The sequence below is a fragment of the Gemmatimonadaceae bacterium genome (assembly GCA_030647905.1).
GTDB lineage: Bacteria > Gemmatimonadota > Gemmatimonadetes > Gemmatimonadales > Gemmatimonadaceae > UBA4720.
The window spans coordinates 1-55,207 of the sequence record JAUSJA010000031.1 but is presented as its reverse complement, the minus strand read 5'-3'; the positions used below and the strand labels follow the sequence as shown (position 1 = coordinate 55,207).

The following is a 55,207-nucleotide window of genomic DNA, read 5'->3' as shown; positions in this document are numbered from 1 at the left end:
CCCCTGGAACGTGCGCGACGCCATCGACGCGTACATTAAGGTCTACAATCCCAAGGCCGCGCCCTTCGAGTGGCGCAAGGAGGTCGTGCATGCAGTCAGCCTGCAAAAACGTTACTCTCATTTGCGGAAGTAAGTACTAGGCCGTGTGCCCCTTCAGATAGGGGATGATGGCCAGGTAGCGCGCACGCTTGATCGCGGTGGACAGCTGACGCTGGTGACGGGCGCAGGTTCCGCTCAGACGGCTGGGCAGAATCTTTCCCTGATCCGTGATGAAGCGGCCGAGCGTGCGGTCATCCTTGTAATCGATCCAGCGGACACGCCCCTCGCAGAACGGGCAGCTCTTCTGTGGTCTTCTCATTGGCGGCTAATCCTCGTCGTCGTCGTCATCGTCACGGCGCGCGGCCTGTGCCGCGAGCTCCTCTTCGCTCATCGCCGGAGCACCGACTTCGTGCTCGTGCAGCGTGATGAGATAGCGGATGACGCCATCGTCGAGCTTGAGCGCGCGCTCGTACTCCGGCAGCACCGTGGGATCAACGGTGAAGCGGGATACGACGTAATAGCCATTCTCGCGCGGGCCTATCTGATAGGCGAGCTGGCGGCGGCCCCAGTGGCTCGTCTCGGGCTCCTCCGTGGAACCGAGCAGTCCGTGAAAGCGCGAGAGTTTTTCGTTGATTGCGGCGTCTTCGAGGGTCGAATCGAAGATGTACACCGCCTCGTAGTTCCGAGACATTGGCAGGCAATCCTCCTTGTGGTCCTGTTTCTGCCCCCCGCTGGTTGCCGGAGCGGGGGGAAGGTGTGAAGGCCGCGGTGCGGCCGTTTTTTGCGGACCCGAAAGATATCCGGACCACCCCCTCGAGGCAACAGAATTGCCACCCTTCCGTGAACTGGATCGCCACGTACCTTTGCACCGGCCCGCCATGGGCCTAATTCGGGAGAAGCAGCATGAAGTATTCGATGATCACGATTCTGGCGGCGGGCTTCGCCGTATCGGCATGCGGCGGCGGCAGCTCCGCCGGTGGCCTGGACGCGGAGCAGAACTATCTCTTCGCATTGACGCCGGGCGCAGAGGTGCCGGCGCCGAAGCCGACCACCGCGAGCGGAACCGTGAGCATCGTCGTCTTTCCGACTTCGATTGACTATCAGATCAGCGCGTCGAGCATCACCGGAATCACGATGGCGCACATTCATAACGGCGCGCCGGGAGTCGCGGGTTCAGTTGTGGTGACACTGTTCTCGCCGGCAACCCCGACCGTCGCGATCAACGGCGTGTTCGTGAGCGGGACGATTACCCAGGGCACTCTACCCGCCGGCGTTACGCTCGAATCCGTCAAGACGCTGCTTCTGAGCGGTAACGCTACGTGAATGTTCATACGACCGCGAACCCCAGTGGAGAAATCCGCGGGCAGGTCAAATAACTCCGGCATATTCCGGAAGGAGCAGGCAGATGAAGTGGCGTTACCCGATCGCGATTGCATTGCTGTTCGTTGCTGCTACCAATCTTCAGGCGCACGATTTCTTTTTCCGGCTGGACTCGTTCCTCGCGACGCCGGGATCCACCATCCGGCTGCGCGCTCTCAACGGCACATTCAGCAAGAGCGAGAATTCCATCACGCGCGACCGTTTGCGCGATCTCAGCGTCGTGTCGCCCGCCGGGCACGCGCATCCGGATACGGCGTTATGGTCGGTCACCGGTGACACGAGCATTTTCACGGTCCAGACAGGTGCCGCCGGGACGTATGTGATCGGCGCGTCGCTCAAGCCGCGCGAGATCACAATCGAGGCGAAAGATTTCAACACGTATCTCGCTGATGATGGTATTCCCGACGTCCTCGCCGCCCGCAAGCGGAGTGGCGAGCTCGGCAAGGGCGCGACCGAGCGGTACTCGAAGCACATCAAGGCACTCGTGCAGATCGGCGCAACGCGCACCGGCGATTTCAGCGCGGTTCTGGGCTATCCCGCCGAGCTGGTGCCTGTTGACAATCCGTATTCGCTGCGGCCGGGGGAAGCGCTGCGGGTGCGGGCGTTGGTGGATGGGAAGCCGGCGGCGGGTCAACTCGTGGTGTCGGGCGGGAGGCTGCCGAGCGGCGGTCGCCTGAAGGAGCATCGCGTGCGCACCGACGCGTCCGGCATCGCGCGAGTGCGACTCGGCAGCCGCGGTCAGTGGTACGTCAAATTCATCAGCATGACGCCGTACGCGGGAACCGAAAAGATCGACTACGAATCGAAGTGGGCGACGCTGACGTTCGAGATGCGGTAGCCAGGAAGCCCGGCAGCTCGCTAAACGTTGAACCGGAAAAGGAGTACGTCGCCGTCGGCGACGACGTACTCCTTTCCTTCGGATCGTACCGCGCCCTTCTCGCGCGCGCCCTTCCATCCTCCGTTCGCGACGAAATCTTCGTACGCGACCGTCTCGGCGCGGATGAAGCCGCGCTCGAAGTCGGTGTGAATTACCGCCGCCGCCTTCGGCGCCGTGTCGCCGCGATGGATGGTCCACGCGCGCACCTCCGGCTCGCCGGCGGTGAAGTACGTCTGCAGCCCGAGCAGGTGATATCCGGCGTGAATCAATCGGTCGAGTCCCGCTGACTCCAGTCCCAGCGACGACAGGAACTCCGTGCGGTCCTCGGGCGGAAGCTCGGCGAGCTCCGCCTCGATCTTCGCGGAGAAGGGAACGATCTCGGCATGCTCGCCGCTCGCACGAACCGCCTCGCGCAGCGCGAGCAAGTGCGGGCCCTCCTCGCCGTGGAGCTCGCTGTCACTCACGTTCGCGGCGTACAGTACCGGCTTGCTCGTGAGCAGCGTAAGCGGCGCCAATACGTCGCTCTCCTCCGGCGTGAGCTTCGCCTCCCACAGTCCGCGCCCTTCCCTGAGAAATCCGTACGCGCGCTCGAGCGCCGGCAGCTCGGCGAGCGCTTCCTTGTCGCCGGTACGCGCGGACCGGCGCGTCTTGTCGAGGCGCTTCTCAACCGCGCTGAGATCGGCGAGGGCGAGCTCGAACTCGATGACTTCGCGGTCGCGCGCTGAATCCACCGCGCCCATCACGTGCGTGACGTCCTCGTCCTCGAAGCAGCGCACGACGTGGACGATGGCGTCCGTCTCACGGATGGTGGCGAGAAACTTGTTGCCGAGCCCTTCGCCCTCGGCGGCGCCTTTGACGAGTCCCGCGATGTCCACGAACTGCACCACCGCGGGAACCGTCCGCTTCGGCTGCACGATCTCGGTGAGACGCTCGAGCCGCTTGTCCGGAACTTCCACCATCCCGACGTTCGGCTCGACGGTGCAGAACGGATAATTCGCCGCCTCTGCCCTGGCAGCGGTGAGCGCGTTGAACAATGTGGACTTTCCCACGTTGGGGAGTCCGACGATTCCCAGCTTCAGCATTTTCTATTGATTGGTCGCGCCGTCGCCGTCGCGGTTGTGTGCGTTCATTGCTCTTTTCGTGCTCTCGCGCAGCCAGGTCTCGACGGCGGCGTTGAGCTTCGGCATGAGCGTGAGAATGTCGTCCCGCTCATCGCGCGCGAACGGAGCGAGCACGAAGTCGGAAAGGTCGTGATAGACGTTCTTTCTCCCCTCGCTCGGCCCGACGCCGATGCGGAGGCGAGGGTATTCCTGGTTTCCCAGGGCTGTTTCCACGCTGCGCAGTCCATTGTGTCCGCCGGCGCTGCCTCGAGCGCGGATGCGGAACCGCCCAACCGGGAGCGCGACGTCGTCCACGATCACCAGCAGGTCCTTCGGTGGCGCCCAGAACGGGCGCCGCAGGTAATTCTTGAGTACGTTGCCGCTCAGGTTCATGTACGTGAGCGGCTTGATCAGTCTGACTCGCGTTCCGGCCACTGTAGCCGTCGAGACCAGCGCCTCGCCGTCGCGCTTCCAGCCGTCGAAATGCCAAACGTCGGCGAGGTGGTCGAGTACCCACCAGCCGACGTTGTGCCGTGTTGCCTCGTACTGACGCCCGGGATTGCCGAGCCCGAGAATAACCTTCACAGGTTAGCCCCGGATTACTTCTCGGGGCCTTCGTCCTCGTCCGGCTTCTTGGCGCGAATGACTTCGGGCTCGGCGATGACCGCTATCTCCTCGGCGACGACGGCCTCGACAGCGGCGCGCGGAGCCGACACGACGCAGACGGAAGCGTCCCCTTCACCGACGACCTCGACTCCCTCGGGGAGCGGAATGTCGCTGACGTGCACCGAGCTGCCGATCACGAGCTTCGTCACGTCGAGCTCGACGTGATTCGGGATGTTCGACGGGTCCACCTCGACTTCGAGCTCGCGCATTGTCTGATCGAGGATGCCGCCGTCCATGCGCACGCCATCGGGGACACCGATGAGAAGGATCGGAAGACGGACGATCACCTTCTCACCGACAACCAGCTCCTGGAAGTCCACGTGCAGGATCTGGCGCTTGAAGGGATGGCGCTGGATCTCACGAATGAGAGTGCGCGCGCTCTTTCCGTCCACCGTCAGATCAATGACCGTGTTCTCTGCGGAGATGTGCGAGAGCAGCTTCTCCAGCTCGCGGTTGTCGATGGAGAGGGGCTGCGGATCGCGGCCGTGGCCGTAGATGACGGCCGGAACGCGGCCGGAGCTGCGAAGGGAACGAGCGACGCCCTTGCCACTGTTCTCGCGTACGCTGCCCGAAAGATTTGCTGACGCCATACCTGTATTCTCCCAGACCTACTGTTCGAAAAGCGAGCTTACCGACTGCTCACTGTGAATGTACCTGATTGCCTTCGACAACAATTCCCCGACGGACAGGACGGTGAGCTGCGGAAACCGCTTCTCCTCCGGAATGCGAACGGTGTCGGTAACCGTCACTTCCGTGATCGGCGCGTTGCAGAGCCGCTCAACGGCGGGGCCGGAGAGCAGCGCGTGCGTCGCGCAGACGTATACATCCTTCGCGCCAAGATCCTTCAGCGCCCGCGCGGCCTCTGAAACCGTCCCCGCGGTATCTATCATGTCGTCGGTGAGAAGGCAGTCCTTTCCTTCGACCTCTCCGACGACGTTCACCACTTCGCTTTGATTCGGCTTGGGGCGCCGCTTGTCGATGATGGCGAGTGTGCCATTCAACCGCTTCGCGAACCCCCGCGCCATCTTCGCCGAGCCCACGTCAGGCGCAACGACGACGAGATCGTGCAATTGCTTCTTCTTGTAATGCGACACGAACACCGGCGCCGCATAGAGATGATCGACGGGAATGTCGAAGAATCCCTGCAGCTGGTGCTGGTGGAAATCGAGACCCAGCACCCGGTTCGCTCCGGCCGTCACAATCATGTTGGCCACGAGCTTCGCGCCGATGGCGACTCGCGGCTGGTCCTTTCGGTCCTGTCTCGAGTAGCCGTAGTACGGCATGACACATGTGACACGCGCGGCCGATGCCCGCTTCGCCGCGTCTATCAGGAGCAGCAGCTCCATGATGTTCTCGGCCGGCGGATTGGTCGGCTGCAGGATGAAAACGTCGTTGCCGCGGACGTTCTCGTCTATGCGGACGAAGATTTCGCCGTCAGCGAACCGGCTAATCGTCGCCTTGGCCGGCTCGACGCCGAGACTGTGGGCTATCTCCTTCGAGAGGTCCGGGTTTCCGGAACCCACGAGGAGTTTCAAGCCGTGACTCGGTACGGAAAGTCCGTCCATTGCCGCGATAGCCTTAAAAGTTAAGTGACCGCTGACTTTAGTTCAATTGGGGCCGGTGCACCCGCCAGCGGGAACAGGCAATCTAACCCTGAAAGAACGCATCAATTGCCCCCGGTGGATTCGAACCACCATTCTCGGATCCAAAGACCGATGTCCTGCCATTGGACGAGGGGGCAGACGCGGTAAAGCTAGCCCAGCCTCACAGGCTGAACAACGTCGATTGATGTCCTTGTAGTCGTTACCCGCTCGCGATGTTCCTCGGGAACGCGGGAATAGTTGGGTGGTGAGTCGAATACTCCGAAGATCGTTGAGCCAGATCCGGTCATTTGCGCGAAGACCGCCGTCGAACTCCGCAGGCTTTGCAGATACTCGGCAAGCTGCGGGTGCCGCGCCGAAACAGGCGCCTCGAAATCGTTCCGCGCGAAGCGCGCGATGGAGGCCCACGTTGACAGCGACACTGTATCGAGCACGGCGGCATCCGGTGCGGCATCTCTTTCGTCCACGCTCTTGGCGTCACCCATCATCGCCGTAACGTCGCGCTGGCGGGCCCTGTCTTCGTCGAGCCACCTGTACGCGTCGGCGGTGGACACGCTGAACTCGGGAGTCATCAGCATGACGTCGTATCTGGGGAGCGGCGCGAGTGAGAGCATTCGCTCCCCATGTCCCCATGCGAGCGCCATGACGGCATCGCTGGCGAGAAATGGAATGTCGGAGCCGAACCCCGCGGCCAGTCGTAGCAGCCCGTGCGAGCCGATCGGATCGCCTGACATGAAATTGAGCGCCCGGAGCACTGCCGCGGCATCCGCACTCCCGCCGCCAAGTCCGGCGCCGACTGGAATGCGCTTGGTGAGCTGGATTCTGAACCCCTTCGGCCATCCGGCATGTGCGGCGTAAGCGGCGGCGGCGCGATAGGCGAGGTTGGATTCCATCGGCCCCGTCTCCGCTCCTTCGACATCTACGGCGCGCTCGCCGTCCGTCACCTCGATCACGAGATCGTCGGCGAGGTCTATGCGGTGGAAGATCGTCTCCAGCGAGTGGAACCCCGAGTCCTCTCGCGCCAGAACGCGCAGATGCAGATTGAGCTTCGCCTGCGCCGCGATCCTCACTTTCGGACCGGTCACGCCGTGGCCTCGCGCGCGGTGTTGATGTCCTTCATGTGGAGGCCAAGCCGCACGAAATACCAGAGCCCGATGGCGGTAATGGGGATGAAGCTCAGAATGTGGAATCCGATCGCCCAGCTCGTCGCATGGCTCGCGCTGACACCGTAGATGCCAAGCCCGACCGTCGCAAGCTTCTCGAAAAAGCCGAAGAAACCAGGCGCCGACGGAAGCGCAACGCCGAACGCTATCAGCGTCTGAAGAAACAGCGCGGCGGAGTACGGCAGCTCGATGCCGACGGCCTTGAATCCGAGCCAGAACGCCAGCGCGTTCAGCAGCCAGTGCGCAATGGTCCACGCGAGCACGGAGCTGAATCGCCGCGGACTCCGAAGCACGCTCAGTCCCTCGCTGAATTTGATCAGCACCGACTTGCCGCGCTCCTCGAGGGCGGGCGATACGCGGCGTGTGAACAGCTCGAACACCCGCACGAGCTGAGTCGGGAAGAAAGCAAGCGAATACAGCGCCACGAGCAGCAGCACGATGATCACGACCGAGCCCTGCGCGAGGTGGCCGAGCGTCTGGCCGGCGATGCGAGCCTCGCGCGGGAAGGAGGGATCCACGAGCGCCGCGACAGCGAGGAACAGGAGCACGAGCATGTCGAAAAGGCGGTCCACGGCGAGCGAGGCAATGGACGTCGCGAACCCAATGCCGGTCTGCCGGGTCAGCGCGTAAGCCCGTGCGATCTCACCGGCTCGCGCGGGAAGGAGATTGTTCGCCATCATCCCGACGGCGGTGGCTCTCCACAGGGGACCGAACGGCTGATTCGGCGCGACGGGCTGAAGGATTGTCCGCCAGCGCCGTGCGCGCAGCGGAAAGATCAGCGTGGCGCAGATCGTGGACGCGAGAAAGAGCGGAACGCTCGAGTGCGACAGCTCGGCCCACACCGTTGCCAGTGACACATCGCGAAGTGTCCACCACAGCAGCACCGCGCTCAATGCGATGCCGATGGTGCTGCGCCAACTCGGCTTCACGGCCTACTCGGTCGCTGCGAGCGCGACGAGATCGAGCAGCTCGTCGATCTTCTCCGTGGATGGATTGCCGCCGGCGTCCACGATGTCGTTGCGGACATCGAGCGCGCGGTCGAACGCGGCGCGCCCGCGATACAGCAGCGTTTCGATCGCGACCGGGGGCGGGAGTGGCACCGGTGTCCTCCGCCGCGTCTCTCCCGACACGGCGCCGAGCTGCGCAATGCTCGTGTTGAGCAGCGCGCGCAGCTCCTGCCCGCGGGCCGGAGTGAATGTCGGCACCGCACGGCCTTCCGGCGGAAAGCCGGCTCGCACGACGTGCGGACCGGGCCCGTCGAAGAAGAGGCTGGAGATCGGAATGAGGTCGTCGCCGGAAGTCATCGTCTCAAATCTCGGCTCATTCGCGCGCCGCGTCCATCGCCTGCCGTATTTCCTGCACGGCTTCGGCCAGTCCGACGAACAGGGCCCGGCTGACGATGGAGTGACCGATATTGAGCTCCTCGATCTCCGGAATTGCCGCCACCGGCCCGACATTCGCCACCGTGAGACCGTGGCCGGCGTGAACCGCGAGACCCGCTTCGGCGCCTTCGCGCGCGGCGCTTTTCAGCGCCTCGAGTGTATCAGGTACGTGCGGGCGATTCGCATAATCGCCCGTGTGCAGCTCGATCGCGTCGGCGCCGAGCTCCTTCGACATTCTGACGGCGGTGAGATCGGGATCAATGAAAAGACTCACACGAATGCCGGCTTCGCGCAGCCGGGACACGGCCCGCGCGACCCGCTCGCGCTCTCGCACGACGTCGAGTCCTCCTTCGGTCGTAACCTCCTCGCGCTTCTCCGGAACGAGCGTCACCTGTGGCGGCCGAAGTCTCAGCGCGATGTCTATCATCTCCTCCGCGCACCCCGCCTCGAGGTTGAGATACGTGCGCACCGAGGTTGCGAGTGTCTCCACGTCGGCGTCCTGTATGTGCCGGCGATCCTCGCGCAGATGCGCAGTGATCCCGTCCGCGCCGGCGGACTCGCACAATGCCGCGGCCTCGATGGGGCTCGGCTCGAATCCACGCCGCGCCTGCCTCAGAGTCGCGACGTGATCTATGTTCACATAGAGCCGTTGATGTCTTGCTGCCATTTCCCCCGCCCGTTAGGTTCGCACCAACTTCCGTGGAGTACCGTGTGAAGAAGACCTTGCTCGCGATTTTCCTGCTCACCGCGTGCTCGCGCGCAGTGACCACGACGACCAGTTCCCCCGTGGGCGCGCCGTCGCCAACGGTGAGTCACATGACCGGCGCGGCCACGCCGCGAGCCGCCGTCGAGCAGTTTCTCAACGCCGTCCATGCCCAGGACATTCAGGCCATGTCCGTGATATTCGGCACGAACAAGGGACCGTCGCGCGACAACATGGACAGGGAAGAGCTGGAGAAGCGGCTGATCATTCTTCAGTGCTACTTCGGCCACGACAAATTTCGCATTCTCGGCGAGACTGTGGGAGAAGGCGGTCATCGCGTCGTCGCCACCGAGTTGACGCGCGGAACGAACATCCGCACCCCGCGCTTCTACGCAATTCAGGGTCCGTCCAACCGCTACTACGTGGACAACATGGAGATCGCCGCCGTGCGCGATTTCTGCCGCGGCACGAACCGGTAGCTCCGCCGCCCGGTTACCGGCATGTGCGCGTTGGCTCGCCGCGCGCGCTCTGGCGATCAGTGCTCCGAAAGCTCGACGAGAATTCCCGCTGTCGAGCCCGGATGAAGGAACGCGATCCGCTTGCCCTCCGCGCCGATTCGCGGAACCTCGTCTATGAGCCGGACACCGGCCTTCCGGCACCGCTCCAGCGTTGCGTCGAGATCGTCCACCGCGAAGCAGATATGATGGATCCCGGCTCCGCGGCGGGCAATGAATTTCCCGATCGGCGTGTCCTCTCCGTCCGGCTCGAGAAGCTCGATCAGTGACTCGCCTGCCTGGAGCGCGCTGATACTCGCGCCGTCGGAATCCGCAATTTCGGCCTCGTCCATACGGAGGATGTCACGGTAGAACGGCATCGCCTCGGCGATCGAGGCGAGAGCGATTCCAACGTGGGAAATCCGGGTCCCCTTTGGGTTTGGATGTTGCATTAGATTTCGATCGAAGAGTGAGTCAAACTTAATCCAGCGAGACGGGCGGGGTATCCCCGCCGATGAGGGCGTTAAATGTCGAATGCGTTCGAAGTTACGGACAATAATTTCGAGGCCGAGATCGAGAAGCATGAGGGACTGGCCGTGGTGGACTTCTGGGCGGCGTGGTGTGGCCCGTGCAAGATGATCGGGCCGGTTCTGGACCAGCTCGCGGTGGAATACGCGGGGAAGGCCAAGGTCGCCAAGCTCGACGTGGACACGAACAACCGGACCGCCCAGCGGTTCGATATCCGTTCGATTCCTGCTGTCCTCTTCTTCAAGGACGGGAAGCTCGTGGATCGGGTCATCGGAGCCGTGCCGAAGTCGCAGCTGGAGACGAAATTCAAGCAGCACGAAGCCTGATCTTCCTGCCGGGCTGCTGAATGCCGGAGCCCACGACGGGAGGGGCTCTCTACATCGTCAGCACTCCCATCGGCAACATGGGAGACATGTCGTTTCGCGCGGTCGAGGTTCTCTCCTCGGCCGCGCTTGTCGTTGCCGAGGACACGCGCCACTCGCGCCGGCTGCTGGACCACTACCAGATCACCACGCGATGCTCGGCGTATCACGAGTACAACGAGGCGCGGGAGACGCCGCGTCTCGTCAGGCGGCTCGAGGCGGGCGAGGCCATCGCGCTCATCACCGATGCGGGAACGCCGCTGTTGTCGGATCCGGGAGCGCGGCTGGTCGCGGCGGCGATCGCTGCCGGCATTGACGTCATTCCTGTGCCCGGCGCCTCGGCGTTGCTCGCGGCGCTGGTAGCGTCGGGCATCGCCGGCGATCAGTTCACCTTCTTCGGATTTCTCCCCCGCAAAGGGAAGGACCGGCATCGCGCCCTCACGGATATCATGCGGCTCACTCATGCGGCGATCATCTACGAATCTCCGCTGCGCGTTGGCGCGACATTGAAGGAGCTCGCGGAGGCGGGGGCGGGAAGCCGCGCCGCGGTCGTTGCGCGCGAGCTGACGAAGAAGTTCGAGGAGTTCGCGCGCGGAACGGTGGCGGAGCTCTCGGAACGATTCGCCGACACGCCGCCGCGGGGAGAAGTTGTCATCCTCATCGGAGGAGTGTCACCCACGGCGCCAAGCGAGGATTCGATTCGTGAAGCCGCGCGGCAGCTTCGTGCCGACGGAGTGCCGCCTCGCGAGACAATGGAGCGATTGATGAGCGAGCACGGCGCGCCGCGTAACCTCGCGTACCGTCTGGCGCACGAGGAGTGATCGCTTTTCCCGGTGTCGCCGCGGAGCCCGCCCAGCTCGATCCTGAATCGGTTGCGGCGGACCTCGGTCCCATGGGTCCGATCGCGGCAGTGATGCGGCAATACGAGGATCGCCCCGCGCAGCGCGATATGGCGAAGACTATCGCGACGCTCTACAACGACGGTGGCGTCGGACTGATCGAGGCGGGCACCGGCGTTGGCAAATCGCTCGGATATCTCCTGCCGGCGCTGCGGTGGGCAGCCTTGGTCAACGAGCGCACCGTCGTTTCGACGAACACGATCAATCTCCAGGAACAGCTCGTACGAAAGGATCTGCCGTTCCTCGCCGCCGCGCTCGCCCGGCAGCAGCCGGTACGTTTCGCGCTGCTGAAGGGTTGGCGCAACTACCTGTGTCTGCTGCGTCTCGAGCAGGCGAAGCTCGTTGGGTCCACTCTGCTCGACGACCAGGGCGGCAGTCTCGATACGATCGCCGAGTGGGCATCGCGCACCGAGGATGGATCGCTGAGCGATCTTTCGTATCCGCCGAGCGCCGAAGTGTGGGACGAAGTCGCGGCGGAGCCGGATCTGTGCACGCGCGCCGAGTGCCCGCATTACGAAAAGTGTTTTCTCTTCCGCGCGCGACGTGAAGCGGCACAGGCGGATGTGGTGGTGGTGAACCACCATCTGCTGATGTCCGACCTGGCGGTCCGCCGCGCGGCGCAGAACTGGGAAGACGCCGCCGTGATTCCGGCGTACAACCGGCTCGTGATAGACGAGGGCCATCATCTCGAGGACGCGGCAGCCGCGCATCTTGGTGAGAGCGGAACTCGACGCGGAATGCAGCGGCTTCTTTCGCGTCTCGCGCGCACCCCGTCAGGTCGCCGCGCTGGACGTGGTCTGCTCGCAGCGCTGGAGCAGAGATTGCTGGCCCGCCGCGACGACATGTTCAGCATCGCCAGTCTCGATCTTCTCGACCGGAAGATTCGTCCCGCGCTCGACGCCGCGCGCGAAAAAGGCACGCAGGTGTTCGACCTGCTCGAGACATTCCTGCGGGAGAGCGCGCAGCCGGTGGTTCGGCTCACCGACGATTTCGCGACCAACTCCATCTGGCGTGCGGGGCTTGGTGCCGCTCTCGAGGATTTCATTACCTCGACGGCCTTGATCACCGACAGCATCGCGATGATCCGGCAGCGCCTCGAGGGCGAGACGACGCGCGACGAAGCGACCGTCGCGCTCGTGAGCGAGCTGCGCGGCGCCGGCAGGAGACTCGAGGCGCTCGCCGCCGCGATGCACGGCGCGCTCGAGCCCGGATCCGACGCGCACAAGCGAATCCGCTGGGTCGAGTCGCGCGGCGGCGAGGGCAACATCGGGGTGACGTGGGTTCCGCTCGATCTCGCTCCGATCCTGCGTGACGATCTGTTCGCGCGGATGAAGACAACGGTCGTGACGAGCGCGACGCTTTCAACTGATTTGCGTTTCGAGTTCCTGAGCGGGCGCCTGGGAGTGGATCAGCTCCGGATTCAGCCGGTGACGGAATCGTTCCCGTCGCCCTTCGACTTCGCGCGTCAGGCGATTCTCGCGATTCCCACGGACACGCCCGCTCCGAACACGGATGCCGCCGGACATTTCAGGTCGGTGATGCGGATGGTCGGTGACTTCACCGAAGCGTCTGACGGCGGGATCTTCGTGCTGTTCACCAGTCATCGCGACGTGCGGCAGGCGGCGGCCGAGCTGCGCGAGCGGGGCATGGCAGCGGAGCGGCCTCTGCTCGTGCACGGCGAGGAATCGCGTGATTCACTTCTGATGCGATTCCGCGAATCGGGGCGGGCGGTGCTCATAGGTACGTCATCGTACTGGGAAGGCGTGGACGTCGCTGGTCACGCGCTTCGCGGGCTGCTCATTGCGAAGCTGCCGTTTCGAGTCCCGACAGAGCCAATGACGGCGGCGCACTGCGAAGCCATCGCCGAGCGCGGCGGCGATCCGTTCGCGGAGTACATGGTGCCGCATGCGGCGCTGCGCCTGAAGCAGGGATTCGGGCGTCTGATCCGCTCGTCCACCGACCGCGGCGCGATCGTCATCGCGGATCCGCGAGTCGTGACCAAGGGATACGGCGCGACGCTGCTGCGCGCGCTGCCTCCGGCGAGGCGAATTCTTGTAGATTGGAATGACATCTCGAGGCAACTGCGCGAGTTCTACGCGGTGTCCGAACAGGAATGAAGACGCGCAACAAGTGAGGCGGTGATGGCGGAGCTGAGACTGGATGACCCACTTGCCGGGGGCGTCGACGTCGCCGGCGTTCGGCGAGGAATCGACAGGCCGGGAAAGATTGTGTGCATCGGGCGCAACTATCGCGAGCACGCGAAGGAGCTCGGCAACGAAGTCCCCGTCGAGCCGCTCTTCTTCCTCAAGCCCTCGACGAGCATCATCGGCGACGGCGACCCGATCGTGCTGCCCCCGCAATCGGAGCGCGTCGAGTTCGAAGGCGAGATAGGGATCGTGATCGGCAAACGGCTGACGAAGGCATCGGAAGCGGAGGCATCGCGCGCGGTGCTGGGCGTTGTCGCGCTGAACGACGTGACCGCTCGCGATCTTCAGAAGAAGGACAGCCAGTGGACGCGGGCCAAAGGCTTCGATTCGTTCTGTCCTGTCGGAAATCTCGCCGAAGGCGATCACGATCTGGCGAACCTGACGGTGGTGACGCGGGTGAATGGAATCGAGAAGCAGCGCGCCTCGACGAGCGAGATGGTGTTCTCCATTCCGATGCTTCTGTCGTACGTGTCGCACGTCATGACGCTCGAGCCGGGCGACGTCGTCGCCACCGGGACACCTGCCGGAGTCGCTCCACTCAACGCCGGCGACGTCGTCGAGGTCGAGATAGAAGGACTGAGCAAGGTGAGCAACCCGGTGAGGCTCCCGGGCTGATGCCGCGGTACGCCAACCGGCTGCTCACGTTGCCCGAGTACCCGCTCGGCAAATTTCCGGAGAAAAAACGGCAGCTCATCGCCCGCGGAGTGGACGTGATAGACCTGGGCGCCGGCGACGCCGATCTGGCGCCGCCTCCGGTGGCCGTCGAGCGGCTCGCCGCCGCCGTGCGCAATCCGTCCATGAGCCGGTACGGATTCGGACTTGGGCTCGTCGAGTACCGCGAGGCGATCGCGCGATTCATGAAGCGGCGGTTCTCGCTCGAGTTCGATCCATTCACCGAGATCGTTCCGCTGATCGGCTCGAAGGAAGGCATCTCGCACGTGGCGCTCGCATACATCGAGGATGGAGATGTCGCCGTCATTCCCGAGCCGGGCTATCTCGCGTATGTCGGGGGCACCCAGCTCGCGCAGGGCGAGCCGTACCGGTACGCGCTCCGTCCCGAGAACGGCTTCCTGGTGGATCTCGACACGCTGCCGCGCGATGTGCTCGAGCGAACGAAGATCCTGTATCTCAACTATCCGAATAACCCGACCGCCGCCGTCGCGCCGATGGATTATCTGGAGCGGGTCGTGCGCCGATGCCGGGAACTCGACATCCTGCTGGTGTATGACAACGCCTACTCGGAGATGGCGTTCGATGGTTACGTGCCGCCGAGTATTTTCGAGGTGGATGGCGCGCGCAAAGTTGCCATCGAGTTCCACTCGATGTCCAAGACCTACAACATGACCGGCTGGCGCTGCGGCTGGGCGGTCGGCGCGCGCGAGCTCGTCGCGCCGCTGGCGAAGGTGAAGCTGTTCGTGGACACCGGCGCGTTCATGGCGGTGCAGGCCGCGGCGGCCGCGGCGCTCGACGACTGGGCCGAGTTCGTGCCTCGCAACATCGCCGTTTTCAGGGAACGGCGGGACGCGGCGGTGGAAGCGTTCCGGGAGAACGGCTTCGACTGCGTGGCTCCGTTAGGCACGATGTACCTGTGGATACCGTTGCCCGAGCACATCACGAGCGCCGAATTCGCCGAGTTTCTGATGGAGGAGGAAGGAGTGATCGTACTGCCGGGGTCGTCGTTCGGTCAAGGCGGTGAAGGGTTCTTCAGGGTCTCGTTTGTGACGTCGCCGGAGCGGCTGCGCGAGGCCGCGGCGCGTGCGGGTCGGGTGCTGACGCGTCTGAGCGTAGGGGCCTGAGCTGGTCCCGGTGTCTCAAATCTGATGAACACGCTTCGCGGATTGAGATCGCCGGAAGGCGCGGCGCCGCGCAAGCGGGCCACTCGCTCGTTCGCGGTGTCGGTGGCGCTGCATATCGCGCTGGCGGTTGCCCTCGTGCGATTCCTGATCTCGCCGGCGGCATTCACGATGATCTTCTCTCTCGCGCCGTCGGCCGAGATACCCGCGGAACGAATCGGATTCCTCCGACTGCCCAGGGCGGACGGTCGGCCGGTGGCAGGGAGGAGTGGTGGCGACAACCGTCCCGTCTCGAAGACGCCGCCCGCGAAGCTCGTTGCACCGACTTCCATTCCAACGACCATTCCCTTCGCTCCCCCGCCGGCCCCCGCACCGGCAGAGGAGGAAGGAGGAAGCGGCCCACTGGTCGGGACTGGAGGTCCAGCGCGCGGGATTCGCCCGACCTATACTGGCCCGAGGGTCTGGGCGGCGCCGGGAGATATCGTGTCCGCGCCGAAGAGCGCGAAAGAAAAGCTCGATAGCGCCATCGTCTCCATCGTCCAGCCGTTCAACGATTCGATCGCCGTTGCCTCGGACCAGAGGAAGCCGGGAGACTGGACGTTCGAGAAGGGCGGCCGGAAGTACGGAATCGATCCGCAATACATTCGCCTCGGAAAGTTCTCAATTCCGACCGTGCTGCTGGCGCTGCTTCCGATCAATCAGGCGGGAAATCCGACGGTCAACGACCGCAACCGGCTGCAGAACCAGCTCCATGCCGACATTTTCTGGCAGGCGCAGCGGGGAATGAACGAGGCGGATTTCAGGAAAGCCGTAAAGAGCATTCGCGAGCGCAAGGAACGCGAGCGCGCCGCCACTGAAAAGAAAACGCGACAGGCCGATCAGCCTGCCGCGCAATCACCGCCGGACAAGTAGCGGCTTCAGCTGGTGGTCAGCTCGGCCGTCATCGCTTCCATCGTGACGAACGGGCGGAACACTCCGCAGACGACGCCCAGAATTTTGAAGTCGTCGCCTGGCTTCACCTCGATGTCGCGGTCAGCCGGGTTCGCGGCAGCGAGCACTGTTGACCTGTCGTTGTGGGTCAAAGTTTTCACCGTCGCTTCATCACCGAGACGGGCGGCGATGATGTCGTTCTCCTTGGGCTTCGCGACCGGGTTGACCATCACGAAATCGCCGTCGCTGATGGCGCGGCCGATCATGCTGTCGCCTTTCACCTTGAGGAAGTACACCTCTTCCGCTGGAATGAAGCGACGGTCCATGGTAATGAAGCCCTGACGATTCTCGGGAAGGAGCGACGGCTCGCCGGCGTGGATCTTTCCATAGTAGGGCACGGGCTTGGTCTTTCCGCCGCCGGTGAAGCCGAGAAGGCGGACGCCGCGGGAGCGCGCCGGATCGCGCTCGATGTAGCCTTTCCTGGTCAGCGACTGAAGCAGGTCGGAAACCGTCTTGGTGGACTTGATCTGGAACTTCTTGCCGATGTCGCGGATGCTCGGCTGGTATGTATTCTCTGCCGTGAAGTCGAGAAGATAGTTGTATACCGAGCCCTCTATTGGCGTCAAAGCCTCAGGCATTGTCACTCCGAAATGTGAAGGCGGTCACTCGCGCAATTTGTACCGATTCGCTCAAATCAAATGTGTAGAAGTGTTCGGCGAGCGTCAACAAAAACCCTGCTTCCCTGACTGCTCCAGGTCATTCCCGGCGCAGCCACTCGACGGCGTCCGCTATGCGCCTCAGCACGAGCTCGCGTCCCTGCATCACCAGCACCTCGAATATGCCGGGACTCACTGCCAATCCCGTGAGAGCGACGCGAAGTGGCTGGAAAACCTTGCCGCCGGCGACGCCGAGCGATTCCGCGAGGGTACGGAGCGCCGTCTCCAGCGCCTCGGGTGTCCAGTGCGGGGCCTCGTCGAGCGCCGTCTTCGCCGCCGTCAGAATGTCGGCCGCTGCCGGGCGGTCCTTCCAGCTCTTCGCGACGGCTTCGGCATCGTAGTCAATCGTCTCGAGGAAGTAAGGCCCGGCCTGGCGCACGATGTCGTCTATTGTCCGAGCGCGCACGCGGAGCAGGTCGAGGAGCGACGTGTACCATTCGCGACGCGCGGCGATCCCATCGGCGTCAATCAGCCCGGCGGCGATCATGGCCGGCGTCACACGCGGCTCGAGCTCCTCGAGCGGCATTCGCGACAGATGCTGCCCGTTCATCCATTCGAGCTTCTTCGGATCGAAGATGGCGGCCTTCCGCTGGAGCCCGTCAGGACTGAACAGCGCGACCATCTCGTCCATCATCATGACCTCGCGGTCACCTCCCGGCGACCAGCCGAGGAGCGCGAGGAAGTTGAGCATCGCACTCGGGAGGAGGCCCTGGTGCTGATAGTCGCCGACGGCTGTCGCCCCGTGCCGCTTGCTCAGCTTCTTGCCGTCCATTCCGTGGATCATCGGCAGATGCGCGAACACCGGCAGCCCGGCGCCGAGGGCGCGATAGAGCAGAATCTGCTTGGGCGTGTTGGAGATGTGATCGTCGCCGCGCATGACGACCGTGATCCCCATCGCGATATCGTCGGAGACGACGGCGAGGTTGTAGATCGGTGTCGCGTTGGAGCGAAGGATGACGAAGTCCTCGAGATCCTTGTTGGGGAACGCGATCGTCTCGTGCACGAGGTCGTTCCATTCGGTGGTGCCTTCGGGGATGCGGAAGCGGACTACCGACGGCTCGCCGCCGGCGACGCGACGCTCGATCTCTTCGCTCGTGAGGCGGTCGCACCGGCGGTCGTACTTGAAGCTCTCCTTTCTCGACTCCGCTTCGCGGCGCCTCTCCTCGAGCTCCGCGGCGGTGCAGAAGCAGCGATAAGCGGCGCCCGTCTCGAGCATGCGGTACGCGTCGGCCTGATGCCGCGCGAGGTTTGCGCCCTGATATACGACTTCCTCGTCCCAATTCAGGCCGAGCCACTCCATTCCCTCGAAGATCGCCCGTGTGCTCTCGTCGGTGCTGCGGGCCTTGTCGGTGTCTTCGATGCGAAGCAGGAAGTCGCCGTCGAAGTGGCGGGCGTAGAGCCAGTTGAAGAGCGCGGTGCGAGCGCCACCGACGTGGAGGTAGCCAGTGGGCGAAGGAGCGAAGCGAAGGCGCGGGCGTCGTGTGGAATCGGTCATTTGGGTGTCGGGCGGGGCTCAAAGAAAAACGGGTCCGCCAGTCGCAGCGGACCCGCGTAAACGGAGAGAGAGGGATTCGAACCCTCGATACGCGTTTCCACGTATGCCGGTTTAGCAAACCGGTGCCTTGAGCCTCTCGGCCATCTCTCCGGGAGGTCACGCAAGGTATTGAGACAGCAGAGCTTGTTCAACCCTTGAGGGCTGCGGGTGGTGAGTCAGTTCCGTGTCGGCAATATGGTCGCGCGCCAGCCAGCCACTCTATGTGGCAGCGGTTGGTGCTGGGGAGATTTCCCCCTTCCTCCGGCGCGAAGCACGTTGAGCGACTATGGAAGTCGCTCCAACACGTAGAGGTCCTGCCGCGGGCTCCCCTTGGCTCCTTCAGGCAAGAAGTCGAGGATCCTGAAATACCGGGACCAGTTCCGGCGCACATAATCCTCGGGGTGATACGCGCCACACATATTCGTCCCGGCATAGCCGCCGTCCACAACAACCAACTCGCCTGACCGAAATCGTTCCTGCTCCGAGGGAGTCGTGCGGATCAGATCACCCTCGCCGCTCAATGTCACGAGCAGAATGCCACCGGGCTCCAGAACCCTGCGTAGCTCGAGAAGCCAGGCCTCTTGCATTGCCTCCGGCAAATGAGTGAACACTGATACGGCATAGCAGAGGTCAAAGGACGCGTCCGCATAATCGAAGGGAGGGTTGAGCGTGTTCTGGCGAAAAGTGGCGCAGTCCAGATTCTGCTCACACCAGCGGACAAGACGCGGGTTGTAGTCGGTCCCGTGAAAAATCGGACCGTCAATATCGTGCCACTGTCGGAGTACGCGACCGCATCCGCATCCAAAGTCCAGCACGGCGCGGAATGACGCGATGGGCCGTCCGATTCGCTCAAGAGCAGCGCCGAAGGATTCAGCCGTTGCGGCGCCCGAGTCCAAAAACCATTTGACATCCCGAGTTGCGCCGGTTGCGAGTAGAAGCGCGCCCGGAGGAACCGGAAGTCCCAAGGGGGCCTCGCGGCGCAATCGTTGATCACGGACAATTCGCGACGGACGCCAATAGCGCATCGTGCGCCACACACTGAATGCAACTGGCAGCAGTCCAAAGGTTCTGAGCACGCGCCGGACCCGCGTCGCTCCCTGCGTCCTGTAAACTCGAATCGGTTGGTCCAACGTCTCCAGCTTCGGATAGCTCATCAGCCCCACCCTGCCTCCATCGTGATCCATTGGAAGGATTCCTCGTTCCCGGTCACCGCCTGAAAGCTATGCTTCCGGCGCGTCGGAAACATACGATTGCGCAGGTTTGCGGGAGCACATATGTTTAGCGAGGTTTCAGGGCCGTTCGGGTGCACCGCCGGTGGTATGGCTCGATGGCTGGGGCGGTTGTAGAGGGGAGGGACGAGGTGACAAGCATCATTTCGCATACTGAGGAGCCGAGAACACTGCCTGATTCTTTGCAGCACCGGATGCTTCCCGCAGACTCCATGGCCCGACTGCAGACCGGCCTCGCAACGTGCAGGCCGACGCGCAGGCTGACTCCCGAAGCCCGCGATGCGCTCATGGCCATCTGCGGCGGGGCGCGGCGGGACGGCTGGACACCCGAGCAGCTGCTGGTAGCCGTCAAGGACGCGTGCAACACATCATCCGAGATCAGTCACCTCACCACGACATCGGAACGTGACGCCTTCCTGGCGAAGGTCATCACGGTGTGCATTCAGGAGTTCTACCGCGACGACTGAGCGGCCTCAGTAACTCAGCACAGTCGGATCCACATCGGCGCTCCACCGCAGAATTCCACCGCTGAGATTCGCCAGCCGCGAAAAGCCCGCATCCGCCAGCTCCTCCGCCGCGTGAAGGCTCCGGATTCCCGACTTGCAGTAGAGAACGACCTCGCGCGACGGATCCAGTGAGCCGATAGCGTCTTCGAGCTGTGACAGCGGAATCAGTCGGGCGCCCGGAAGACGCGCTATCTGCCACTCCCACTCTTCGCGCACATCCACGAGCTGGATGTCGTCGCCCCGGCTTATTCTTTCCGCAAGCTCGCGCGGCGCGATGTCGCGTATGACCGGCTCGGGGGCGCGCGCTCCGTCGCGCGTGACGCCGCAGAACGCTTCGTAATCGATCAACTCACGTATCTCGTGGGTTCCACAGGCCGGGCACTGCGGGTCGCGGCGCAGCTCGATGGTGCGAAACTGCATCGAGAGAGCATCTATCAGCAGCAGGCGCCCGATGAGCGGCTCGCCCCGCCCGAGGATCAGCTTGATCGCTTCCGTCGCCTGAATGATCCCCACCAGTCCCGGCAACACACCGAGCACGCCCGCCTCGGCACAGCTCGGAACAAGACCCGCAGGCGGCGGCTCCCGGAACAGACAGCGATAGCACGGCCCGTCCGGCGTCGCGAACACCGATGCCTGTCCCTCGAACCGCAGCACGCTTCCGAACGCATTGGGCTTGCCGAGGATGACGCAGGTGTCGTTGACAAGATAGCGAGTCGGAAAGTTGTCCGTGCCATCCACGATGACGTCGAAGTCGCGGGCGATCGCGAGAGCGTTTTCCGAGGAAAGCGCAGTGTCGAACTGCTCGACGTGCACGTTCGGGTTCACGTCGCGAATGCGGTCCGCGGCGGAGTCGAGCTTGGGCCGTCCGATGTCGCTCGTGCCGTGAATGACCTGGCGATGAAGGTTGGTGATGTCCACTACATCGAAGTCCACCATGCCGATGGTGCCGACGCCGGCCGCGGCGAGATACAGCGCGGCGGGGGATCCCAAGCCTCCCACGCCGACGAGCAGCACTCGCGCCGCCTTGAGCTTTCGCTGGCCTTGCGTGCCTACCGCGGGCAGCACAAGGTGTCGTCCATAACGGCGCAGCTCGTCGCCACTGAGCTGTGGCAACGAGCTGTCGGGTGAGTCGTTGGCGCCGCGGATCATGATTCAAGATAATCCGCGGCGCGTCTCCCGGCGGGTCTACAGATACATGTAGCTTGCGCCCCCGGCCTGTGCCTGATTCATGGCTATCACTATCGCGGGAACGATCGTGACCTTCGGCAGCATGTTGCGCTCGAGCTCCGCTCTGATATCCGGCACTGTCCCGGCACCGCCGCCGGCGAGCCGGCCGATCCAGAAGTTGAATGCGTTGTTGCAGAGGATGAATCGGGTACCGTCCGCCTGCAGCCGCGAGATGGTCGCCGAGGCGGGCATATCTATGGGCGGCCCTTCGAGCCCCATGGTCTTCGCGCCGGCCGCGGGCGCAGCGTAAGCGTTCCGGGTGACCGGAGTCTTCGAGCCACGCGTCAGCGTGTTGGTGCGTGTGCCGAACTGATATTTCGACCACATCGCATCGTTGAAGGCGAGCGGCGTCGTCATGCCGTAAAGCCCTACGATCGGGATCACGTTGGGATACGAGAGCCCGTACGCGGTCTTGTAGGTATCGATGTAGTTGCGTACGTGGAGAAGAGGGAACCCTCCATTGCCACTGGGCATGTCGAAGATCTGGGCGTGATTGCCTCTGATGCCGTTGAGCCAGCTCTGGTCGGGCTTCATGGAAGCTCCGGCTGACACGGCTCCACTGGCGACGGCAGGGAACGACGACACACCGACACCGATAGCCAGTGCTCCCGCCGTAATCTTCTCCACGAACTCGCGGCGACTGCTGCTTCCTTCATTCGACATGGTGCACTCCTGCGTCTGTGACGCGATGGGTATAGGTGCGGACGCTGCTACTGTCCGCTGCGAATCGGACGGGCGTGCGCCGAACGGGTTCTGTAGGCCACATCAGGCGGCGCGCCCCCATGTGGCCAGTCGTTCTCTTTACCCGCAAAATCCGGACGCGGGCGGGACGTGATGTAGGCAGCGACGTCGTACGCCTGCTGCGGTGTGAGAATGCCGGGACGATCCCTCGGCATGAGCTGGTGAATGAACCGGGCGGCACTGTTCAACCGGGCCATGCCGGCGCCGATGTTGAATGAGCGCGGACCCCACAGCGGTGGTGCCGCGACGGTGCCGTGGCCGTCGGCGCCGTGACAGGCGACACAGTTCACGGCGAACACTGCCCGGCCTCGCGTGGTATCGCCGCGCAGCGGCTCGAGGGCTGGCACGCCCTGTCCTTCCATGTCGCCGCCGACGGGAAAGCCGCGCGACAGGAAGGCGAGATACGCGACGATATCGCGCATATCCTGGCTGTCCGGTGCGAGTGCCCGGCCATTCATGCTGCGCTCGAAGCAGTCGTTGATGCGATCCTCGATGAGATCAACCATGCCGCTGCGGCCGCGGAACTGCGGAAAGCGGGCATAGGATGCGATGAGGGGCATGGCGTCGCGCTGCGTTCCGTCGGCGATGTGACAGTTGGCGCACGACAGCGAAGCGCCGACGTGCACTGGAAGACTGTCCCGTGTGCTGTGGATTATCGCGCGGCCGCGGCGCACGGAGGCAAGCGTTACGCTGTCGCCGATCTCGCTTTCAGACGGAACGCGAAATGGCGCGAGCTTCTTCGGCTGCGCCGCGGTCGTGTCCCTGGAGGCAGCGGCGACGGTGGCGGGCGCGTCGGAGCCGGCTGCACACGCGCCCACCGCGAGCGCCAGCGTTGCGACCGCGACCGACACGATTCTGGTGAAGCGACTGGCCATGCTGCTCCGGCAGGATTCACGAAGAGAATTGGGCGCGCCTATCATGTTGTAGTGGGGGTAGGCGGATGCGCAAGAGAGTTCTGAGGCGGTCCTGAGTCGGTTCTGGGTCGCGGCCAGTGACAGGGAGGCGCTTCTATTTCGCGTCCAGCTTTCTCCCCGCGTCGAGCCGGTCGAAGTTGAGAATCGTGTTGAAGATCATGAAGTAGCTGCCCACGGTGTAGCCCCGCCACACCGGATTGTTCCCGAAGAGGACGACGTGCCCCTTGCCGGACGGAACGTCCACCACGACCGGCCGCTGTGCGACGTCGTTTCCATCGAGCAATCCCGAGACCAGCAGGTTGCGCTGGTCGGCGAAACGCAGGATGACTCTCGGACGGAGCGCCGGCGGAATGATCGTTAGCGGATTGCGCTCCTGCTCTTCCGTGACCGGTGCGGCCTGCCACGGCTGGACCGGCTTGCGGCGTGGCGCCTCATTTCTCGGATCGAGCACCGCACGGCCCTGGGGAACGTCCACATCGTCCGCGGTGCCTCGACCGGTGGGTCGCGCGGTGGATGAGTCGGCGAGCCGCCCGCCGCGTGCGCCGAGGACGTTTGTCACGCTGAAGCTCTGTCCGGCCTCGCTATAGACGGCGAGGCTGTCCGGCAGCCCGTACATGATTGGACTGGCGTCATCCACCATCTTCGTTCTCAGCAGGGAGCCGACGACGTGCAGCCGCGGCGGGTTGTTCATCGTGACGCCGCTCGCCAGGCCCATCGTGGCCGCAAATTCGGCTGTGTTCTCGACTGTGACCAGCACGCCTCCGGCGTTGACGAAGCTCGACAGATTCTGGACTCCGTGGAACGTGAGACCCGGCCTGATGTCATCCGTCTCGGCGAGTTTCCCGAAGTTCGGCGTCTCGGCGGTGTTCTTCCACGGCATCGCGTTACGCCACATGGGGAGGCCGTTGACGATCGTCTGGGGCGATCCCGATGTTGGAGGAAAGAGAATGACGTCGTATTTAGCCCTGAGATTCGAATTGCGGGCGGCGTCCTGTGTGCTGATGTAATCGAACGGGATGCCGAGGAAGTCGAACGCCTGCCTCCACCATCCTTCCGTCTGCGTGCTCGTCCAGGTGTGCATGATCGCCACTCGCGCGGCGCGCGCAGGATGTGTCCTGACGGTCGGCGCGGCGGTGAGAGCAAAGGCGCGAAGGCCGAGCTCGGTGGTGGCTTTCTCGAGAGTTGTTGCAGGTACTCCGCGGATGATGAACGAGCCGCGCGAGTATTTGCGGCCATCGGCCTCGAACGGCTCTTCGGCAATCTGGAAATCGGCCGAGCGAAAGCGATAGCGAAGCGTTGCGAGCGCGTTGTCGGCGTTGTGGTCTATCGCGAATACTGCTCCCGTTCCGGTAATACCGCCCGGGGCGCGGATCTCTCCGCGCACGGATTCCATCGGCGCGTCGAGCACTTTCGGATCGGTGACGCGCACGGCGCGCACGGCGAAGTTCTCGGGGAATGTCCAACCCGTATCGTCGTACGGAGTCTTCTGCGGATCGCTGGGACTCCAGTACTGGTAGTCGAGCAGAGCGTCGGCGATGCGCGAGTAGGGCTGATCCATCCGCACCACGTAGCTGCCGGCGGGGAATTCGCGGCTTTCCAGCTTTGGGCGAAGCGACAGGGTGTCCGCGCTCCGGATCGTCGCGCTGTCGGCGTTTGCGGTGGTCTGCGGCCTGGGGCGCGGCGTTGGGACGAGAGCGGTGAACGGCGCGGTAGAGCGCGAAATCTCGACGTGCTGCTTCTGCAGAATTCGCAGGAGCTCGGCCTGGGCGCCCGGCCGGGGATCGTTCGCCGGGAAGACGTACGCCGCCGGTCCTTCAGTCCGCGCCTTGAGCACCGACCGCTTGCTTTTCTCGTAGAAGTTCTGAAGGAACTGCTGGCGGTTGTTCGCGAAGTAGCTGAGGGAGACGAGAAGTCCGGTCTGCTCGTAGTTGTTGTTGTTGCGGAGCGACCATTTCACGCGCGGCAGCGGCGGATTCTGCCTGAACCATGTGCGCGACGTCTGCTCGGGTGTCAGGACGCGGTCAACCGTCTCGGCCGTGCCGCCGTTTCCGAATGTCTCATAGAGCCGGCTGATGCCGTTGTGCGTTGCGGCCATGAACATGAGATAGCCGGGCGACCACGTGTCGAAGTTGCCGTGCGTGTACACGCCGGGCATCCCGAGTCGCGTCATCTCCTGGACGTTGTTCCAGCCGAGGAGCTGCCATTCGTTGGTGAGGAGCGGATCAATCCAGGCATTGTAGGGGCCGTCGCCTACTGTGTTGTCGTAAAGGAACGCACCGGACTCGTGGAGATCGTGGAGGACCTGCGCTTTCCAGTCTATATAGGTATTCAGGACATTCTGCGAGAGCTTGAGAGTGAGGGCCATCGCGTCGCGGTTGTTGTCGTGCGCGACGTATTTGCCCCAGTAGATGAGGTTGGGATAGGTGTCGTTCGGCCTCGCCATGTGCCAGCGGAACAGATCCACTTGCCGGTCGCGTCCGTCCACCTCGACGATCGGTGTGATGAGCGTGACGAGATTGTCGCGGATGTTGCGGATGTACGGGCTTTCATCCACCGCGAGGCGGTAGGCGAGCTCCATGAGGGCGGTCGGCGCGCCGGTCTCGGGTGAATGGATGCTGCCGGTGATGTAGTAGATGGGTGTCGTTCCGGCGATCAGCTTGTCTGCGGCGTCGTCACTCATGCCGATGGAGCGCGGGTCGGCGAGCTTCGCGAGTCGCGCCTTGTTGGCGTCGAGATCGGCGAGGAGCGCTTCCGAGGCGACGGCGACGGCGACCATCTCCCGTCCTTCTTCGGTCGTGCCGATGGAGAACACCTTCACGCGCGGGCTCGCTTTCTCGAGCATGCGGAAGTAGGTGTAGATCTCTTTCGAGTACGGCAGGTTGTTCTTCGCGCCGGCGATGTCGCCGAGGACTGCCTTGGGCGTCGGAACGGTCGCTGATGCAGGGAGGTAATCCACCAGCGACGAGAGGAAGAAGGGCTCCGTGGTGTACTCGTGGATCTTCTTCGTGTACTCGGAGTCAATGGGCTGCATCGGGTCGCGGCCGGGCTTTATGACGGACGGGGTGAGAGGTGTCCCCGCGGCGCTGGCGTCACGAGGCGGCGATTCTGCCTGGCCGGATGCGGATGCTGAGAGCGAGAGTGACAGTGACAGTGACAGTGACAGTAGCAACAGGCCGGCGGCGGATCCAGAAAGCGTCATGAGAGTCCCGACATTTTTGGTGGCAACTACGACAGCGACGTGATAGCGCACGGGGGTTCAGCGGTCAATCCCCTGTAGCCACGATTAATCTGGTGTTATATTCTCCCCGGGCTCATTCTTGTATTATCCCTGTTAAAAGGAGTATATCATCCCCGTTTAGATCGTTATATTATCCCTGCTGATATCGTGCTATTATCCCTGTTAATACTCGCTCGGCCAGCGCGGCCGACGTCATTCTGGTCCGCTAGGAGGGTGCCAATGACCTACCAGGCTCGAGTGGTCGATAGTGAGCTGGCAAGACGCCTTGCATCAACAGGTGCTGTAGTCATCGAAGGACCCAAGGCGTGCGGCAAGACCGCCACGGCCAGGCAGGTGGCTGCCAGCGAGGTATTGCTCGACATCGACGAAAACGCTCGTCTGGCTATCGCCGTCGATCCGAAACTGGTGCTGGCAGGAGCCGTTCCGCGACTGATAGACGAGTGGCAAATCGAGCCCAGGATCTGGAACCATATCCGTCGTGCGGTGGACGACCGCGGGAAGCCGGGGCAGTTCATCCTTACGGGATCCGCTGTCCCGGCGGACGATGTCACGCGGCACACTGGTGCTGCTCGGCTCACCCGCCTCCGAATGCGCCCAATGAGTCTTTTCGAGACTGGCCACTCTACAGGATCAGTTTCCCTGCGAAAACTATTAGGCGCCGCCAACGTGAGGAGCCCTGATCCGGGGTTGTCAATTACGGAAATAGCCGAGCGCGTCGCAGTCGGAGGTTGGCCGGGCCACGGTCATCGCGCAGTCAGCCACTCGTTACAGGCGGTCAGAGACTACCTCGACGAAATTCGGCGCGTTGATGTTGGCCGGGTCGACCAGACCAGGCGCGATCCCGACAAAGTCGGGCGTCTCATTAGCTCGCTCGCACGTAACGTGGCGACGTGCGTGACGGCGACGACGCTGGCAGCAGACGCAGGCGGTTCGGACGGCGCTCTCAAAGACGATACAGTGCGCGAGTACCTGGCGGCCCTCGAGCGTCTCATGATCGTCGAAGATCAGCCCGCGTGGGCGCCGCACCTGCGATCCAGGTCAATTCTGCGAAACGCACCCAAGCGTCATTTCGTGGATCCGTCGCTTGCCGTTGCCGCATTGCGGGCGACCCCAGCGCGACTCCTGAAGGACCTGAATCTGTTCGGTTTCCTGTTCGAGTCGATGGTCATTCGCGACCTTCGTGTGTACGCACAGGCTGCAGATGCGGCGGTCTACCATTATCGCGACAATACAGGACTGGAGGTCGATGCAATTGTACAGGCCGCGGACGGTCGTTGGGCGGCGTTCGAGGTAAAGCTCGGGCATGGCCAGATCGACGAAGCAGCGGCGAACCTGCTCAAATTTTCTGCGCGAATCGACGCCAGGAAGTCCGGGAAGCCGAGCACGCTCGCGGTTGTTGTTGCGTCGGGATATGGGTACGTGCGCGATGATGGCGTGGCGGTAATTCCGATCGGTGCCTTCGGGCCGTGATCGATATCGTCGTCGCCTTCAGATGCCAGGTTACCCGCGTCGCGGGTCCCCGTATCCGCATAGACCCAATGGCAAATCGCGCGAAGTGACTCTGGCTGCGATAATGGTAGGTCTAAGCGGAGGGTGAGGGACTCGAACCCCCAAGCGGTTGCCCGCGCCAGTTTTCAAGTTCTCGCCTCCCGTTTGCGACCGCTCCAATTTGTCTGCGTTCGCCTCTCAACAGGAAGCCGGAGCTCCGATTGAGGCCGCTCCGGGTTGCGATCCATTGCGATGGCTTGCGGAGAAACGTTGACAGGATTGTTACCATCGGCGCCTCCGCACGCAGCTTGGATCTTGCTATTGCGGTAGGGCCGAATTAGACCAAGTTGCGCTTGTCAAACCCTATACGAGGATGCGAATGCCTGGCCCCGAACCTAGTGCACTCGCCATACGACGGATACGTTCTGGACCCTCCCTGAGAATTCTTGCGATGTGCCTTCTAATTGTTGGGTGCCGCGTATCGGACAGTGCCTCTCCCGCCCCGCATGACGATGACACGCCGGTCAAGCCGTCAGCCTCTCATCAGTTGCCAAGACAATCCGAATTGTGATGAGATCAACGGAAACCCCATTTACTATGCGGACTATTGGGACAGTGAAAACCAGGCCACGAACGACTCTTATCGCCCGGTGTATTATGCCGGCGACACAACGTACACTCCGGATGGACAACCGATCGTGAATCCTGGTCCGGCGGAGTTGAGCGTGTTTCAGAACGAAGCGAATCGACTTCAGAGCCATTCATTAGGTCGTTGCAGAGATCTCGGCCAGACCATAGGTATGAACATCGGAGCCATCCGCATGTTCGGGAAGGCGTTTTGGTCAACACATCCGATAACAGGCAGGTCGGGTACCGTGGCCGCCTTTTCGACCATCCCTAATAACGGAACGCCATGGTATACGGCGATTTCGAGACGTGTTCCCGATGGAACGACTCCTGAAGGCCGTTCACGATCGAACGACGAGCTTAACAGATCGCTTCGCCATGAATTTTTCCACAAGATGGGGGAGTACGATTGGCGGATGTCCCCCGGGGCTTACACCGCCGAAGAGTGGGCAGATGCCTGCGCCTAGCCCAGGAGGGGCATAGAGATGGCACCTCGAAGAAGTTTTTCCTTGACAATTCTGGGGGGACTACTATTCGCCGGAGGGCGGATTTCGGAAGCGCAGTCGGTACGCGACTCGGCAGTCGTAATTGCTGCTGTCGGAGCCGATCTCCGACAGCGTTTCGGCGAGACTCCGCTAATGATCGTCTTCGCGGTCGATAACTCAGGGGAGGGCAGACTCGCAGAAAAGAAAGATTACAGCTTTCCGCTTCCGTCAAGTGAAGACGCGTGGGCAATAAGACTTTTGGCGTCTGCGGCGCACGCTGGCATCGCTGATGAAAAAAGCTTTGCCTCAATCGAAGGGCGTAGCAGACCCATCCCCAGACTTGTCACGCTGGGCCGAGTGACTTGGGACGGGAGTTCGTGTTACGTACTACTCCGGATTGAGACTCCGCCCTGGGGTCCCAGGAAGGCTACAGAGAATACCGTCTGGCGATACACAATCCGTCGCGCGGTCGCGGGTTTGCCGACCGTCGACGCACGAGATCTCCTCTTTAGTGCGGAAATACTGTACCCCGCAGGATAGCAGGGTAGTAACGCGAAGAACTGAAGAATGTTGCCTAGAATGTGCCAACGACTGGAGCGGCTAGGCGGCGCGATCGCGTAAGTCGTTGTGAATCAAGAACGGAGGGTGAGGGACTCGAACCCCCAAGCGGTTTCCCGCGCCAGTTTTCAAGACTGGTGCAATAGCCATTCTGCCAACCCTCCCAGTGCATCACCGGCTAACGGAAGCTATTTGCCCGGCCGCGCTTCCTCAACCGTTGAGTTCGTGGTGAGTTCGTGGCGAGCCGCCAACTTCTTCCCTGCGCGGCGCGGTCGGCGTATGTTCGCCACGCCTCTTCCGGGAGCCACATGCAGCGCAGGCGAGAACGCCGGCGACATTCTCACGGCGGACAAGTACCGCAACTTCGAGCTCGCCCTCAACTGGCGCATCGGCGAAGGCGGGAACAGCGGCATCATGTATCGGGCGACAGAGGACAACGACTACATCAGAAAGTTCGTCCCCGGCGCGGTGGTATACGGCTCCCCGTCTATCTCCCAGCCGCCCTCGCATCCGTCGAATCCCCGAACGGCTTCAGCCGCGTGGATCCGCCACGACGCGCCGCCGCATGCGCCGCGAATCGCTCAATGCCTGAACTGCCTCTGTCCCGTGAAAACCATCGCGATGTCGTGCTCGTCGGCGGCGGCGATCACTTCTTCGTCGCGCACCGAACCGCCTGGCTGGATGATGGCGCGGATGCCCGCTTCTGCCGCCTGATCCACTCCGTCCCGGAATGGAAAGAACGCGTCGGAGCCAAGCACTGCGCCGAGCGTGTCGTGGCCGGCGAGCTGCGCCTTGTGAACCGACAGGAACGCCGCATCAACGCGTGACATCTGCCCTGCTCCGATTCCGATGGTGGCTCCATCGCGGGCGAGCAGAATCGCGTTCGACTTGACGCTGCCAACCGCGCGCCACGCAAACGCCAGGTTCACACGCTCTTCGTCCGTCGGCTGGCGCTTCGTCACCACCGTCCACCTGTCGTTCTCGGACATCGGACGCGCGCGCTCCTGCACGAGGAAGCCGCCACGCACGCGCTTGTAGTCGAGCGCATGCTCCTTCCACACCGCCTGACCCTGCAGGACACGCAGATTCTTCTTGCGACCGAGAATCTCCAGCGCTTCGTCGCTGAACGAGGGCGCGACGAGACACTCCACGAAAAGGCTCGATACCGCCTCGGCCGTCTCGGCATCCACGGTGACCGTGAACGATATGACCGATCCAAATGCCGACACCGGGTCGCACGCGAGTGCCTTCCTGTACGCGTCGAGCGCGCTCGATCCGGTCGCCAGGCCGCACGGGGTCGTGTGCTTCACGATCGCGCAGCAGGTCTCGCCGGCAAATGGATCGGTCGCGAGGAGGGCGCCCTCGAGATCGAGAAGGTTGTTGAACGAGAGCTCCTTGCCCCCTTTCTGCTCGAGTCCCGCGAGGCCGTTGCCGTCCTGCTCCACATAGAAAGCCGCGCGCTGACCCGGGTTCTCGCCGTAGCGCAATGTCTGCGCGCGGTCTATCGCCAGCACGGTGCGGTCGGGGAACTGCTCGGCGCGCTCGCAGGCGAACCACCTGGAGATCGCGCTGTCGTACGCCGCCGTATGGGCATAGACCTTCTCGGCGAGCAGTCGTCTCAGCTCCACGTCGTCGTCGTTGGCCTCGAACGTCGCGAGTACACGCGCATAATCGGCGGGATCCACGACGACCGTCACGGATTCGAAATTCTTGGCGGCGGAGCGAAGCATCGTCGGGCCGCCAATGTCTATGTTCTCGATGACTTCGGCGGTAGTGACGCCGGGGCGGGCGGCGGTCGCCTGGAATGGATACAGGTTGACCGCGACGAGATCGATCATTGCGATCCCGTGATCGGCCGCGACCTTCATGTGCTCGGGATCATCGCGGCGCGCGAGCAGGCCGCCGTGCACGGCCGGGTGAAGAGTCTTCACGCGACCGTCGAGAATTTCGGGGAAGCCGGTGAGGTCGCTTACCTCGCGCGGGGCGAGACCTGCCGCGCGCAGCGCCTTGGCGGTGCCGCCTGTCGAGACGATCTCCCATCCCAGGCGCGAGAGCCCCTGCGCGAAATCGAGGAGTCCGGTCTTGTCGGATACGGAAAGCAGCGCAAGGGGCATGTCAGAAATCTGCGAAAAAATCGTTGCCTTTGAGCGCGGCGACCATCTCGACCACCCGCGGATAGAAAATGTGCTCCACCTTCAGAACGCGGGCGGCGAGTGACTCAACGGTGTCGTCCGGCTTGACGCCCACGCGCCACTGGGCGATCACCGGACCATGATCGAACTCGTCGTCCACGAAGTGGGCGGTGACGCCGGTGAACTTTGCGCCCGACGCGATCACCGCCGCATGAACCCTCGCACCGTACATACCTGCACCCCCGAACTCGGGTAGCAGGCCGGGATGGACGTTGATGATGCGTCCCTGATATTCGCCGACGACGAGGGGCGGAATTCTCTTCAGATAGCCGGCGAGGACGAGCAGCTCGATGGAGTGGCGGTGAAGCAGATCGAGCAGAGCCGAGCCGTCGTCCGATGCGTCGAAGACTTCGGTGGGTATCGAGGACGCCCGCGCGCGATCGAGCGCGCCCGTGGCCTCGCGGTTCGCCGCGACCACGGCGATACGCGCCGCCGCGCGCGTGCCGAGCATTTCGAGATGGTCTATCAATGCCTGAAGATTCGTGCCCCCGCCGGACGCGAGCACCGCTGTGCGCACTGCCATGTGCGATTTTATCGTCGCGGGCGTTGATCAGTAAGAGGCGTCAGGGAGCTTTCGCGGCCTTGACATCCCGCCCACCGCGCCACCGTTCAGTTGGTGCAGAGAAACCAGTCCAGCGCGGTGCCGAGTGAGGAAGCGACACGGGCTCGTTCCACCGCCGCGAGCGTGTCTGCCGGAGGCGTCTCCGGGGAAGGGACGAGTACTGCATCGCCTCCGAGCGCGAGCCCCGGTTGTATGTCGCGCATCTGGTCGCCGATGTACAACGCGCGCGAAAGATCCACGCCCGGGATCTCCTCCGCTGCTCTGCGGAACAGCAACAACCCCGGCTTGCGGCATTCGCAGGCGTCGTCGGGTGTGTGAGGGCAGTAGTACGTAGCGTCAATCCGCGCGCCAAGCCCGGCGAGGAGCTGATCGAGCCGGGCGCGAACGCGCTCGTAATCCTGGACGGTGAACCGTCCGCGCCTGATTCCCGACTGGTTCGTCACGACGATCACCGGGATGAGCAGGGAGTTGATCCGTGCGATCGCCTCGGCCGCTCCGTCAATGAGCCGGAGCTGATCGGGGCTCGAGAGATAATGCGCGTCCTCGACGATGGTTCCGTCGCGGTCGAGAAAAACCGCGGTCGGAAGCGCGTTCACGTAAGTGCCGCCAGCACTGCGGCGGTGAATCGCTCGTCGTCGCGTACGGGAACGCTGCGCATGTCGAGCAGAAGCCCTCCGTCGGCGATTCGGCCGATGACTGGAAGCTCGGCCGATCGCAGAACCTTTTCGATTTTCTCGCCGTCCGCGAGCCGGAGCGCGAAGGAAGCGATCTCGTGCGACGGGTAAGCGCCGGCGCCGGCGGCGGCGAAAGTCTCGACGACGGTCGCGGCCACTCCCACGCCGGACAGCGCTGCCGCGACCCGCCGGCAGCGCTCGCCGACGCTCTCCGCCGATGCGGTCAGCATGGCGAGTGTCGGGATTTCGCTCACCGCGCGCTCGGGACTGCGATAGATCTCGAGTGTGGCAGCCAGCGCCGCGATCGTCATCTTGTCCACGCGCACCGCGCGGGCGAACGGATCCTGGCGCATGCGGGCGATGATGTGTCTGGCGCCGAGCACGATGCCGGATTGCGGGCCACCAAGCAGCTTGTCGCCGCTCATGAGGACCGCCGCCGCGCCGGCCGAGAGGGCTGCGCGTGCCGTCGGCTCGCCGGTGAGTCCCCAGTCATCGAGCTCGATCATGAGACCGCTGCCAAGGTCGTGTACGATCGGAACGCCGTGCTCTGCCGCGAGTGGGGCGAGCTGTCTCACATCCACGTCGGCGACGAAACCGGACAGCGTGAAGTTGCTGCGATGGATCTTTGCGATCGCGCCCGTGCGTGGTGTGATAGCTCGCCGGTAGTCATCGAGGTGAGTGCGGTTCGTGGTTCCCACTTCCTCGAGCGAAGCGCCGCTTCGCTGCATGATGTCGGGAACGCGGAAGCTTCCGCCGATCTCGACCAACTCTCCGCGCGAGACTATCACTTCGCGGCCGCGAGCGAGCGCGCTCAGCGACAGCACGAGGGCGGCGGCGCAATTGTTGACGACTATCGCGTCCTCAGCGCCTGTCAGCTCGCGAAGCAGCTCCACGCAGTGGACGTAGCGTGAGCCCCGCTCGCCGGCTTCCAGGTCGTACTCGAGATTCGTGTAGCCTTCAGCGGCTTCGCGCACCGCGGTGATCGCCGCCTCCGCCAGGGGCGCGCGTCCCAGATTCGTGTGGAGCACGACGCCGGTGGCGTTGAAAACCGGGCGCAGGGATCTGCGCAGCACCGTGTGGAGATGCGACGCGATTCTTTCTCCCCAGTCCGTGGCGTCGCCGCTCGCCGCGGTCCCGCGTGCCTCGTCTATCGCGTGGCGCACCGCGTCAACCACGAGACCGCGCGGATTCCCTTCGAGGAGCGCGCGGACGTCATCGCGCTCGAGGAGGCCACTGACACTGGGCATGGCTCTCCGCGGGTCAGTCACCTTCGTATGGGTGCCGCCGCGGGCGGGGCTGCGGGAGGTGGAGCGGCGGGCGGAGGTGTCGCCGCGGCCGCAGGGGCCGCGGGAACGCTGAGGATTCTGTCGCTCGTTCTGGCCACACCCGTGAGATTGCGCGCGTCGGTCACGCGAACGCGATAGTCAGTGCGGGCGCGCAGCGGACGCCCGAGACGCACCGTCAGAACGCGCGGCGGAATCGGTCGCGAGGGCCGGGGCGTTTTTGAAATCGTCGTGTCGGGTGGCGGCGGCATTACTGAAACCACCGGCACATCCGTCGAATCAGGAGCGCGGACGCGAATGTTCGCCGGTCCGAGCGGAGGCGTCACCGCGAGCGGATTGTCGAATGTCAGCACGAGTGTCACCGAATCCTTCATCAGGACACTCGCGAGGCGCGACCCGATCGAGTCATGGACGAATCCGAACAGATCCACTCTTGCCGAATCGGTCAGATTCACCATTGCGGTGTCCCACGCTTCACGCGGGTCGAGCCCGTGATTGGCATTGTCGTCGGAAATGCCGCGGACGACATACGAACCTGCGGGAAGATTCGGGAACAGAAAGCTGCCCGCCGAATCGGTGGCCGCGACGTAGGCCAGAGTGGTGTCCGCCCGTGGCCGTGCTTCGACGAGACCGCGAGTGACGATCCGTCCCTCGGGCCAGTTGAACAACGTCCCGCCGATACGCGACGTCGGGATCGTTGCGCCGGTCGAGAACATGGTCACTGCGGCGGTGTTGCGGATGTTGCCGCGCAGGTCGGCGAGACCCGGCAGCAGCGTGATGGTGTACGCCGTGTTCTTCCGCCACGCGCGCCGGGGCCGCACGCTGATCTCTTCGCGATGCCAGCTCACGCGCGGCTCCCCATCACGAGGGGAGATGACGAAAAGCGCGCCGAGCGACGCAACTCCTGACGGCCGCTCGCTCACGACCTCATCGAATCTGAAGATGGCTTCGCGCGGCGAGACACCGGTCTTCCCGCTGTCCGGGGCGATACGGACGATCTGCGGCGCTTCCTTGTCCTCGGGCCCGCCGGGCGGAACGCCGGGCGATGCGCACGCCACCGTCGCGCACAGCGTCAATGCAAGGACAACCGGCTTCACGATCCGCACAGCGAAGCAACCTTGTCGGCGAGCTGGCCGCGCCTCGCCGTCCATTCGACCTGCCTGGCGTGCTCCGCGTCCACGACCTGAGCCGGGGCACGGTCGGTGAACCCCGGATTGGCCAGTCGCCCATTCAGCGCCGCGAGTTGCGAGTCGAGCTTTTCCAACTCTTCCTTCGCCTTGCGACATTCCTTCTCGATGTCAATCACGCCGGCGAGCGGGACTCTGATACGCGAGCCGCTGGAGAGAAGGATCGTCGCGCCGCTCCCCCCGGTCTCATCCGCTTCGACGTCCACCGTGCACCGCGCGACGCGCTCGATGAACTCCGATTCCTCGGCGAAGATGGCCGCGTCGCGTGTCGCGTTGCGGCCCGCGGCGCCAGTGTCGAGGGAAGCGTGAATGCGGTCGCCCGGCGGGATCGCGTAGTCCGCGCGGAGCTGGCGGATGGCATTGATCGCTTCGCGCACGAGCTCGAACCCCGGCTCGGCGCCGAACGCCGGATTCTGCGTCGGCCACACCGCGCGCGCGATGAACTCGCCACGCGCGCCCTCGTCGGCGATCGGCAGGCGTCGCCACAGTGTGTCGGTGATGAACGGCACGATTGGCTGAAGGAGACGCAGCGCGGCGTCGAACGAATGCGCAAGCACGGCGCGCGCGACTTCGCCATCGCCGTCATGCGATGCAAGTCGCCCCTTGGTCGACTCGAGATACCAGTCCGCGAGCTCGTTCCAGACGAAGCGCCGGGCCGATTCGGTGTATTCGCTCAGCCGGAGCCCGCTGCGCAACTCGGCCTGATCCCACACTCCGTCCTTTGGGCTCGACGGACCGAGCGCCGCGTCGCACTCCGCGATCGCCGTGTTGAGCGCGTTGAGAATCCATCTGTCCGACTGGCGGAGCTTCGTGGCGTCCACACGATCGAGTGGTTGAACGCTTTCACTTCCGACATTGGTGAGAAGGAACCGCCCGATGTTCCACAGCTTGGTGACGAAATTCCTGCCTGGAGCGAACGACTTCTCGAGGTCGTTGGGGTCGAGCATGACGTCGGCGCCAATGCCGAGGCCGGCAATCACCGTGTATCGCAGCGCATCCGTGCCGTAGAGCGCGCGGACATCGAGCGGATCGATTCCGTTACCGAGTGACTTCGACATCTTAAGGTGCTTCATGTCGCGCACGGTTCCGTGCAGGTACACCGTGTGGAACGGTGTCTCGCCCATGAACGCGTAGCCGCCCATGACCATCCGCGCGACCCAGAAGAACAGAATTTCCGGTGCGGTGATGAGATCATCGGTCGGATAGAACGCGGCGAGGTCCCCGGCTTCGGCATTCGGCCAGCCGAGGGTGGAGAAGGGCCATAGCCAGGATGAGAACCACGTGTCGAGCACGTCCTCGTCCTGGCGCGCCGGCTGGCCGCACTTCACGCACTTCGAGATGTCGTCCCGGCTCACCGTGACTTCGCCGCACGCGTCGCAATACCAGACGGGAATGCGATGACCCCACCACAACTGACGCGAGATGTTCCAGTCGCGGATGTTTTCCAGCCAGTTCACATACACCGCTTCCCACCTCTCCGGAAGAATCCGGATGCGGCGATCGCGCACCGCCTCGAGCGCCGGCTCCGCGAGCGGCTTCATCTTCACGAACCACTGATCGGACAGGCGCGGCTCGACGACAGTGTCGCAGCGATAGCAGTGCCGGACGGCGTGCGAGTGGGACTCGATCTTCTCGAGAGCGCCGAGATGTTTCAACATCTGCACGATCCGTTGGCGCGCCTCGAATCGGTCAATTCCAAGAAGCTCAGGGGGCACGCGGGAGCCGGCGTCGGCGCCGTTGGCCATCGTGCCCTCCGGGGAGAGAACGACCGGCATCGGCAGCTTGTGACGCGACCCCATCTCGAAATCGTTGGCGTCGTGCGCGGGGGTGATCTTCACCGCGCCGGTGCCGAACTCCGGATCCACGCCAATCGAATCGGCGATGATCGGGATCGCGACATTCGCGATCGGCAGCGTCACCGTCCTGCCGATCAGATGGCGATAGCGCTCGTCGTCGGGATGCACCGCCACCGCGACATCGGCGAGCATCGTCTCAGGCCTCGTCGTCGCGATCGTTATTCCCTTCGTCGGATCGTCGGTCAGCGGATACCGCAGATGATACAGATTGCCCGTCTCTTCGCTATGCTCCGCTTCCTCGTCGCTCAACGACGTGAGGCAGCGTGAACACCAGTGAATGACCCGATGCCCGCGATAGATGAGACCGCGCTCGTACAGCAGCACGAACGCTTCCCGCACCGCGCGCGAGAGCTCCGGCGAAAGGGTGTAGGCGGTCCTCGTCCAGTCGCATGACGCGCCGACGGCGCGGAGCTGCTCCAGAATCGTGCCGCCCGTCTCGGTCACGAAGTCCGACGTGCGTTTCACGAATGCTTCGCGTCCGAGGTCGAAGCGCGTCTTTCCTTCGGCGGCGAGTTGCCGCTCGATCACGTTCTGCGTGGCGATGCCGGCGTGATCGGTACCCGGAAGCCAGAGCGCCTCATCGCCGCACATGCGCCGCCAGCGGATGAGAACGTCCTGAACCGTAATGTTGAGACCGTGTCCCATGTGCAGAACCGCCGTCACGTTGGGCGGCGGCATCACTACCACGAACGGGTCGCGGTCGCCGCCTGTGCGGCGCGATCGCTTCGCATCTGCGGTGAAGAGATCCGCGTCGAGCCACTCCTTGTAGAGGGTGGTCTCGACAGACGCGGGATCGAACTGTGGGGGAAGGTCGGTGGCCGGGGGTGTCTTGCTCATCCTTCGCGCAAGTTAACCGCGGCATTTTCCTCTTGTAAGAGTAGAGCCCGGCGCCGCTGTGTCCGGCGCCGAGCCCGACCTTGCACTAATCTCCCTGCGCGGACTCCGTCGGAGCGCTGAGCGGATCGGCGACGTGATCGCTCTTCGGAACTCCGGTCGGAGCCACTGGCGATCCGTCGGCACGCCCGCGGCGAGGCGGCTGCTTGGTGCGCTTGCGACGCTCGGCCCCTGCTTCCGCTTCATCGTCAGGGTCGAGGTAAACGCGGTCGAGCACTTTTTCCTCGAGACCGGGTCGCGGGTCTTCATGGCGGTCCGGTTCGGCCGACGTACCCTGGCGTCTGCGGCCGGTGCCGATGCTCTGTCCCTCCCATTGGCCTTCGGTCAGCGACGGATCGCCATCATCGTAGCGATCGGCGAGCTCGTCGAAGAGATCCTCGTCCGCACGCACTGCGAGACGATTCACGACAGTCTCGACACCCGGCACCCCCCGCGCGATGACGACGGCCTGCTGCGATTCGTCGTCTGCATTGACCCAGCCCGTCAACTCGACAATGCCCTCATCAATCGCGCCAATGTCTATCGCGCGCTCGCTCAGGATCGGATCGTTGCGGAACGCCTCCAGCACGCGTTCCTCCAGCTCTTCCGTCGCATCGAGCGGCTCGCCGTCGCCCTCGTCTTCGTATTCATCGTCATCGTCCCCGTCCTCGTCCTCGTCCTCGTACCGATGATCGTGAGCGTGGGCGCCCAGCTGTTGCTCATCGTCGTCCCCGGCGCCACGCCTGACGCTGCCGAGGCGGTCGCGGATCTTCGCGGTCAGCCCGGAAATGCCGCCGTACTGCTGAGCGACTACGACCCCTGCGGCAAAGCCCGCCAGAGCGCCGAGCGCGACGTATAGCGCGCTCGTGGAGCGGGACTCTTCATCGCGATATCTGAATGGAGACATGTATTCGAACCTGTGGCGAAGGGTATCCTCAAACGATAGCTTACGCGGGAGCAAGTTAAAGGCCATCTGCGGCACTGGAAACCTGATGTCTGAAATGCTGACACTCACCCTCCCCGACGGCGCGACACGGCAGGTCGAGGAGGGCACTTTGCCGCGCGATGTGGTGGGCTCCATCGGCCAGCGGTTGCTGAGGGACGCGCTGGCCGTCGAGGTGGACGGCGAAGTGCAGGACCTCGTCACGCCGCTCCGCCGGGGTGGCCCTTTCCGCGTCCTCACGGCCAGGGATGCCAAAGCCCTCGACGTCCTTCGCCACTCCAGCGCGCACATCCTGGCAACAGCGGTCCGGCGTCTCCGGCCAGACGCGAAAATCGGATTCGGGCCCTCCATCGAGGACGGCTTCTACTACGACTTCGAGGTTGCCGAACCGTTCACGCCGGAGGACCTCGAGCGCTTCGAGGCCGAGATGCGAAAAGTCATCGCGGAGAAGTATCCGTTCATTCGGGCCGAGGTGAATCAGAGCGAGGCGCGCGAGAAGTTCTCCGACGACCCCCTCAAGCTCGAACGCCTCTCGGAGTTCAGCGAAGACGAGATCATCTCGACCTACACGGACGGTCCGTTCATTGATCTGTGCCGCGGCCCGCACATTCCCGACACTTCGTTCCTGAAGCACTTCAAGCTGCTCCACACGGCGGGCGCCTACTGGCGCGGCGACGAGAAGCGGCAGATGCTCCAGCGGATCTACGCCACGGCGTGGTTCAGCAAGGAGGACCTGGACGCGTACCTGCACCGCCTCGAGGAAGCGAAGCGGCGCGATCATCGCGCTTTGGGGCAGCAACTCGATCTCTACTCCACTGACCAGCGCGTGGGACCGGGGCTGATCCTCTGGCATCCGCGCGGCGCGATCGTGCGCAACGAGATCGAGAACTATGAGCGCGATCTCATTCTCCGCCACGGATACGAGCTGGTCTATACGCCTCACATCGCCAGCGAGCGACTGTTTCAGATCTCGGGACACCTCGAGAACTTCCGCGAGAGCATGTTCGGCGCGATGGAAGTGGAGGGCGCGGCATACAGGCCGAAACCGATGAACTGCCCCGGGCATATCTGCATCTTCCAGTCGCGAGCGCGCTCGTACCGGGACCTTCCGATCCGCTACGCGGAATTCGGGACTGTCTATCGCTACGAGAGAAGCGGCGTGCTGCACGGCATGCTGCGCGTGCGCGGCTTCACGCAGGACGATGCTCACGTTTTCTGTACGCAGGAGCAGGTGCCGTCGGAGATCGAGCGCCTCCTCGACCTCGTTCACGAGATGCTCGGCACATTCGGCTATCCGTACACGATCGAGCTTGCGACGCGCCCGGAGAAGGCACTTGGCTCGCCGGAGCTGTGGGCGAGCGCCGAGGCTACGCTGGCGGAGGTGCTCACGCGCCGTGGTCAGGAGTATTCGATAGATGCCGGCGGCGGCGCGTTCTACGGGCCCAAGCTCGACTTCAAACTCATTGACGCGATCGGCCGCAAGTGGCAGGGCCCGACGGTGCAGCTGGACTTCAATCTGCCGGAGCGATTCGACCTCGAGTACACTGGTGCGGACAACTCGCCGCACAGGCCGATCATGCTGCACCGCGTGCTCGTCGGATCCATGGAGCGGTTCGTAGGCGGACTGGTCGAGCACTACGCCGGTGCATTTCCGTTGTGGCTTGCGCCGGAGCAGGTGCGCGTGATTCCGATCGCCGACGATTTCGCGGATGCCGCGCGGTCAGTGGCCGAGCGCCTCAAGGCGCGCGGCGCGCGGGTGCACCTGGACGATCGCTCGGAGACGCTGAACTACAGGATCCGTGAGGCGGAGACGCTCAAGATTCCGTACATGGCGATCGTCGGGAAGCGCGAGACGGAGAGCGACTCGCTTGCGCTCAGAGTGCGCGGGGTGGGGAAAAAGCAGGAAGTGATGCCGGTCGCCGATTTCGTGGCGATGGTCGAAGGCCAGATCACGTCGCGAGCGTTGCAGCCGTAGGGCGCAGGATTCGGGGGCCCCTGGAACATTGGGAACGAGCGGCCGAGTACTGACAGGCACCAGGTTCCAGAGGCATAGCTGACAGCTATTGAGGTGATCTCGGCGCGGACGACTCGTCTGGCCTCATTCGAGGCTGATTCTATTGATCAGGCCCTGAAGCATCCTGCGTACCTCCAGACCTTCAGTTTGCGGTAGTCGGACACGAAGTACGAACGCCTTAGGCGGGCACAAGTGCCGCATCACCCTGCTGCCAGTCGCACCGTTAACACGCCTCGCCAGCGAATGCCCGCGATCGGCGATGAACACCTGCCAAACTGTCAGCTGTGCCTCTGGAACCCGGTACCTGTCAGTTCATCGGCAGTCCCACTCTGACCCAGCCAGCGCGCCCCGCCCTCCGCTTCGGATTATTTTTAGGTGTCGCCAAACCCGAATCAGAACTCAATGCCAGATAAATCCCGCACCCCCGTCATCGTCTCCGCCACCAGAACGCCAATCGGCAAGTTCCTCGGCGGTCTCTCCTCCCTGACAGCCCCCGAGCTCGGCGCAATAGCCATTCGCGAAGCCGTAAAGCGAGCCGGAATAGATGCCAACGCGATCGAGGAAGTCATCATGGGCCAGGTCCTCCAGGGCGGCACTGGCCAGGCTCCCGCGCGTCAGGCCGCTCTCAAGGCCGGCGTACCGGCGACCGTCTCCGCTCTCACGATCAACAAGGTCTGCGGTTCGGGCCTCAAGGCCGTGATGCTCGCGGCGCAGTCCATCAAGGCAGGCGACAAGCAGGTGGTCGTTGCCGGCGGCCAGGAATCCATGTCCAACGCGCCGTACTACATCTATGGTATGCGGAACGGCGTGAAGCTCGGCGACCAGAAGATCGTGGACGGCATGATCAAGGACGGTCTCTGGTGCGCTGCATGTGACGTCCACATGGGCGCGCACGCGGAGCACACGGCAAGCAAGGGTCAGGTGAGCCGCGAGCGGCAGGACGAGTTCGCCGCACAGTCGCATGCCAAGGCGATTTTGGCGATCGAGGCCGGACGGTTCCGCGACGAGATCGTGCCCGTGGAGATTGCCGGCCGCAAGGGAACGACTGTCGTGGATACCGACGAAGGGCCGCGCAAGGACACGACGGCGGAGGGCCTCACAAAGCTCAAGCCGGCGTTTCCCGGAAAGGGAGATACCAGCGATCTCTCGGTGACGGCCGGCAACGCGTCATCGCTCAACGACGGCGCATCGGCTCTCGTCGTCGTGTCGGAGGAGTACGCTGAGAAAAATGGCCTGAGCATCATGGCCCGCGTCACCGGCTACGCCACCGGCGGCACCGAGCCGCATGAGCTGTTCTTCGCACCGATCTTCGCCGTGCAGAACCTGATGAAGCTCTCCGGCGCGAAGATCGGCGACTACGATCTGATCGAAGCCAACGAAGCGTTCGCGTCGCAGGCCATCGCGGATGGCGAAGGGCTGGGGTGGGACTGGAGCCGCGTCAACGTGAACGGCGGCGCGATCGCCCTCGGGCATCCGATCGGCGCCAGCGGTGCGCGCGTGCTCACGACTCTGCTCTACGCGATGAAGGACCGCGGTGCGCGCACGGGCCTGGCGACGCTCTGCCTCGGCGGCGGCGACGCCGTCGCGCTGAGCGTCGAAAGCGTCGCCTGATCGGAGTTGACTCCCGCGGACCTGCTCTTCACGCCGGAGCGCCGTCTGCGCGCTCCGTGGCGCATTGCCCTGTTCCTGATAGTCCTGTTTGTCGCGCTCGTCCTTTCCGAGTGGATCGAGAGTGCGGTGGACGGAATCGTCTCGGGGCTTGGGTACCGGCCGCTCGTGTCGGAGTGGGGCGTGCTACTCGGTCTGGTGATCGCGACGCTCGTGATGCTGAAGTGGGTCGAGGGACAGTCGTGGGATTTCGTGGGACTGGATCTCGTGGCCGCGCGGCCGGCTGCACTGGCCTCAGGATCCATCCTGGGACTGCTTCCGATCGCGGTGCCGTCGGTGATTCTGCTCGTCCTCGGCGAGCTCCGCTCCGTGCCATCCACGCCGGGAAGCTGGTGGGCCGCGGCGGGCATCAGCTTTGCCAGCCTCCTGCCCGCGGCATTCGGTGAGGAGCTGCTGCTCCGCGGATACATCTTCGCTGTGTTTCGCGAAGCAGTGGGATCGCGTTGGACGCTGATCTCCACGAGCATAGTTTTCGGATTGCTGCACATTTCGAATCCGGGCGCGGACGGGCAATCCATCGTGATCGTGATGCTCGCGGGTTTCTTCCTCGGATCGGTCTTTCTCGCGACGCGCAGTCTGTACGCCGCGACGATGGCGCATTTTGTCTGGAACTGGTTCATGGCCGCAGCTCTGCATTCTCCGGTCAGCGGTCTTCCGGTGAGCACGCCGGATTATCGCGTAGTGGATGCCGGTCCGGACTGGCTGACGGGTGGAGGATGGGGCCCTGAAGGAGGCTTCGCCGCGGCGGTCGGGATGTTCCTGGTGTTGATCTACCTGCACGCGCGGCCGTTGCGCCGCATGGAGTCATAGAATGGCAGAGAAGATCGCGGTGATCGGCGCGGGTCAGATGGGAAATGGGATCGCGCACGTATTCGCGCAGTCCGGATTTCCGGTGACGATGATTGACGTATCGAGCGACGCGCTCGAGAAGGGCATCGCAACGATCGAGAAGAATCTCGACCGCCAGGTGAAGAAAGGCACATTGCAGGAGAAGCAGCGGGAAGAGACTCTGGGTCTGATATCGCTGGAGCCGACACTCGACGCGGCAGCCGACGCCACGCTCGTCGTCGAAGCCGCGACCGAGAACACCGATCTCAAGTTCCGGATCTTCAGCGATCTCGATCGGATCGTGAATCCCGATGCGATCCTCGCGACGAACACGAGCTCGATCTCCATCACCGAGATTGCCGCGAAGACGAAGCGCCCCGCGAAGGTCGTCGGAATGCACTTCATGAACCCGGTCCCGGTGATGAAGCTCGTCGAGATCATTCGCGGCCTTGCGACGTCAGACGAGACGACGAACAAGGTGATTGACCTCAGCACGCAGCTTGGCAAGACCCCCGTCGAGGTCAACGACTTCCCCGGTTTTGTCTCGAATCGTGTGCTGATGCCGATGATCAACGAGGCGGTGTACTGCGTGATGGAAGGCGTCGGCAAGCCCGAAGCTATTGACCAGGTGATGCAGCTCGGGATGAATCATCCGATGGGCCCGCTGGCTCTCGCCGACCTGATCGGACTCGACACGTGCGTCGCGATCCTCGAGGTGCTTCGCGACGGGCTCGGCGATCCGAAGTACCGGCCCTGTCCATTGCTGAAGAAGTACGTCGCCGCGGGCTGGCTCGGACGGAAGACCGGCCGCGGTTTTTACACTTACGCAAAGTGAAGTCCGATCTGCTCGGCCTCACCGAGGAGCAGCGCGGGATCCGTGACATGGCGCGCGAGTTCGCGCTTCAGGAGATCGCGCCGTTCATCGCCGAATGGGACGAGAAAGCTCACTTCGAGCCGTCGCTCGTGAAGAAGATGGGCGACCTCGGATTTCTCGGGATGCTCATCCCCGAGGAATACGAAGGGCTCGGCCTGGACACATCCACTTACCTCATCGCGCTCGAGGAGATTGCAGTCGTGGATGCATCGGCGGCGGTGATGATGAGCGTCCACAATTCGCTTCCGACGCAGATGATCCTGCGTTTCGGGAACGACGAGCAAAAGGGGCGTTTTCTCAAGCCGATGGCACGCGGTGAGCTGCTGGGCGCGTTCGCGCTCTCCGAGCCCGAGGCGGGCTCGGATGCCGCGTCGCTCACTGCGCAGGCAGTGCGTGACGGCGACGACTGGATTCTCAACGGCACCAAGAGCTGGGTCACCAGCGGCAGCCATGCGGGAGTGATTCTCGCCATGGCCCGCACCGACACCGCCGCCGAGCGAAAGGGCGCGCGCGGAATCGGGACCTTCATCGTCACCCCCGATCTGCCCGGATTCCACGTCGGGAAAAAGGAAGACAAGCTGGGACTCCGTTCATCTCCCACGGTCCAGCTGATGTTCGACAACATGCGCGTACCGGGCGCCAATCTCCTCGGCGAGCCGCACATGGGATTCGTTTACGCCATGCAGTCACTCGAGAATGGCCGGCTCGGAATCGCGGCACAGTCAGTGGGCATTGCGCGCGCTGCGCTCGAGGCGGCGACGGCGTACGCCGGCGAGCGCATGCAGTTCGGAACGCACATCCGTGAATTCCAGGCGATCCAGTTCAAGCTCGCCGATATGGCCACCCGCATCGCCGCCTCGCGCACTCTGCTGCATGCCGCCGCGCGGGCCAAGGACAGGGGCGAGAACGTCAAGCAGGCGACGTCAATGGCCAAGCTCTTCGCCAGTGAAACGGCGATGTTCGCAACCAATCAGGCGGTTCAGATCTTCGGCGGGTACGGATACGTCAAGGATTATCCGGTCGAGCGCCTGTTCCGGGATGCGAAAGTCACCGAGATTTACGAAGGCACGTCCGAGATCCAGCGTATCGTGATCGCGCGCGAGCAGTATTCGCACGAGTAGTACCAGCAGCTCGCAATCTTCCAACAACTGCAACTACATCAATGGAATTCTTTGATAGACTGGCCGAGATGGGGCACGAGGAAGTAGTCCTGGCCAGCGACCCGTCCTGCGGATACCGCGGCATCATTGCCGTGCACAGCACCGCCCTCGGACCGGCACTCGGGGGCACGCGCTTCTGGCAATACGACTCGGACGAAGCGGCCGTTACTGACGCCCTGCGCCTGTCGCGAGGGATGACGTACAAGAACGCTGTCGCAGGGCTCGATCTCGGCGGTGGAAAATCGGTGATCATCGGCGACAACCGCATCAAGGATCGCGAAGCGATCTTCCGCGCCCACGGACGATTCGTGGAGAGTCTCGGCGGACGATACATCACCGCCGAGGACGTCGGCACCGGCACGGCTGACATGGACTATGTCCATATGGAGACGGACCATGTCGCCGGGCTGAAGGAGAAGTCGGGAGATCCGTCCCCTGTTACCGCTCACGGCGTGTTCCGCGCAGTGCAGGCGGCGGCGAAGAATCGGTGGGGGTCCGACGATCTCACCGGCAAGGTCGTGACTATTCAGGGATGCGGTAACGTCGGACGCAATCTGGCGAAGGAGCTGCACGAGGCCGGGGCGACACTGATCGTATCGGACATGGATCCCGAGCGCGCGACGCGCGTTGCCCGCGAGACCGGCGCGACGGTGGTTGAGGGCGACGCCATCTATACTGCCAAGGCGGATATCTTCGCCCCGTGTGCGCTCGGCGGAATCATCAATGACGAGACGCTGCCCAGGCTGAAGGTCGAAGTGATCTCCGGCGGAGCGAACAATCAGCTTCTCGAGCCGCGCCACGGCGACGAGCTGGAGCAGATGGGGATGCAGTACACGCCAGACTACGTCGCCAACGCCGGCGGTGTGATCAACGTCTTTGGCGAGGTCGCTGGCTGGGATGCTCAGCGCGCCCTCCGAAAGGCGGATGAGATCTATGATACCGTACTGAGCGTCTTCGACATCGCGAAGGCAGAGGGCATTCCGTCGTACGAGGCGGCCGACCGGCTGGCCGAGCGCCGGCTGCAGTCGGTGGAGAAGAAATGGAAGCCGTCGCGGTGAGCACGAATGCCCGCGAGACCATTCCGATCGCGTCGGATCACGCCGGCTTCGAGCTGAAGCAGAAGCTCTCGGCGGAGTTGGAGCGGAAGGGTTTCGCGGTGCGGGATCTCGGCGCCACCTCGGACGCGCCCACCGACTATCCGGATTTTGCGCATCCGCTCGCGCGCGAGGTCTCGACAGGCCGGGCGAAGCGAGGCATTCTGCTGTGCGGAAGCGGCGTCGGGGTGGACATCGTCGCCAATCGCTATCCGCACGTGCGCGCCGCACTTTCATGGATGCCGGAGATCGCCGAGCTGTCACGCCGGCACAACGATTCGAATGTACTCGTCGTGCCCGCCAGGTTCGTCTCCGATGTCGAGGCGGTGGAGATCATGAACCGATGGCTGGAGACCGGCTTCGAGGGCGGGAGACACGCGCGGCGTGTGGACAAGATTGATGCAGATGAGAACGCTGGAACGGGACAGGGAGACGGTGATGCAGCAAACTGAAGTCGCCGAGCGTGCGCAGATGCCCATGCTTTCGGAATACGATCCCGAAGTCGCGGCGATAATCCGCCGCGAGGTGGACCGCCAGCGCCATGGAATAGAGCTGATCGCAAGCGAGAACTTCGTTTCCGAAGCGGTGCTCGAGGCGATGGGTACTCCGCTCACCAACAAGTACGCGGAAGGATTGCCCGGCAAGCGCTACTACGGCGGCTGTGAATTCGTGGATCAGGTGGAGCAGCTGGCGATTGACCGGGCGAAGCAGCTTTTCTCCGCCGATCACGCCAACGTGCAGCCGCACTCCGGCGCGCAGGCGAACGCCGCGGTGTACCTCGCGTTTCTCAAGCCCGGTGACACCGTGCTGGGCCTCGACCTTTCGCAGGGTGGGCACCTTACGCACGGCTCGCCGGTGAATTTCTCCGGACTGCTGTACCACGCGATCCACTACGGCGTCGGCGACGACGGGCGCATAGACTACGACGCGATGCGCGAGATCGCGCGACGCGAGCGGCCGAAGATGATCATCGCCGGCGCGAGCGCGTATGCGCGGATCATCGAGTTCGAGCCGTTCGCCGAGGTTGCGCGGGAGATCGGCGCGAAGTTCGTCGTGGACATGGCGCACATCGCCGGCCTTGTGGCGACGGGATTTCATCCGTCGCCGGTGCCGCACGCCGATGCCGTCACGACGACGACGCACAAGACCCTGCGTGGTCCGCGCGGCGGGTTGATCCTGTGCAAGGCGGAGCACGCGAAGGTGATTGACAAGGCGATGTTCCCCGGCACGCAGGGCGGGCCGCTGGAACATGTGATCGCGGCGAAGGCGGTGGCGCTGAAGGAGAATCTCGACCCGTCCTTCACGGATTACTGCCGGCAGATCATCGCCAACGCGCAGGCGCTTGCGGGTGCGCTGTCGGAATCGGGATTCGACATCGTGTCTGGCGGCACCGACAACCACCTCATGCTCGTGGATCTTCGCAACAAGGCACTCACTGGCAAGGTCGCCGAAAAAGCGCTCGACATCGCCTCGATCACGGTGAACAAGAACACCGTACCGAAGGAGACGCAGTCGCCGTTCGTGACGAGCGGCATCCGCATCGGTACGCCGGCGGTCACGACGCGCGGAATGAAGGAGGCCGAGATGCGGCAGATCGCGGGCTTCATTGACAGAATTCTCCTGGCGCCCGACGACGCTTCAATCGCCGGCGCGGTTGGAGATGAGGTGCGCGACCTGACGTCGCGGTTCCCGCTCTATCCCAACGCATTTGGATCACGGGGGTCGGAGATCGGTGCCTGAGCTGGCCTTCCGTGACGGAGTGATGGACAGGATTCGCCTGCGCGAGTCCCGATACGACGAGCAGGCGTATCTGTTTGTCCTCGCGGCGCTCGAGTATTCGCAGTCGCGGCTGGAAGCGCGGCGGCACATCCACGCGGCCGAGCTCGTCTTGTCGTGCCGCGCGCTGGCGCTCGAGCGATTCGGGCTGATGAGCCGGGTGGTCCTCGAGCGGTGGGGAGTCCGCGCCACGTCGGACCTTGGAGAGATCGTGTTCACGCTGGTGGACCTCGGGTTTCTCGTGAAGCAGCCGAACGATACGCGGGACGAGTTCGCGGATCTTTTCGACTTCGAGGACGCGTTCGAGCGCGACTATCCCTGGAATTCCGGGCATTACGCCTGACCGGCGCGCGTGACGATGGAAGTGCGCGTCGCCAGCGCTGGCGAGACGGTAGCATGCGAGAGCGCGACGATTGCGCGGGGCACGTCATCGGCTGAGCTCATGCACCGCGCGGGCGAAGCAGCAGCCGCCGAGATTGCGGCGAAATTCGCCGATGAGATCCGTGGCGGCGTAGCGATATTCACCGGCAGCGGCAACAATGGCGGGGACGGCTGGGTGGTCGCCGGATCTCTCGCCCGACGGGGAGTTCGGGTGCGCGTGACCGAAGCCGGATCTCCGCGTACTCCCGAAGCGCGCGAGGCGCGTGATGCGGCCATCAGCAGCGGCACCGTCACGATGGGTGACCCGCCGCAGGGCGATTCGGTGATCGTGGATGCGTTGCTCGGTACCGGCGCCTCGGGCGTTCCGCGAGGGGTCGTTGCAGACGCTATCGAGGATATCGAGGCACGCCGTGTCTCCGGAGCGAAGGTCATCGCGCTCGATCTTCCGAGCGGCCTCGACTCCACGACCGGCGCGCACGAGCGATGTGTCCGCGCTGACGCGTCAATCTCGTTCGGCACCGCCAAGCGCGGACATCTCATTGCGCGCGAAGTCTGCGGCGAGGTCATAGTCGTGGACATTGGCCTCGTCGAGAACGAGACGATGTCGGCGCTTCCGCTGCTTGTGGACGCCCGATGGGTGCACCTGCGCGTTCCGCCAATACCCGTTTCAGCGAATAAGGGAACACGCCAGCGCTTGAGCGTCGTCGGCGGTGGAAAAGGAATGGCGGGCGCCGCGATTCTCTCAGGCGAGGGAGCGCTGAGATCTGGAATAGGGCTGCTGCGAATCGTCACCGCTCCCGAAAGCGTCATCGCCGTTCACGCCGGCCTTCCGGCGGCAATCGTGCAGACGTGGCCGACGTCCGCATCCGAGCTCGATGACGCGGTGCGGAGCTGCGACGCGATGGCAATCGGTCCGGGGCTCGGGCAATCCGCCGCAACGCGCGACCTGGTCGAACGAATCCTGCTCGCCTGGAGAGGCCCGGTGGTTCTCGACGCCGATGCGCTCAACGTTTTTGCGGGTGACGTGCGCTCGCTTGCCAAGCTGGTTGCCGGACGGCCCGCGGTGATCACACCGCATCCGGCGGAGCTCGGCAGACTGCTCGGAATTCCCACGGCTGACGTCGTTGCGCGCAGATTCGACATCGGATTGGAGCTGGCCGCGACACTGGGCGCGGCGGTGCTTCTCAAAGGCACGCCCACTGTCGTATTCTCTCCGTCGGGGCGCCGGTACGTCAGCGCCAGCGGCACCGCGGCTCTTGCCACCGGCGGGAGCGGGGACGTACTCACCGGGATGGTCGGTACCCTTCTGGCTCAAATGGCGGCCGATTCCGATTTGCCGAACGCTGTTGCCCCCGCTGTTGCCCCCGCTGATGACCGCGCCGCGGAAGCCGCGGCGTGCGCCGCTTTCGTTCACGGGCGCGCCGCCGAGATTTGCGGCTACGTGCGGGGCACGACACTCGACGACATTCTGCGCGCCATGCCGGAGGCCTGGAACGAAAACCCAACGTCTCTCCGACCGGGCGTCCTCACGGTACTCGAGAGACACTCGTGACAGCGGACGATCCGCGTCGCCGGCGCGCGATCGAGATACGGACGCCCCGGGAAAACCGGTTCCCACCGCACACGCCGCTCGGGACCGGCGCGGAGTTCGACATGATCCGTCGCATGCTCGAGCGTTGGGGCCCGCGCGCGCGACGCGTCGGCGACGACGCAGCCGTCATCACCGGTCCAGGCGAGCGGCTGCTGGTCGTCAGCACGGACACTTCCGTCGAGAATGTTCACTTCCGCAAGGATTGGCTGACGCCGGAAGAGATCGGGTATCGCGCCGCGACTGCCGCGCTCAGTGATCTTGCCGCCATGGGTGCACGCCCGCTCGGCATTCTTGCGGCGCTCACGATCCCCGGCCACTGGCGCGAAAGCATGGATTCGATCGCCGATGGGATTGGCGACGCTGCCGCGAGCGCCAATGCGCCGATACTCGGCGGCGACATGAGTGGCGGCACTGAGCTGTCGCTCACGTTCACCGTGCTTGGCACCGCCCACGCGCCGCTCTTCAGGTCCGGTGCGCGTCCCGGCGACAAGGTGTACCTGACGGGACGACTGGGCGGGCCTGGAGCCGCGCTGAGATCGCTCGAATTGGGGCGAGAGCCCAGGGCGCTGCACCGGGACCGGTTCGCGCGTCCCGTGGCTCGCATCAGGGAAGCCGTCTGGCTCGCCGGCCACGGCGCAACGGCGGCGATCGATATATCCGACGGTCTCGCCGGCGATCTGGGTCATGTCGCGGCCGCGAGCGGTGCAGGAATTCACGTCGAGCTCGAGCGTGTTCCTCTCGTTGATGGCGTATCGCCCTCGGACGCCCTGAGGAGCGGGGAAGAGTACGAGTTGATTGTCACTTCTCCCGTGGATTTCGACACGGCGGCGTTCGAATCACTCTTCGGCGTGCCTCTGACGGAGATCGGGCTGGTCGGCGATGGATCTCCGGGCGTCTCGCTCACCCTCGGCGGCGAGCACGTCGAGGCGCCTCCCGGCTATCTTCATTTCAAGCAGTGATGTCAGACACTCCCGCCCGCCGTTCAGCTCGCAACGCCGTCATTCTCCCGTGATCCTCCTCGCAATTCTCGCAACCATAAGCCTGGTGATCGTCGCGCCCGTCGCGACGTTCATCATCGGAGGCGCGTGCATCGTCGCGTCATTGCTGCACGTGCAGGATCGCGCCGGGTCGGCTTACGACGTGCTGCCACGCCTCTGGTCGAAGGTCGTCCTGACGATGACCGGTGTGCGGGTCGTCGTGCACCACCCGGAGCGCGCGGGTGATGGGCGCCCGCACATCTTCGTCGCCAACCACATGAGCTGGTACGACGTTCCCGCGCTGGCGTGCTTTCTTCCTCGCGCCAAGTTCATCGCCAAGGCGGAGCTGTTCAGCCTCCCGGTTTTCGGGCCGGCGATGCGGGCTGTCGGGATGGTTCCCATCGAGCGGCAGAACCGCAAGGCCGCATTCGGTGCTTACGACGAAGCCGCGCGGCGCATCCGGGACGGCAACTCCGTAATCGTCTTCCCCGAGGGGACGCGCGGATTCGACTACCCGCTGCGGCCATTCAAGAAGGGACCCTTCGTTCTGGCGATAGCCGCCGGCGCGCCGGTCGTTCCCGTGCTGATCCACGGCTCACGCGAAGTCATCGCCAAGCGCTCGCTGTTGGTGCGTCCCGGGCGGGTGGATGTACATTTGCTCGAGCCGGTGGATGTGGAAGGATTTGGCTACGACGACCGTGACCGGCTCGCGGTTGAAGTCAGATCCCGCATCGCACAGGCACTGGCCTCATACTACGGAGTCGAGAGTCCGCCACAGATCGCGGTATCCGCTGCGCCGGCTGCTTCTTCACCGCTAATCACCGACTGAACAAGAGAAATGTCGACCATTACAGGCATTCGGGCACGTGAGATACTGGACAGCAGGGGCAATCCAACCGTCGAGGCCGACGTCATGCTGGCGAGCGGCGCGATGGGGAGAGCCGCGGTACCGAGCGGCGCATCTACCGGCGAGCACGAGGCCCTCGAGCTTCGCGACGGCGACGCCGACCGCTATATGGGGAAGGGAGTACAGCTCGCCGTAGAGAGCATCGAGGATCGCATTGCCCCCGCCCTCGAAGGATTGATGGCTGTTGATCAGATCGTGATTGATCGCACGCTCATCGCGCTCGACGGTACGCCGAACAAGAGCAAGCTCGGCGCGAACGCGATTCTCGCCGTGTCCATGGCTGTCGCTCGTGCAGCGGCCGACGATCTCGGACTGCCACTGTACCGCTACCTCGGCGGGCCGATGGCGCGCACTCTCCCAGTGCCGATGATGAACATTCTCAACGGCGGCGCGCACGCTACCAACACGGTGGACTTCCAGGAGTACATGATCGTGCCCGTCGGCGCCGACACCTTCGCTGAGGCGCTTCGCATGGGCACGGAAGTGTTTCACGCCCTGAAAAAGGTGCTCGTCAAGCGCAAGCTCTCCACGGGCGTAGGTGATGAAGGAGGCTTCGCGCCGGACCTGGCGAGCGACGAAGACGCGCTCAAGGTCGTCGTCGAAGCGATCGAGAGCGCTGGATATGCGCCGGGCACGCAGATCGCGATCGCGGTTGACTGTGCCGCGTCCGAGCTGTACGAGGGAAAGAGCTACACGTTCAAGAAGAGCGGCGCGGGCACTCGATCAGCCGATGGCATGATCGAGCTGTATTCGTCGTGGATCGAAGAGTATCCCATCGTGTCCATCGAGGATGGCCTCGCCGAGGATGACTGGGATGGCTGGGCGAAGCTCACAGCTGCGCTCGGCGATCGTCTTCAGCTCGTCGGTGACGATATCTTCGTTACTGATACGAGGCGTCTGGCGAGAGGGATCAGCGAGGACGTTGGCAACGCGATCCTCATCAAGCTCAATCAGATCGGCACGCTGACCGAGACACTTGAAGCCATCGAGATGGCCCGCGGAAACGGATACCAGTCCATCATCTCGCATCGTTCGGGTGAGACCGAAGACACCTTCATCGCCGACCTCGCCGTGGCGACGGGCGCCGGCCAGATCAAGACGGGCTCGGCGAGCCGAACCGATCGCGTTGCGAAGTACAACCAGCTGCTCCGAATAGAGGAAGAGCTCGGCGAGGCCGCCGAGTACCCGGGCGGATCGATCTACGGACTCTGACGCGAGATGGCGGGCAGAGTAGTCTTCTGGATTCTCGTCCTGGGCGCCGCGCTGTTCGCGCTGCAGGGCGGGGAATACAGCACGCGGGATCTCTGGCGGCAACGCCAGATCAAGCTGCGCCTCACGGCTGAGACGGACTCACTCGCCAGGGAGGTTGACTCGCTGCGGCGGGAGGCGCATGCCATCCGGACAGATCCCGCGACTCAGGAGAGAATCGCGCGCGAGCAATTCGGAATGGTGAAAGGCGACAAGGAAATTCTTTACCGGCTCGGCGAACAGAAAGACAGCGCGCCGACTCTTCATAGAACGCCCTTCACGCCTTGACTTGGCTTTCCGGCGCTCTAAATTCCCCTTTCTATCGCGGGGTGGAGCAGCCTGGTAGCTCGTCGGGCTCATAACCCGAAGGTCGCGGGTTCAAATCCCGCCCCCGCCATGAGAGAAACGTGCGCGGCCGGTCCGAGAGGGCCGGCCGTTTGCACGAATGGGATCCGGTGATCACGAGTCTCCGGAATGTTGTAACGGCAGGGTAGCTCAGCCGGTTTAGAGCACGGCACTCATAATGCCGGGGTCGCGGGTTCGAGTCCCGCCCCTGCTACTTGAAGAAGAGGCCAATTGGCCTACAGGGTGTTTGAGGCGGCTCGAAACGCGGACGCTCGGGCGGCATCTACCGCGTTACAATGAGCAACGCTTCGAACGAGTCGGTCGTTCCCCACGCTTCAGCCAGCACCCGACCCATACTTCCGCTGCTCAGTGATCAGCCTTGTGAAGGAATTAGCTTGCTGATCTGGGATGTTTTTCTCAAACAGGTCCACAGCTCCGACTGATCCACGCATGCATCCAGCTCTTACCTCACCCGCGGCAGAGTGATCCGGGAGGCCAAACACTGGTGCATCATTGACACACTGTCGGTGAATCAGTAACAGTAACAATATAAAATGAAGTCAAGGAGGATGAGATGAAGACTACAACTGTCGTTCTCGCCACTCTGATCATCGCGGCGCCGGGGATAACGCGACAGGTGTTCGCGTACCCGCCCGCTGTGGGAATTCTCGGCAAGGCCAAAAACTGCCTGGTTTGTCACGCCAACAACGGACCGTGGCAGGACGACCAGCGGACTATCATTGACTTGATCGACAAGGAAACGAACAAGTCCCTGAAGCAGCCCGACGGCAGCTTCCTCATCGAGGTCAAGCGCGGCGTCGCCAGAACATTGCTGACCGTCATCGGGCGCGCATCGGGCGATACGCAGGCCGTGCCGTATCGCAACGCGTGGCTTTACGTTGATCCCAAAACGATCGGCAGCGCCTCGCTATCCAAGTTCGCGCCAGGCTGGGACGTGAACTTGCCGATGGCCTGCCGCATCGTCGGAGACAAGCTCGACCAATACGAGGGCGCCGCCCTGACGGCCCTGTCCATGACCGTCCGCCCCTCCGACGCCGCCCTGGACGCCGAGTTGACGCTGCAGGTGATGCTGACCAAAGGCGAATCGGTTAAAGGCAAACCCAAGGAAGGCATGATCGGCAGCTACTTTGAACGGAAGGTAAGGTTGAAAGTCGTCGAGTAATTTCGGACGCTATCATGTCTTAGCTCGCCGGTAGTGGGTCAGTTTAGCCATGTCTCTGCACTTGCCACGAAGCAGTTGTGTTAGAAGTCAAGCGGTGGCCGGTGTGGTTTGAGCCTGCCACCGCGTTTTTGCTTTTAACATTGCATTTAGGGTGATCAGAATCTTCCTCATACAAGCGACCATCGCGACCATCTTTGGTTTTCC

The 55,207-nt window shown here is 63.7% G+C and carries 52 protein-coding genes and 5 tRNA genes; 29 read left to right on the top strand and 28 right to left on the bottom strand.

Going from position 1 to position 55,207, the window contains the following annotated elements; all coding sequences use genetic code 11:
* Positions 1–136: 136 nt before the first annotated feature.
* Both rpsR and rpsF read right to left on the bottom strand, forming a co-directional pair.
* Entirely contained in the window at positions 137–358 is a 222-nt protein-coding gene (gene rpsR, locus Q7S20_11380; GenBank protein MDO8502431.1) for a 30S ribosomal protein S18, read from the bottom strand.
* 6 nt (positions 359–364) lie between these two features.
* Complete coding sequence (rpsF, locus tag Q7S20_11375; GenBank protein ID MDO8502430.1) at positions 365–730, bottom strand: 30S ribosomal protein S6; 366 nt, start codon at positions 728–730, stop codon at positions 365–367.
* Between the two features lie 212 nt (positions 731–942).
* Between rpsF and Q7S20_11370 the strand changes: the two genes are divergently transcribed.
* A complete protein-coding gene (locus Q7S20_11370; GenBank protein MDO8502429.1) occupies positions 943–1,362 on the top strand; it encodes a CHRD domain-containing protein in 420 nt (139 codons plus the stop codon).
* A gap of 82 nt (positions 1,363–1,444) precedes the next feature.
* Positions 1,445–2,257: a DUF4198 domain-containing protein gene (locus tag Q7S20_11365; GenBank protein ID MDO8502428.1), complete on the top strand. Its 813-nt coding sequence runs from the start codon at positions 1,445–1,447 to the stop codon at positions 2,255–2,257.
* Positions 2,258–2,277: 20 nt separating this feature from the next.
* On the opposite strand, the gene ychF is transcribed toward Q7S20_11365, so the two are convergent.
* The 9 genes from ychF to Q7S20_11320 form a co-directional block, all read right to left on the bottom strand.
* Positions 2,278–3,378 carry a redox-regulated ATPase YchF gene (gene ychF, locus Q7S20_11360; protein MDO8502427.1) on the bottom strand — a complete coding sequence of 367 codons (1,101 nt, stop codon included), beginning with the start codon at positions 3,376–3,378 and terminating at the stop codon, positions 2,278–2,280.
* Between the two features lie 3 nt (positions 3,379–3,381).
* The gene (gene pth / locus Q7S20_11355; protein ID MDO8502426.1) at positions 3,382–3,981 is read right to left on the bottom strand and encodes an aminoacyl-tRNA hydrolase; all 600 of its coding nucleotides are present in this window, start codon (positions 3,979–3,981) and stop codon (positions 3,382–3,384) included.
* Positions 3,982–3,995: 14 nt separating this feature from the next.
* Positions 3,996–4,652, bottom strand: a complete 657-nt coding sequence (locus tag Q7S20_11350; protein ID MDO8502425.1) for a 50S ribosomal protein L25 — start codon at positions 4,650–4,652, stop codon at positions 3,996–3,998.
* Positions 4,653–4,670: 18 nt separating this feature from the next.
* A complete protein-coding gene (locus Q7S20_11345) occupies positions 4,671–5,597 on the bottom strand; it encodes a ribose-phosphate pyrophosphokinase (protein ID MDO8502424.1) in 927 nt (308 codons plus the stop codon).
* Between the two features lie 135 nt (positions 5,598–5,732).
* Positions 5,733–5,803 (bottom strand) — tRNA-Gln (locus tag Q7S20_11340).
* A 12-nt stretch (positions 5,804–5,815) separates the two neighbouring features.
* Positions 5,816–6,748, bottom strand: a complete 933-nt coding sequence (gene ispE / locus Q7S20_11335; GenBank protein ID MDO8502423.1) for a 4-(cytidine 5'-diphospho)-2-C-methyl-D-erythritol kinase — start codon at positions 6,746–6,748, stop codon at positions 5,816–5,818.
* Positions 6,745–7,755 (bottom strand): lysylphosphatidylglycerol synthase transmembrane domain-containing protein, encoded by a 1,011-nt coding sequence (locus tag Q7S20_11330; protein MDO8502422.1) that lies wholly within the window; start codon positions 7,753–7,755, stop codon positions 6,745–6,747. Before Q7S20_11330 ends, ispE begins: the two co-directional genes overlap by 4 nt.
* Before the next feature lie 3 nt (positions 7,756–7,758).
* The gene (locus tag Q7S20_11325; GenBank protein MDO8502421.1) at positions 7,759–8,130 is read right to left on the bottom strand and encodes a hypothetical protein; all 372 of its coding nucleotides are present in this window, start codon (positions 8,128–8,130) and stop codon (positions 7,759–7,761) included.
* 16 nt (positions 8,131–8,146) lie between these two features.
* On the bottom strand, positions 8,147–8,875 hold the full coding sequence (locus Q7S20_11320) for a pyridoxine 5'-phosphate synthase (GenBank protein ID MDO8502420.1): 729 nt from the start codon (positions 8,873–8,875) through the stop codon (positions 8,147–8,149).
* A gap of 44 nt (positions 8,876–8,919) precedes the next feature.
* Here Q7S20_11320 and Q7S20_11315 point away from each other — a divergent pair, with 44 nt between their 5' ends.
* Positions 8,920–9,390 carry a hypothetical protein gene (locus tag Q7S20_11315; GenBank protein ID MDO8502419.1) on the top strand — a complete coding sequence of 157 codons (471 nt, stop codon included), beginning with the start codon at positions 8,920–8,922 and terminating at the stop codon, positions 9,388–9,390.
* Between the two features lie 56 nt (positions 9,391–9,446).
* Here the strand turns inward: Q7S20_11315 and mce are convergent, their stop codons facing one another.
* Positions 9,447–9,857: a methylmalonyl-CoA epimerase gene (gene mce, locus Q7S20_11310; protein MDO8502418.1), complete on the bottom strand. Its 411-nt coding sequence runs from the start codon at positions 9,855–9,857 to the stop codon at positions 9,447–9,449.
* A 75-nt stretch (positions 9,858–9,932) separates the two neighbouring features.
* On the opposite strand from mce, the gene trxA reads away from it, so the two are divergent.
* The 6 genes from trxA to Q7S20_11280 are packed head-to-tail and all read left to right on the top strand — an operon-like array spanning position 9,933 to position 16,106.
* Positions 9,933–10,259 (top strand): thioredoxin, encoded by a 327-nt coding sequence (gene trxA, locus Q7S20_11305; GenBank protein ID MDO8502417.1) that lies wholly within the window; start codon positions 9,933–9,935, stop codon positions 10,257–10,259.
* A 20-nt stretch (positions 10,260–10,279) separates the two neighbouring features.
* Complete coding sequence (gene rsmI, locus Q7S20_11300) at positions 10,280–11,116, top strand: 16S rRNA (cytidine(1402)-2'-O)-methyltransferase (GenBank protein ID MDO8502416.1); 837 nt, start codon at positions 10,280–10,282, stop codon at positions 11,114–11,116.
* Positions 11,113–13,311: a helicase C-terminal domain-containing protein gene (locus Q7S20_11295; protein MDO8502415.1), complete on the top strand. Its 2,199-nt coding sequence runs from the start codon at positions 11,113–11,115 to the stop codon at positions 13,309–13,311. Before rsmI ends, Q7S20_11295 begins: the two co-directional genes overlap by 4 nt.
* 24 nt (positions 13,312–13,335) lie before the next feature.
* Positions 13,336–14,016: a fumarylacetoacetate hydrolase family protein gene (locus Q7S20_11290; GenBank protein MDO8502414.1), complete on the top strand. Its 681-nt coding sequence runs from the start codon at positions 13,336–13,338 to the stop codon at positions 14,014–14,016.
* Positions 14,016–15,197 (top strand): aminotransferase class I/II-fold pyridoxal phosphate-dependent enzyme, encoded by a 1,182-nt coding sequence (locus Q7S20_11285; protein ID MDO8502413.1) that lies wholly within the window; start codon positions 14,016–14,018, stop codon positions 15,195–15,197. Before Q7S20_11290 ends, Q7S20_11285 begins: the two co-directional genes overlap by 1 nt.
* 24 nt (positions 15,198–15,221) lie before the next feature.
* Entirely contained in the window at positions 15,222–16,106 is an 885-nt protein-coding gene (locus tag Q7S20_11280) for a hypothetical protein (protein MDO8502412.1), read from the top strand.
* Between the two features lie 5 nt (positions 16,107–16,111).
* On the opposite strand, the gene lexA is transcribed toward Q7S20_11280, so the two are convergent.
* The 4 genes from lexA to Q7S20_11260 all read right to left on the bottom strand — a co-directional run bounded on the left by lexA (position 16,112) and on the right by Q7S20_11260 (position 19,528).
* Positions 16,112–16,762, bottom strand: a complete 651-nt coding sequence (lexA, locus tag Q7S20_11275; GenBank protein ID MDO8502411.1) for a transcriptional repressor LexA — start codon at positions 16,760–16,762, stop codon at positions 16,112–16,114.
* A gap of 118 nt (positions 16,763–16,880) precedes the next feature.
* A complete protein-coding gene (gene gltX, locus Q7S20_11270) occupies positions 16,881–18,335 on the bottom strand; it encodes a glutamate--tRNA ligase (GenBank protein ID MDO8502410.1) in 1,455 nt (484 codons plus the stop codon).
* A gap of 61 nt (positions 18,336–18,396) precedes the next feature.
* Positions 18,397–18,485 (bottom strand) — tRNA-Ser (locus tag Q7S20_11265).
* Between the two features lie 173 nt (positions 18,486–18,658).
* Complete coding sequence (locus tag Q7S20_11260; protein MDO8502409.1) at positions 18,659–19,528, bottom strand: class I SAM-dependent methyltransferase; 870 nt, start codon at positions 19,526–19,528, stop codon at positions 18,659–18,661.
* A 269-nt stretch (positions 19,529–19,797) separates the two neighbouring features.
* Between Q7S20_11260 and Q7S20_11255 the strand changes: the two genes are divergently transcribed.
* Positions 19,798–20,070 (top strand): hypothetical protein, encoded by a 273-nt coding sequence (locus Q7S20_11255; GenBank protein ID MDO8502408.1) that lies wholly within the window; start codon positions 19,798–19,800, stop codon positions 20,068–20,070.
* Between the two features lie 6 nt (positions 20,071–20,076).
* On the opposite strand, the gene moeB is transcribed toward Q7S20_11255, so the two are convergent.
* From moeB to Q7S20_11235, 4 genes are all read right to left on the bottom strand, one after another.
* Positions 20,077–21,258 (bottom strand): molybdopterin-synthase adenylyltransferase MoeB, encoded by a 1,182-nt coding sequence (moeB, locus tag Q7S20_11250; GenBank protein ID MDO8502407.1) that lies wholly within the window; start codon positions 21,256–21,258, stop codon positions 20,077–20,079.
* A gap of 36 nt (positions 21,259–21,294) precedes the next feature.
* Positions 21,295–21,999, bottom strand: a complete 705-nt coding sequence (locus Q7S20_11245; GenBank protein MDO8502406.1) for a hypothetical protein — start codon at positions 21,997–21,999, stop codon at positions 21,295–21,297.
* Positions 22,000–22,046: 47 nt separating this feature from the next.
* A complete protein-coding gene (locus Q7S20_11240; protein ID MDO8502405.1) occupies positions 22,047–22,952 on the bottom strand; it encodes a c-type cytochrome in 906 nt (301 codons plus the stop codon).
* A gap of 133 nt (positions 22,953–23,085) precedes the next feature.
* Entirely contained in the window at positions 23,086–26,022 is a 2,937-nt protein-coding gene (locus tag Q7S20_11235; GenBank protein ID MDO8502404.1) for a M14 family zinc carboxypeptidase, read from the bottom strand.
* A 426-nt stretch (positions 26,023–26,448) separates the two neighbouring features.
* On the opposite strand from Q7S20_11235, the gene Q7S20_11230 reads away from it, so the two are divergent.
* Both Q7S20_11230 and Q7S20_11225 read left to right on the top strand, forming a co-directional pair.
* Positions 26,449–27,699, top strand: a complete 1,251-nt coding sequence (locus tag Q7S20_11230; protein ID MDO8502403.1) for a DUF4143 domain-containing protein — start codon at positions 26,449–26,451, stop codon at positions 27,697–27,699.
* 524 nt (positions 27,700–28,223) lie between these two features.
* Positions 28,224–28,811 carry a hypothetical protein gene (locus Q7S20_11225; GenBank protein MDO8502402.1) on the top strand — a complete coding sequence of 196 codons (588 nt, stop codon included), beginning with the start codon at positions 28,224–28,226 and terminating at the stop codon, positions 28,809–28,811.
* 657 nt (positions 28,812–29,468) lie between these two features.
* Here Q7S20_11225 and Q7S20_11220 read toward each other — a convergent pair.
* The 8 genes from Q7S20_11220 to Q7S20_11185 all read right to left on the bottom strand — a co-directional run bounded on the left by Q7S20_11220 (position 29,469) and on the right by Q7S20_11185 (position 38,921).
* Positions 29,469–29,551: transfer RNA gene (locus Q7S20_11220), tRNA-Ser, on the bottom strand.
* A 417-nt stretch (positions 29,552–29,968) separates the two neighbouring features.
* A complete protein-coding gene (purH, locus tag Q7S20_11215) occupies positions 29,969–31,501 on the bottom strand; it encodes a bifunctional phosphoribosylaminoimidazolecarboxamide formyltransferase/IMP cyclohydrolase (protein ID MDO8502401.1) in 1,533 nt (510 codons plus the stop codon).
* Between the two features lies 1 nt (position 31,502).
* Positions 31,503–32,102, bottom strand: a complete 600-nt coding sequence (gene purN / locus Q7S20_11210; protein ID MDO8502400.1) for a phosphoribosylglycinamide formyltransferase — start codon at positions 32,100–32,102, stop codon at positions 31,503–31,505.
* A gap of 86 nt (positions 32,103–32,188) precedes the next feature.
* Positions 32,189–32,737: an HAD family hydrolase gene (locus Q7S20_11205; protein ID MDO8502399.1), complete on the bottom strand. Its 549-nt coding sequence runs from the start codon at positions 32,735–32,737 to the stop codon at positions 32,189–32,191.
* Positions 32,734–34,062 carry an L-seryl-tRNA(Sec) selenium transferase gene (gene selA / locus Q7S20_11200; GenBank protein ID MDO8502398.1) on the bottom strand — a complete coding sequence of 443 codons (1,329 nt, stop codon included), beginning with the start codon at positions 34,060–34,062 and terminating at the stop codon, positions 32,734–32,736. Before selA ends, Q7S20_11205 begins: the two co-directional genes overlap by 4 nt.
* 17 nt (positions 34,063–34,079) lie before the next feature.
* Positions 34,080–35,195 (bottom strand): Ig-like domain-containing protein, encoded by a 1,116-nt coding sequence (locus tag Q7S20_11195; protein MDO8502397.1) that lies wholly within the window; start codon positions 35,193–35,195, stop codon positions 34,080–34,082.
* Positions 35,192–37,978, bottom strand: a complete 2,787-nt coding sequence (locus Q7S20_11190) for a valine--tRNA ligase (protein MDO8502396.1) — start codon at positions 37,976–37,978, stop codon at positions 35,192–35,194. Before Q7S20_11190 ends, Q7S20_11195 begins: the two co-directional genes overlap by 4 nt.
* Positions 37,979–38,063: 85 nt before the next feature.
* On the bottom strand, positions 38,064–38,921 hold the full coding sequence (locus tag Q7S20_11185; protein MDO8502395.1) for a BON domain-containing protein: 858 nt from the start codon (positions 38,919–38,921) through the stop codon (positions 38,064–38,066).
* Between the two features lie 85 nt (positions 38,922–39,006).
* Here Q7S20_11185 and thrS point away from each other — a divergent pair, with 85 nt between their 5' ends.
* From thrS to Q7S20_11100, 17 genes are all read left to right on the top strand, one after another.
* The gene (gene thrS, locus Q7S20_11180; protein MDO8502394.1) at positions 39,007–40,932 is read left to right on the top strand and encodes a threonine--tRNA ligase; all 1,926 of its coding nucleotides are present in this window, start codon (positions 39,007–39,009) and stop codon (positions 40,930–40,932) included.
* Positions 40,933–41,373: 441 nt separating this feature from the next.
* Positions 41,374–42,582: an acetyl-CoA C-acetyltransferase gene (locus Q7S20_11175; GenBank protein MDO8502393.1), complete on the top strand. Its 1,209-nt coding sequence runs from the start codon at positions 41,374–41,376 to the stop codon at positions 42,580–42,582.
* Between the two features lie 6 nt (positions 42,583–42,588).
* The gene (locus Q7S20_11170) at positions 42,589–43,449 is read left to right on the top strand and encodes a type II CAAX endopeptidase family protein (GenBank protein MDO8502392.1); all 861 of its coding nucleotides are present in this window, start codon (positions 42,589–42,591) and stop codon (positions 43,447–43,449) included.
* A gap of 1 nt (position 43,450) precedes the next feature.
* Entirely contained in the window at positions 43,451–44,302 is an 852-nt protein-coding gene (locus tag Q7S20_11165) for a 3-hydroxybutyryl-CoA dehydrogenase (protein ID MDO8502391.1), read from the top strand.
* Entirely contained in the window at positions 44,299–45,462 is a 1,164-nt protein-coding gene (locus Q7S20_11160; GenBank protein MDO8502390.1) for an acyl-CoA dehydrogenase family protein, read from the top strand. The genes Q7S20_11165 and Q7S20_11160 overlap by 4 nt, the downstream gene beginning before the upstream one ends.
* Before the next feature lie 41 nt (positions 45,463–45,503).
* Positions 45,504–46,559, top strand: coding sequence for a Glu/Leu/Phe/Val dehydrogenase (locus tag Q7S20_11155; protein MDO8502389.1), 1,056 nt, complete (start codon positions 45,504–45,506; stop codon positions 46,557–46,559).
* Positions 46,541–47,047: an RpiB/LacA/LacB family sugar-phosphate isomerase gene (locus Q7S20_11150; protein MDO8502388.1), complete on the top strand. Its 507-nt coding sequence runs from the start codon at positions 46,541–46,543 to the stop codon at positions 47,045–47,047. Before Q7S20_11155 ends, Q7S20_11150 begins: the two co-directional genes overlap by 19 nt.
* Positions 47,034–48,335 (top strand): serine hydroxymethyltransferase, encoded by a 1,302-nt coding sequence (glyA, locus tag Q7S20_11145; GenBank protein ID MDO8502387.1) that lies wholly within the window; start codon positions 47,034–47,036, stop codon positions 48,333–48,335. Before Q7S20_11150 ends, glyA begins: the two co-directional genes overlap by 14 nt.
* On the top strand, positions 48,328–48,714 hold the full coding sequence (locus Q7S20_11140) for a hypothetical protein (GenBank protein ID MDO8502386.1): 387 nt from the start codon (positions 48,328–48,330) through the stop codon (positions 48,712–48,714). The genes glyA and Q7S20_11140 overlap by 8 nt, the downstream gene beginning before the upstream one ends.
* Positions 48,715–48,729: 15 nt before the next feature.
* Positions 48,730–50,304 (top strand): NAD(P)H-hydrate dehydratase, encoded by a 1,575-nt coding sequence (locus Q7S20_11135; GenBank protein ID MDO8502385.1) that lies wholly within the window; start codon positions 48,730–48,732, stop codon positions 50,302–50,304.
* A complete protein-coding gene (thiL, locus tag Q7S20_11130) occupies positions 50,301–51,302 on the top strand; it encodes a thiamine-phosphate kinase (GenBank protein ID MDO8502384.1) in 1,002 nt (333 codons plus the stop codon). The genes Q7S20_11135 and thiL overlap by 4 nt, the downstream gene beginning before the upstream one ends.
* A gap of 49 nt (positions 51,303–51,351) precedes the next feature.
* Entirely contained in the window at positions 51,352–52,149 is a 798-nt protein-coding gene (locus Q7S20_11125) for a lysophospholipid acyltransferase family protein (GenBank protein MDO8502383.1), read from the top strand.
* A gap of 9 nt (positions 52,150–52,158) precedes the next feature.
* A complete protein-coding gene (gene eno / locus Q7S20_11120; protein ID MDO8502382.1) occupies positions 52,159–53,439 on the top strand; it encodes a phosphopyruvate hydratase in 1,281 nt (426 codons plus the stop codon).
* Positions 53,440–53,445: 6 nt separating this feature from the next.
* The gene (locus Q7S20_11115; protein MDO8502381.1) at positions 53,446–53,763 is read left to right on the top strand and encodes a septum formation initiator family protein; all 318 of its coding nucleotides are present in this window, start codon (positions 53,446–53,448) and stop codon (positions 53,761–53,763) included.
* Between the two features lie 35 nt (positions 53,764–53,798).
* Positions 53,799–53,872, top strand: a tRNA-Met gene (locus Q7S20_11110).
* Between the two features lie 87 nt (positions 53,873–53,959).
* A tRNA-Met gene (locus Q7S20_11105) sits at positions 53,960–54,034 on the top strand.
* Positions 54,035–54,478: 444 nt separating this feature from the next.
* The gene (locus Q7S20_11100) at positions 54,479–55,003 is read left to right on the top strand and encodes a hypothetical protein (GenBank protein MDO8502380.1); all 525 of its coding nucleotides are present in this window, start codon (positions 54,479–54,481) and stop codon (positions 55,001–55,003) included.
* Positions 55,004–55,207 lie beyond the last annotated feature (204 nt).

Bases quoted from the DNA above. Each gene is read 5' to 3' on its own strand.
- rpsR (MDO8502431.1), bottom strand. From the start codon at position 358: ATGAGAAGACCACAGAAGAGCTGCCCGTTCTGCGAGGGGCGTGTCCGC.
- rpsF (MDO8502430.1), bottom strand. From the start codon at position 730: ATGTCTCGGAACTACGAGGCGGTGTACATCTTCGATTCGACCCTCGAA.
- Q7S20_11370 (MDO8502429.1), top strand. From the start codon at position 943: ATGAAGTATTCGATGATCACGATTCTGGCGGCGGGCTTCGCCGTATCG.
- Q7S20_11365 (MDO8502428.1), top strand. From the start codon at position 1,445: ATGAAGTGGCGTTACCCGATCGCGATTGCATTGCTGTTCGTTGCTGCT.
- ychF (MDO8502427.1), bottom strand. From the start codon at position 3,378: ATGCTGAAGCTGGGAATCGTCGGACTCCCCAACGTGGGAAAGTCCACA.
- Q7S20_11350 (MDO8502425.1), bottom strand. From the start codon at position 4,652: ATGGCGTCAGCAAATCTTTCGGGCAGCGTACGCGAGAACAGTGGCAAG.
- Q7S20_11325 (MDO8502421.1), bottom strand. From the start codon at position 8,130: ATGACTTCCGGCGACGACCTCATTCCGATCTCCAGCCTCTTCTTCGAC.
- Q7S20_11320 (MDO8502420.1), bottom strand. From the start codon at position 8,875: ATGGCAGCAAGACATCAACGGCTCTATGTGAACATAGATCACGTCGCG.
- mce (MDO8502418.1), bottom strand. From the start codon at position 9,857: ATGCAACATCCAAACCCAAAGGGGACCCGGATTTCCCACGTTGGAATC.
- trxA (MDO8502417.1), top strand. From the start codon at position 9,933: ATGTCGAATGCGTTCGAAGTTACGGACAATAATTTCGAGGCCGAGATC.
- rsmI (MDO8502416.1), top strand. From the start codon at position 10,280: ATGCCGGAGCCCACGACGGGAGGGGCTCTCTACATCGTCAGCACTCCC.
- Q7S20_11290 (MDO8502414.1), top strand. From the start codon at position 13,336: ATGGCGGAGCTGAGACTGGATGACCCACTTGCCGGGGGCGTCGACGTC.
- Q7S20_11285 (MDO8502413.1), top strand. From the start codon at position 14,016: ATGCCGCGGTACGCCAACCGGCTGCTCACGTTGCCCGAGTACCCGCTC.
- Q7S20_11280 (MDO8502412.1), top strand. From the start codon at position 15,222: ATGAACACGCTTCGCGGATTGAGATCGCCGGAAGGCGCGGCGCCGCGC.
- lexA (MDO8502411.1), bottom strand. From the start codon at position 16,762: ATGCCTGAGGCTTTGACGCCAATAGAGGGCTCGGTATACAACTATCTT.
- gltX (MDO8502410.1), bottom strand. From the start codon at position 18,335: ATGACCGATTCCACACGACGCCCGCGCCTTCGCTTCGCTCCTTCGCCC.
- Q7S20_11260 (MDO8502409.1), bottom strand. From the start codon at position 19,528: ATGAGCTATCCGAAGCTGGAGACGTTGGACCAACCGATTCGAGTTTAC.
- Q7S20_11255 (MDO8502408.1), top strand. From the start codon at position 19,798: ATGCTTCCCGCAGACTCCATGGCCCGACTGCAGACCGGCCTCGCAACG.
- moeB (MDO8502407.1), bottom strand. From the start codon at position 21,258: ATGATCCGCGGCGCCAACGACTCACCCGACAGCTCGTTGCCACAGCTC.
- Q7S20_11245 (MDO8502406.1), bottom strand. From the start codon at position 21,999: ATGTCGAATGAAGGAAGCAGCAGTCGCCGCGAGTTCGTGGAGAAGATT.
- Q7S20_11240 (MDO8502405.1), bottom strand. From the start codon at position 22,952: ATGGCCAGTCGCTTCACCAGAATCGTGTCGGTCGCGGTCGCAACGCTG.
- Q7S20_11235 (MDO8502404.1), bottom strand. From the start codon at position 26,022: ATGCAGCCCATTGACTCCGAGTACACGAAGAAGATCCACGAGTACACC.
- Q7S20_11230 (MDO8502403.1), top strand. From the start codon at position 26,449: ATGACCTACCAGGCTCGAGTGGTCGATAGTGAGCTGGCAAGACGCCTT.
- Q7S20_11225 (MDO8502402.1), top strand. From the start codon at position 28,224: ATGACGATGACACGCCGGTCAAGCCGTCAGCCTCTCATCAGTTGCCAA.
- purH (MDO8502401.1), bottom strand. From the start codon at position 31,501: ATGCCCCTTGCGCTGCTTTCCGTATCCGACAAGACCGGACTCCTCGAT.
- purN (MDO8502400.1), bottom strand. From the start codon at position 32,102: ATGGCAGTGCGCACAGCGGTGCTCGCGTCCGGCGGGGGCACGAATCTT.
- selA (MDO8502398.1), bottom strand. From the start codon at position 34,062: ATGCCCAGTGTCAGTGGCCTCCTCGAGCGCGATGACGTCCGCGCGCTC.
- Q7S20_11190 (MDO8502396.1), bottom strand. From the start codon at position 37,978: ATGAGCAAGACACCCCCGGCCACCGACCTTCCCCCACAGTTCGATCCC.
- Q7S20_11185 (MDO8502395.1), bottom strand. From the start codon at position 38,921: ATGTCTCCATTCAGATATCGCGATGAAGAGTCCCGCTCCACGAGCGCG.
- thrS (MDO8502394.1), top strand. From the start codon at position 39,007: ATGTCTGAAATGCTGACACTCACCCTCCCCGACGGCGCGACACGGCAG.
- Q7S20_11175 (MDO8502393.1), top strand. From the start codon at position 41,374: ATGCCAGATAAATCCCGCACCCCCGTCATCGTCTCCGCCACCAGAACG.
- Q7S20_11165 (MDO8502391.1), top strand. From the start codon at position 43,451: ATGGCAGAGAAGATCGCGGTGATCGGCGCGGGTCAGATGGGAAATGGG.
- Q7S20_11155 (MDO8502389.1), top strand. From the start codon at position 45,504: ATGGAATTCTTTGATAGACTGGCCGAGATGGGGCACGAGGAAGTAGTC.
- Q7S20_11150 (MDO8502388.1), top strand. From the start codon at position 46,541: ATGGAAGCCGTCGCGGTGAGCACGAATGCCCGCGAGACCATTCCGATC.
- glyA (MDO8502387.1), top strand. From the start codon at position 47,034: ATGCAGCAAACTGAAGTCGCCGAGCGTGCGCAGATGCCCATGCTTTCG.
- Q7S20_11135 (MDO8502385.1), top strand. From the start codon at position 48,730: ATGGAAGTGCGCGTCGCCAGCGCTGGCGAGACGGTAGCATGCGAGAGC.
- eno (MDO8502382.1), top strand. From the start codon at position 52,159: ATGTCGACCATTACAGGCATTCGGGCACGTGAGATACTGGACAGCAGG.
- Q7S20_11115 (MDO8502381.1), top strand. From the start codon at position 53,446: ATGGCGGGCAGAGTAGTCTTCTGGATTCTCGTCCTGGGCGCCGCGCTG.